The 56405-nt window shown below is 72.7% G+C and carries 52 protein-coding genes, 1 pseudogene and 1 riboswitch (2 of these 54 cut by a window edge); of the genes and pseudogenes, 21 read left to right on the forward strand and 32 right to left on the reverse strand.

Features of this window, described 5'->3' with window-relative positions; genetic code table 11:
• The 5 genes from ACIBFB_RS10805 to ACIBFB_RS10825 form a co-directional block, all read right to left on the reverse strand.
• A protein-coding gene (locus ACIBFB_RS10805; RefSeq protein WP_397228656.1) for an FKBP-type peptidyl-prolyl cis-trans isomerase crosses the window boundary here: on the reverse strand, positions 1 to 121 show its start. The gene continues 983 nt to the left of window position 1, outside the view; 121 of the gene's 1104 nt are visible here — the first part of the coding sequence; it begins with the start codon at positions 119 to 121; its stop codon lies beyond the left edge, outside the window.
• 112 nt (positions 122 to 233) lie between these two features.
• Positions 234 to 1592 (reverse strand): Pup--protein ligase, encoded by a 1359-nt coding sequence (gene pafA, locus ACIBFB_RS10810; protein WP_397228658.1) that lies wholly within the window; start codon positions 1590 to 1592, stop codon positions 234 to 236.
• Between the two features lie 111 nt (positions 1593 to 1703).
• On the reverse strand, positions 1704 to 2513 hold the full coding sequence (gene prcA, locus ACIBFB_RS10815; RefSeq protein WP_397228660.1) for a proteasome subunit alpha: 810 nt from the start codon (positions 2511 to 2513) through the stop codon (positions 1704 to 1706).
• A gap of 54 nt (positions 2514 to 2567) precedes the next feature.
• Positions 2568 to 3410, reverse strand: coding sequence for a proteasome subunit beta (gene prcB / locus ACIBFB_RS10820; protein ID WP_397228662.1), 843 nt, complete (start codon positions 3408 to 3410; stop codon positions 2568 to 2570).
• 168 nt (positions 3411 to 3578) lie between these two features.
• Positions 3579 to 3782, reverse strand: a complete 204-nt coding sequence (locus ACIBFB_RS10825; RefSeq protein WP_397228664.1) for a ubiquitin-like protein Pup — start codon at positions 3780 to 3782, stop codon at positions 3579 to 3581.
• Positions 3783 to 4466: 684 nt separating this feature from the next.
• On the opposite strand from ACIBFB_RS10825, the gene ACIBFB_RS10830 reads away from it, so the two are divergent.
• Positions 4467 to 5630 carry a S1 family peptidase gene (locus ACIBFB_RS10830; protein ID WP_397228666.1) on the forward strand — a complete coding sequence of 388 codons (1164 nt, stop codon included), beginning with the start codon at positions 4467 to 4469 and terminating at the stop codon, positions 5628 to 5630.
• Between the two features lie 154 nt (positions 5631 to 5784).
• Here the strand turns inward: ACIBFB_RS10830 and ACIBFB_RS10835 are convergent, their stop codons facing one another.
• A complete protein-coding gene (locus ACIBFB_RS10835; protein ID WP_397228668.1) occupies positions 5785 to 7413 on the reverse strand; it encodes an amidohydrolase in 1629 nt (542 codons plus the stop codon).
• A 71-nt stretch (positions 7414 to 7484) separates the two neighbouring features.
• A complete protein-coding gene (locus ACIBFB_RS10840) occupies positions 7485 to 8786 on the reverse strand; it encodes an MFS transporter (RefSeq protein ID WP_397228670.1) in 1302 nt (433 codons plus the stop codon).
• Between the two features lie 172 nt (positions 8787 to 8958).
• Here ACIBFB_RS10840 and ACIBFB_RS10845 point away from each other — a divergent pair, with 172 nt between their 5' ends.
• Entirely contained in the window at positions 8959 to 10473 is a 1515-nt protein-coding gene (locus ACIBFB_RS10845; RefSeq protein ID WP_397228672.1) for a PucR family transcriptional regulator, read from the forward strand.
• A 37-nt stretch (positions 10474 to 10510) separates the two neighbouring features.
• Positions 10511 to 10711 carry a hypothetical protein gene (locus tag ACIBFB_RS10850; RefSeq protein WP_397228674.1) on the forward strand — a complete coding sequence of 67 codons (201 nt, stop codon included), beginning with the start codon at positions 10511 to 10513 and terminating at the stop codon, positions 10709 to 10711.
• Here the strand turns inward: ACIBFB_RS10850 and ACIBFB_RS10855 are convergent.
• A complete protein-coding gene (locus ACIBFB_RS10855; protein WP_397228676.1) occupies positions 10642 to 11682 on the reverse strand; it encodes a helix-turn-helix domain-containing protein in 1041 nt (346 codons plus the stop codon). The two genes, ACIBFB_RS10850 and ACIBFB_RS10855, sit on opposite strands and share 70 nt — an antisense overlap.
• A 51-nt stretch (positions 11683 to 11733) precedes the next feature.
• Between ACIBFB_RS10855 and ACIBFB_RS10860 the strand changes: the two genes are divergently transcribed.
• Complete coding sequence (locus ACIBFB_RS10860; RefSeq protein WP_397228678.1) at positions 11734 to 12129, forward strand: cupin domain-containing protein; 396 nt, start codon at positions 11734 to 11736, stop codon at positions 12127 to 12129.
• 52 nt (positions 12130 to 12181) lie between these two features.
• Here the strand turns inward: ACIBFB_RS10860 and dop are convergent, their stop codons facing one another.
• The 3 genes from dop to ACIBFB_RS10875 form a co-directional block, all read right to left on the reverse strand.
• Positions 12182 to 13702, reverse strand: coding sequence for a depupylase/deamidase Dop (gene dop, locus ACIBFB_RS10865; RefSeq protein WP_397228680.1), 1521 nt, complete (start codon positions 13700 to 13702; stop codon positions 12182 to 12184).
• A gap of 251 nt (positions 13703 to 13953) precedes the next feature.
• Entirely contained in the window at positions 13954 to 15723 is a 1770-nt protein-coding gene (gene arc, locus ACIBFB_RS10870) for a proteasome ATPase (RefSeq protein WP_397228682.1), read from the reverse strand.
• Between the two features lie 332 nt (positions 15724 to 16055).
• Positions 16056 to 17000, reverse strand: a complete 945-nt coding sequence (locus ACIBFB_RS10875; RefSeq protein ID WP_397228684.1) for a tRNA (adenine-N1)-methyltransferase — start codon at positions 16998 to 17000, stop codon at positions 16056 to 16058.
• A gap of 196 nt (positions 17001 to 17196) precedes the next feature.
• On the opposite strand from ACIBFB_RS10875, the gene ppgK reads away from it, so the two are divergent.
• Positions 17197 to 17961, forward strand: coding sequence for a polyphosphate--glucose phosphotransferase (ppgK, locus tag ACIBFB_RS10880; RefSeq protein WP_397228686.1), 765 nt, complete (start codon positions 17197 to 17199; stop codon positions 17959 to 17961).
• 26 nt (positions 17962 to 17987) lie between these two features.
• On the opposite strand, the gene ACIBFB_RS10885 is transcribed toward ppgK, so the two are convergent.
• On the reverse strand, positions 17988 to 18398 hold the full coding sequence (locus tag ACIBFB_RS10885) for a DUF2000 family protein (protein WP_397228688.1): 411 nt from the start codon (positions 18396 to 18398) through the stop codon (positions 17988 to 17990).
• Positions 18399 to 18495: 97 nt separating this feature from the next.
• Between ACIBFB_RS10885 and ACIBFB_RS10890 the strand changes: the two genes are divergently transcribed.
• Positions 18496 to 19464, forward strand: coding sequence for an AraC family transcriptional regulator (locus ACIBFB_RS10890; protein ID WP_397228690.1), 969 nt, complete (start codon positions 18496 to 18498; stop codon positions 19462 to 19464).
• 132 nt (positions 19465 to 19596) lie between these two features.
• Here ACIBFB_RS10890 and ACIBFB_RS10895 read toward each other — a convergent pair whose 3' ends face one another.
• Positions 19597 to 20010: a hypothetical protein gene (locus ACIBFB_RS10895; protein ID WP_397228692.1), complete on the reverse strand. Its 414-nt coding sequence runs from the start codon at positions 20008 to 20010 to the stop codon at positions 19597 to 19599.
• A gap of 160 nt (positions 20011 to 20170) precedes the next feature.
• Between ACIBFB_RS10895 and ACIBFB_RS10900 the strand changes: the two genes are divergently transcribed.
• Both ACIBFB_RS10900 and ACIBFB_RS10905 read left to right on the forward strand, forming a co-directional pair.
• Complete coding sequence (locus tag ACIBFB_RS10900; RefSeq protein WP_397228694.1) at positions 20171 to 21484, forward strand: multiprotein-bridging factor 1 family protein; 1314 nt, start codon at positions 20171 to 20173, stop codon at positions 21482 to 21484.
• A 32-nt stretch (positions 21485 to 21516) separates the two neighbouring features.
• The gene (locus tag ACIBFB_RS10905) at positions 21517 to 21990 is read left to right on the forward strand and encodes a hypothetical protein (RefSeq protein ID WP_397228696.1); all 474 of its coding nucleotides are present in this window, start codon (positions 21517 to 21519) and stop codon (positions 21988 to 21990) included.
• Positions 21991 to 22081: 91 nt separating this feature from the next.
• Here ACIBFB_RS10905 and ACIBFB_RS10910 read toward each other — a convergent pair whose 3' ends face one another.
• A complete protein-coding gene (locus ACIBFB_RS10910; protein WP_397228698.1) occupies positions 22082 to 23230 on the reverse strand; it encodes a site-2 protease family protein in 1149 nt (382 codons plus the stop codon).
• 85 nt (positions 23231 to 23315) lie between these two features.
• On the opposite strand from ACIBFB_RS10910, the gene ACIBFB_RS10915 reads away from it, so the two are divergent.
• From ACIBFB_RS10915 to ACIBFB_RS10930, 4 genes are all read left to right on the forward strand, one after another.
• A complete protein-coding gene (locus ACIBFB_RS10915; protein WP_397228700.1) occupies positions 23316 to 24119 on the forward strand; it encodes a RecB family exonuclease in 804 nt (267 codons plus the stop codon).
• A gap of 44 nt (positions 24120 to 24163) precedes the next feature.
• Positions 24164 to 24847, forward strand: coding sequence for a response regulator (locus tag ACIBFB_RS10920; protein ID WP_397228702.1), 684 nt, complete (start codon positions 24164 to 24166; stop codon positions 24845 to 24847).
• Between the two features lie 188 nt (positions 24848 to 25035).
• On the forward strand, positions 25036 to 26460 hold the full coding sequence (locus ACIBFB_RS10925) for a threonine/serine exporter ThrE family protein (RefSeq protein ID WP_397228704.1): 1425 nt from the start codon (positions 25036 to 25038) through the stop codon (positions 26458 to 26460).
• A 171-nt stretch (positions 26461 to 26631) separates the two neighbouring features.
• On the forward strand, positions 26632 to 26832 hold the full coding sequence (locus tag ACIBFB_RS10930) for a DUF5999 family protein (protein ID WP_397228706.1): 201 nt from the start codon (positions 26632 to 26634) through the stop codon (positions 26830 to 26832).
• Positions 26833 to 26856: 24 nt separating this feature from the next.
• Here the strand turns inward: ACIBFB_RS10930 and ACIBFB_RS10935 are convergent, their stop codons facing one another.
• The 10 genes and pseudogenes from ACIBFB_RS10935 to ACIBFB_RS10980 all read right to left on the reverse strand — a co-directional run bounded on the left by ACIBFB_RS10935 (position 26857) and on the right by ACIBFB_RS10980 (position 41308).
• Positions 26857 to 28161: a tetratricopeptide repeat protein gene (locus ACIBFB_RS10935; protein WP_397228708.1), complete on the reverse strand. Its 1305-nt coding sequence runs from the start codon at positions 28159 to 28161 to the stop codon at positions 26857 to 26859.
• Between the two features lie 293 nt (positions 28162 to 28454).
• On the reverse strand, positions 28455 to 31259 hold the full coding sequence (gene gcvP, locus ACIBFB_RS10940; protein ID WP_397229249.1) for an aminomethyl-transferring glycine dehydrogenase: 2805 nt from the start codon (positions 31257 to 31259) through the stop codon (positions 28455 to 28457).
• Between the two features lie 201 nt (positions 31260 to 31460).
• Positions 31461 to 31549: riboswitch (glycine riboswitch) on the reverse strand.
• Between the two features lie 295 nt (positions 31550 to 31844).
• The gene (locus tag ACIBFB_RS10945) at positions 31845 to 32333 is read right to left on the reverse strand and encodes a MerR family transcriptional regulator (protein ID WP_397229251.1); all 489 of its coding nucleotides are present in this window, start codon (positions 32331 to 32333) and stop codon (positions 31845 to 31847) included.
• A gap of 476 nt (positions 32334 to 32809) precedes the next feature.
• On the reverse strand, positions 32810 to 33283 hold the full coding sequence (locus ACIBFB_RS10950) for a bifunctional nuclease family protein (RefSeq protein ID WP_075925525.1): 474 nt from the start codon (positions 33281 to 33283) through the stop codon (positions 32810 to 32812).
• 181 nt (positions 33284 to 33464) lie between these two features.
• Positions 33465 to 34010, reverse strand: coding sequence for an FHA domain-containing protein (locus ACIBFB_RS10955; RefSeq protein ID WP_397228711.1), 546 nt, complete (start codon positions 34008 to 34010; stop codon positions 33465 to 33467).
• A gap of 607 nt (positions 34011 to 34617) precedes the next feature.
• The gene (locus ACIBFB_RS10960; protein ID WP_397229253.1) at positions 34618 to 37122 is read right to left on the reverse strand and encodes a sugar phosphate nucleotidyltransferase; all 2505 of its coding nucleotides are present in this window, start codon (positions 37120 to 37122) and stop codon (positions 34618 to 34620) included.
• A gap of 216 nt (positions 37123 to 37338) precedes the next feature.
• Positions 37339 to 38093: pseudogene (locus tag ACIBFB_RS10965) on the reverse strand (CDP-alcohol phosphatidyltransferase family protein); the annotation flags it as partial.
• Between the two features lie 123 nt (positions 38094 to 38216).
• Positions 38217 to 39161 (reverse strand): ArsA family ATPase, encoded by a 945-nt coding sequence (locus ACIBFB_RS10970; protein ID WP_397228713.1) that lies wholly within the window; start codon positions 39159 to 39161, stop codon positions 38217 to 38219.
• Positions 39158 to 39472: a cory-CC-star protein gene (locus ACIBFB_RS10975; RefSeq protein WP_397228715.1), complete on the reverse strand. Its 315-nt coding sequence runs from the start codon at positions 39470 to 39472 to the stop codon at positions 39158 to 39160. Before ACIBFB_RS10975 ends, ACIBFB_RS10970 begins: the two co-directional genes overlap by 4 nt.
• A 21-nt stretch (positions 39473 to 39493) precedes the next feature.
• On the reverse strand, positions 39494 to 41308 hold the full coding sequence (locus ACIBFB_RS10980; RefSeq protein WP_397228717.1) for a carbon starvation protein A: 1815 nt from the start codon (positions 41306 to 41308) through the stop codon (positions 39494 to 39496).
• Positions 41309 to 41427: 119 nt separating this feature from the next.
• Here ACIBFB_RS10980 and ACIBFB_RS10985 point away from each other — a divergent pair, with 119 nt between their 5' ends.
• A complete protein-coding gene (locus ACIBFB_RS10985; RefSeq protein WP_397228719.1) occupies positions 41428 to 42219 on the forward strand; it encodes a hypothetical protein in 792 nt (263 codons plus the stop codon).
• 54 nt (positions 42220 to 42273) lie between these two features.
• On the opposite strand, the gene ACIBFB_RS10990 is transcribed toward ACIBFB_RS10985, so the two are convergent.
• Complete coding sequence (locus ACIBFB_RS10990) at positions 42274 to 43680, reverse strand: flavin monoamine oxidase family protein (RefSeq protein ID WP_397228721.1); 1407 nt, start codon at positions 43678 to 43680, stop codon at positions 42274 to 42276.
• Between the two features lie 183 nt (positions 43681 to 43863).
• On the opposite strand from ACIBFB_RS10990, the gene ACIBFB_RS10995 reads away from it, so the two are divergent.
• Positions 43864 to 44418: a chorismate mutase gene (locus ACIBFB_RS10995; RefSeq protein ID WP_397228723.1), complete on the forward strand. Its 555-nt coding sequence runs from the start codon at positions 43864 to 43866 to the stop codon at positions 44416 to 44418.
• Between the two features lie 168 nt (positions 44419 to 44586).
• Here ACIBFB_RS10995 and ACIBFB_RS11000 read toward each other — a convergent pair whose 3' ends face one another.
• Complete coding sequence (locus tag ACIBFB_RS11000) at positions 44587 to 45483, reverse strand: NAD-dependent epimerase/dehydratase family protein (protein WP_397228725.1); 897 nt, start codon at positions 45481 to 45483, stop codon at positions 44587 to 44589.
• Positions 45484 to 45609: 126 nt separating this feature from the next.
• Between ACIBFB_RS11000 and ACIBFB_RS11005 the strand changes: the two genes are divergently transcribed.
• Entirely contained in the window at positions 45610 to 46593 is a 984-nt protein-coding gene (locus ACIBFB_RS11005; RefSeq protein ID WP_397228727.1) for a GlxA family transcriptional regulator, read from the forward strand.
• Here the strand turns inward: ACIBFB_RS11005 and ACIBFB_RS11010 are convergent.
• Positions 46524 to 47615 carry a helix-turn-helix transcriptional regulator gene (locus tag ACIBFB_RS11010; RefSeq protein ID WP_397228729.1) on the reverse strand — a complete coding sequence of 364 codons (1092 nt, stop codon included), beginning with the start codon at positions 47613 to 47615 and terminating at the stop codon, positions 46524 to 46526. The genes ACIBFB_RS11005 and ACIBFB_RS11010 overlap by 70 nt on opposite strands.
• Before the next feature lie 136 nt (positions 47616 to 47751).
• Between ACIBFB_RS11010 and ACIBFB_RS11015 the strand changes: the two genes are divergently transcribed.
• Positions 47752 to 48147: a RidA family protein gene (locus ACIBFB_RS11015; RefSeq protein ID WP_397229255.1), complete on the forward strand. Its 396-nt coding sequence runs from the start codon at positions 47752 to 47754 to the stop codon at positions 48145 to 48147.
• A gap of 68 nt (positions 48148 to 48215) precedes the next feature.
• Here ACIBFB_RS11015 and ACIBFB_RS11020 read toward each other — a convergent pair whose 3' ends face one another.
• A complete protein-coding gene (locus tag ACIBFB_RS11020) occupies positions 48216 to 49205 on the reverse strand; it encodes a pirin family protein (RefSeq protein WP_397228731.1) in 990 nt (329 codons plus the stop codon).
• Positions 49202 to 49402 carry a hypothetical protein gene (locus ACIBFB_RS11025; protein WP_397228733.1) on the reverse strand — a complete coding sequence of 67 codons (201 nt, stop codon included), beginning with the start codon at positions 49400 to 49402 and terminating at the stop codon, positions 49202 to 49204. Before ACIBFB_RS11025 ends, ACIBFB_RS11020 begins: the two co-directional genes overlap by 4 nt.
• A gap of 130 nt (positions 49403 to 49532) precedes the next feature.
• On the opposite strand from ACIBFB_RS11025, the gene ACIBFB_RS11030 reads away from it, so the two are divergent.
• Entirely contained in the window at positions 49533 to 50000 is a 468-nt protein-coding gene (locus ACIBFB_RS11030; protein WP_397228735.1) for a MarR family winged helix-turn-helix transcriptional regulator, read from the forward strand.
• Positions 50001 to 50047: 47 nt separating this feature from the next.
• Here the strand turns inward: ACIBFB_RS11030 and ACIBFB_RS11035 are convergent, their stop codons facing one another.
• Positions 50048 to 50539 carry a MarR family winged helix-turn-helix transcriptional regulator gene (locus tag ACIBFB_RS11035; RefSeq protein WP_397228737.1) on the reverse strand — a complete coding sequence of 164 codons (492 nt, stop codon included), beginning with the start codon at positions 50537 to 50539 and terminating at the stop codon, positions 50048 to 50050.
• A 159-nt stretch (positions 50540 to 50698) separates the two neighbouring features.
• Here ACIBFB_RS11035 and ACIBFB_RS11040 point away from each other — a divergent pair, with 159 nt between their 5' ends.
• The 4 genes from ACIBFB_RS11040 (at position 50699) to ACIBFB_RS11055 (ending at position 55376) form a co-directional block, all read left to right on the forward strand.
• Positions 50699 to 51730 (forward strand): LLM class flavin-dependent oxidoreductase, encoded by a 1032-nt coding sequence (locus ACIBFB_RS11040; protein ID WP_397228739.1) that lies wholly within the window; start codon positions 50699 to 50701, stop codon positions 51728 to 51730.
• 38 nt (positions 51731 to 51768) lie between these two features.
• Positions 51769 to 52518: an NADPH-dependent F420 reductase gene (locus ACIBFB_RS11045; protein ID WP_397228741.1), complete on the forward strand. Its 750-nt coding sequence runs from the start codon at positions 51769 to 51771 to the stop codon at positions 52516 to 52518.
• A gap of 148 nt (positions 52519 to 52666) precedes the next feature.
• Complete coding sequence (locus ACIBFB_RS11050; RefSeq protein ID WP_397228743.1) at positions 52667 to 54109, forward strand: basic amino acid/polyamine antiporter; 1443 nt, start codon at positions 52667 to 52669, stop codon at positions 54107 to 54109.
• Positions 54110 to 54122: 13 nt separating this feature from the next.
• Positions 54123 to 55376, forward strand: coding sequence for an arginine deiminase (locus tag ACIBFB_RS11055; protein WP_397228745.1), 1254 nt, complete (start codon positions 54123 to 54125; stop codon positions 55374 to 55376).
• Between the two features lie 140 nt (positions 55377 to 55516).
• On the opposite strand, the gene ACIBFB_RS11060 is transcribed toward ACIBFB_RS11055, so the two are convergent.
• On the reverse strand, positions 55517 to 56017 hold the full coding sequence (locus tag ACIBFB_RS11060) for a transmembrane transport protein (protein WP_397228747.1): 501 nt from the start codon (positions 56015 to 56017) through the stop codon (positions 55517 to 55519).
• Positions 56014 to 56405, reverse strand: the 3' portion of a protein-coding gene (locus ACIBFB_RS11065) for an RNA polymerase sigma factor (RefSeq protein ID WP_397228749.1). 154 nt of this gene lie beyond the right edge of the window; only the last 392 of its 546 coding nucleotides appear in the window; its start codon lies off the right edge, out of view; its stop codon occupies positions 56014 to 56016. Before ACIBFB_RS11065 ends, ACIBFB_RS11060 begins: the two co-directional genes overlap by 4 nt.

The following is a 56405-nucleotide window of genomic DNA, read 5'->3' on the forward strand; positions in this document are numbered from 1 at the left end:
GCTCGTCGTCCATCCTGAGGAAGGCGGGCGTGCGCCACTCCTCGGGGATGGATCCGCAGCTCGAGACCGCCAGGGTGAGGGCGGTCAGTGGCACCGCGAGGGCGGCAGCACGTCGGTGCATCAGTCACAACCTCTGGTATCGGGCTCAGGACAGGGTCACACTACCGAATGGTCGGCACGTGGCCATCCCCGAGAACCGGTCCAGACACCGCGGTCCCCCGACCGCCCCGACCTCACATCCCGGCGATGAGCTTCTCCACCCGCTCGTCGACCGACTTGAACGGGTCCTTGCACAGCACGGTGCGCTGTGCCTGGTCGTTGAGCTTCAGGTGCACCCAGTCGACGGTGAAGTCGCGCCGCTGCTCCTGGGCCCTCCTGATGAACTCTCCGCGCAGCCGGGCGCGCGTGGTCTGCGGCGGCACCGACTTGGCCTCGAAGATCTTCAGGTCGCCCACCACGCGCTCCATCTGACCGCGGTTCTGCATCAGGTAGAACAGCCCCCGGTCGCGGTGGATGTCGTGGTAGGTCAGGTCCAGCTGCGCCACGCGCGGCGAGGACAGCGACAGGTCGTGCTTGTCGCGGTAGCGCTCCAGCAGCAGGTACTTGGCGACCCAGTCGATCTCCCGGGACACCAGCCGCAGGTTCTGCGTCTCGACCGCCTCCAGGGTGCGCTGCCACAGCTCCAGCACGCGCTTGCCGACCGCGTCGGTGCCGTGCCGGTCGACGTACCCCTGCACCTTCTCCAGGTACTCGCGCTGGATCTCCAGCGCGCTGGCCTCGCGCCCGTTGGCCAGCCGCACCTTGCGCCGGCCGGTCATGTCGTGGCTGACCTCGCGGATCGCCCGGATCGGGTTCTCCAGGGTGTAGTCGCGCATGACCACACCGGCCTCGATCATCCGCAGCACCAGGTCGGTCGAGCCCAGCTTGAGCAGTGTCGTGGTCTCGCTCATGTTGGAGTCGCCGACGATGACGTGCAGCCTGCGGAACCGCTCGGCGTCGGCGTGCGGCTCGTCGCGGGTGTTGATGATGGGACGCGAGCGCGTGGTCGCGGAGGAGACGCCCTCCCAGATGTGTTCGGCGCGCTGGCTGACGCAGAACAGCGCGCCCCGCGGGGTCTGGAGCACCTTGCCCGCTCCGCAGATGATCTGGCGGGTGACCAGGAAGGGGATCAGCACGTCGGCCAGGCGGCCGAACTCGCCGTGCCTGCCGACCAGGTAGTTCTCGTGGCAGCCGTAGGAGTTGCCTGCCGAGTCGGTGTTGTTCTTGAACAGGTAGATGTCCCCGGCGATGCCCTCCTCGTGCAGGCGCTGTTCGGCGTCCACCTGGAGCCCCTCCAGGATGCGCTCACCCGCCTTGTCGTGGGCCACCAGGTCGGCGAGGCTGTCGCACTCGGGCGTCGCGTACTCGGGGTGGCTGCCCACGTCCAGGTACAGTCGGGCGCCGTTGCGCAGGAAGACGTTGCTGCTGCGTCCCCAGGAGACCACTCTCCGGAAGAGGTAGCGGGCGACCTCGTCGGGCGACAGGCGGCGCTGCCCCCGGAAGGTGCACGTGACTCCGTACTCGTTCTCCAGACCGAAGATCCGTCGTTCCACGCGGCCTCACCAACTTCCCGTCACCGGGGTGCGGGCGACGGGGCCTCGCCGTCCGCACCCGCCCGGCCGGTGCGGCGCGTCGGGCGCGCCGCACCGAGTTCGTCCATCAGGTCATTCGTCGGTCTGGTCCTCGTCGGTGCCGTCCCTGCCGGTGGAGGCGTCGTCGGAGGAGCCCTTGGCGGCGGTTCCGCCGCCCTTGGCCCCGCCGGACCCGCCGCGGCCGCCCGCCCGGCCCTCCTCCAGGAGGGCGGTCAGGCGCCGGCCGTGGATCCGGCGGAACTTGCGGTGCTCACGGGCCCGTTCCAGGACCGCGACCTCCAGGTTGCCCGCCTCCAGTTCCCGCTCGGAGCCGTTCTCGCGGGCCAGGGCGTGGGTGGCCGTGTTCAGCGCGGCGCTGAGCGGGGCGTCGGCGACGAACCGCTCCTTGAGCGCCGCGGCGACGCTCTCGGAGGAGCCGCCGACCGCGACGAAACCGCGCTCGTCGACGATCGAGCCGTCGAAGGTGATGCGGTAGATCTCGTCGTCGGCCGCGGCGTCGCCCACCTCGGCCACGACGATCTCCACCTCCCACGGCTTGAGGCTCTCGCTGAAGACCGTACCCAGGGTCTGGGCGTAGATGTTGGCGAGCTGGCGGCCGCTGACGTCGCGGCGGTCGTACTGGTACCCGCGCACGTCCGCGAACCGCACGCCCATCAGGCGCAGGTTCTCGAACTCGGGGTAGCGTCCGACGGCCGCGAAGCCGATGCGGTCGTAGAGTTCGCTGATCTTGTGCAGTGTGCGGGACATGTTGTCCGCGACCATGAGGATCCCGCCCTCGTACTGCAGGACGACGGCGCTGCGGCCGCGCGCGATGCCCTTGCGCGCGTAGTCCGCCTTGTCCTTCATCTGCTGTTCGGGGGCGACGTAGAACGGCATCGACACCGCGGATCGTTCCTTACCTAGTCAAGAGAAGTCTGCGTGGGGCCTCGGGCTGGATCAGCTCAACGTCGCGGTCGGGCCGTCGGGGTGCGCGGCCCGGCCCTCGACCACCTCCGTCGCCAGGCGGGCGACGTCGTCGGTCGGGACGCGGCGGTGTCCGGCCTCGGTGATGACGTCGACGAGGGGGAAGATCTTGCGGTGCAGGTCGGGGCCGCCGGTCGCGGAGTCGTCGTCGGCGGCGTCGTACAGGGACTCCAGAGCCACCCTGATGGCCCCGGTCTCGTCCATGTCGTCCCGGTAGAGCTTCTTGACGGAACCCCGGGCGTAGACCGAGCCCGAGCCGATGGAGTGGTAGCGGTGCTCCTCGTAGCGCCCGCCCACGGCGTCGTAGCTGAACACGCGGCCGGACTCGGTGGTCTCGTCGTACCCGACCAGCAGCGGGACGACGACGAAGCCCTGCATGGCCATGCCGAGGTTGCCCCGGACCATCTGGGCCAGCTTGTTCGCCTTACCCTCCAGGGAGAGCACGCGGCCCTCCATCTTCTCGTAGTGCTCCAGTTCCACCTGGTAGAGGCGGGCCAGTTCGATGCCGATCCCCGCGGAGCCGGCGATCGCGACCGCGGAGAACTCGTCCGTGCGGAACAGTTTCTCCATGTCCCGGTTGGCGATCACGTTGCCCTGGGTGGCCCGCCGGTCCCCGGCCATGACCACGCCCCCGGGGAAGGTCAGGGCGACGATGGTCGTCGCGTCGGGCGTGAGGTGCTCGGTCCCCCCACCTGAGGGCAGATGGTGGCCGGGCAACAGCTCGGGGCTGACCGATCGGACGAACTCGGTGAAGGACGAGGTTCCCGCACTCATGAACGCGGCGGGCAACCGTCCGCCCTCGAACCCTTCGAACACGCGACTCCCTCCACTCGCGTCCCACCCCGTCATGGGGGCGGATGGGACGCCTGTCATCTCGTTGTCGACGGCCGGACGCTGTTCCCGGCCGATGGAATCGACCCTAGTCGTGCGCGGGGCGGTGCCGGTGGCGCGGGAGTGCGCTGTCAGCGAACCACCGCCGGGCCGCTACTGGCCGCCCTTCTGCACGAACTGCCGGACGAAGTCCTCAGCGTTGCTCTCCAGCACGTCGTCGATCTCGTCGAGGATGTCGTCGACCTCCTCGTCCAACCGGTCCTTCGTCTCCTGGACGTCCGTCGTGGCCTCGGTCTCCTCGACCTCGGTCTCTCGGCGGGATGCGTGCTTCTGGCCGCCGGTGTCCTTCGTCGCCATGGCTGGCTACCTCCCGTTCGGGGCTCTCGCCCTTATCTTGGCCCAACGACGGGCGGCTCAACCCCCTTCCCGATGCCCGATACTCGCTAGTTACCTCGGATCGTCCCCTGTGCCCGGGCATGGCCCAGCGCGGAGGGGACTCCGGCCGGGCCCGCCCGGTCCGCCCCACGACGGCGGTGGGACGCGCCGTCCGGGGAACCCGGGGCCCCTTGACGCGCGCGTCAACCCCCATACCACAGGGCCCGTAAAGGCCCGAAGATCCCACTGAGGACACCCGTCCCAGGACACGTCCGTGACCTCGCGTGTTAAGAACATGTGACATCGAACTGACGGACGGAGCGGCGAGAGATTGGCCGGATCCGGCCACACACGCCCTCTTGCGACTTCCGAAGCGTCACCGCGAGTGATCGATCCGACGCGCAAAGCCAAGGTCACACGCGTGGCGACTACGCGTAGCCACGGCCGATCGAGCCGGTGATCGGGTGATCCTGCACGGCCCTGAATAGTTTCATGGGAAGAGGGTCTTTCCCTCTCCAAATTGCCCACTTATCGTGTGGAATCGTTTACCGGATGTCTCGGTGAGCACCGGTGGGCGAAGACTCCTTCCCTGCCGGACAGGGGCGGTTCTCCCCCAGGGAACCCGCCCCGTTCCCCCGTCAATCCCCCCCAGGAGAGTAGGGATCAATGCGACCCTCCCCCGTTATCTCCGCAATCGGCACCGGCGCGCTCGCCTTCGGCCTGGCCATCACCATGGCCCCGGGCGTGAACGCCGGAACCGCTCCCACCCTTCCGTCCCCCCGGACCCCCGTCGCCGATGACGAGGCGTCCACGATGCTCGAAGCACTCCAGAGGGATCTCGACCTCACCCCGTTCGAGGCCGAGGAACTCCTGGAGGCCCAGGAACAGGCCATCGACCTGGACGAGGAGGCCACCGAGGCCGCCGGCGCCGCCTACGCGGGCTCGCTGTTCGACACCGACACCCTCGAACTCACCGTCCTGGTGACCGACGCCGAGGCGGCCGAGGCGGTGGAGGCCGCCGGCGCCGACGCCGAGGTCGTCTCGTACGGCGTCGACGGCCTGTCCGACATCGTCGAGGACCTCAACGCCGCCGACGCCGACAGCGACGTCGTCGGCTGGTACCCCGACGTGGCCAGCGACAGCGTGGTCGTCGAGGTCGTCGAGGGCTCCGGCGTCGACGTCGACGCCCTCGTCGAGGCAGCGGGCGTCGACCCGTCGGCCATCGAGGTCCAGGAGGTCTCCGAACAGCCCGAGACCTACGCCGACATCATCGGCGGCCTGGCCTACTACATGAGCTCCGGCGGTCGCTGCTCGGTCGGCTTCCCCGCCACCAACAGCTCCGGCCAGCCGGGCTTCGTCACGGCGGGCCACTGCGGCACGGTCGGCACCGGCGTCACCATCGGCAACGGCCGGGGCACCTTCGAGCGCTCCGTCTTCCCCGGCAACGACGCCGCGTTCGTCCGCGGAACGTCCAACTTCACCCTGTACAACCTGGTGTACCGCTACAGCGGCTACCAGTCCGTGACGGGCAGCAACGCCGCCCCGATCGGCTCGTCCATCTGCCGTTCCGGATCCACCACCGGCTGGCACTGCGGCACCATCCAGGCCCGCAACCAGACCGTCCGGTACCCGCAGGGCACCGTCTACTACCTGACCCGCACCAACGTGTGCGCCGAGCCCGGCGACTCCGGCGGCTCCTTCATCTCCGGCACGCAGGCGCAGGGCGTCACCTCCGGTGGCTCCGGCAACTGCAGCAGCGGCGGCACCACCTTCTACCAGGAGGTCGACCCGATGGAGAGCTCCTGGGGAGTGCGCCTGCGCACCAGCTAGGCGAAACCAACCGACCCCACCCCCTCCCCCAGGTGTCCCCGTCCGCGCGTCGCGCGGGCGGGGACGCCCCCGTTCGGGAGAGGACCCGGGCGGACGCGCCCCGGAGGGGCCCTGCGGGAGGGACCGGGCACGGGGGAGTCCGGACCGAGGCCGCTCAGGCGGCCGCGCCCTCCTCCGCCCGGTGCGCGATCCGCCCGTCCAGGACGGTCAGCCAGGCGCCCACCTCGCGCAGGCGCTCCGGCGGCAGCGCCTCGACGTCCCGGTCGAGCACCACCAGGTCGGCCAGGTAGCCGGGGCGCAGCGCGCCCAGCCGGTCCTCCACACCCACCGCGTGCGCGGCGTCCAGGGTGTGCGCCCGCAGCGCCTCGTGCAGGGTCACCGCCTGTTCCACACCGATCGGGTCCCCCTCGCGGGTGGTCCGGCACACCGCGTTGGCCACGGTGTCCATCGGTCGCAGGCTGGAGACGAAGGAGTCGCTGGACAGCACCGGCCGCAGCCCCAGGTCGATCTCCTCGCGCATCGGCTGGAGGCGGTGCGCCCGCTCCCCCATGCGGCGGAGGAAGTCGCGTCCGCTGTCGTGCAGGAAGTTGGGCTGGTTGACCGGGATGACGCCGTAGTCGGTGAACCGCTTGACCTGTTCGGGCGTGGGGTACCCGCAGTGCTCCACGCGCGGACGCGGGTCGGGGCCCGACACCCGCGCGGCCGACGCGATGGCGGCGAGCGTGTGCTCCATGGCCGCGTCGCCCTGGGTGTGGACGGCGACCTGCCACCCCTCGCGCGCGGCGCGCGTCACCAGGTCCGCCAGCTGGTCGGGGTGGTGGTACAGGCTGCCCGCGAACTCGCCGCGCTCGCCGTAGGGCACGGTGAACCTGGCGGTGCCGCCCAGCAGGGTGCCGTCGGAGTAGAACTTCATACCGGTCAGCCGCAGCCAGTCGTCGCCGAAGGGACTGGCCAGCCCGGCCTGGGTGAGGGCGTCCAGCTGGTGGGAGAGCGGCATGCCGAACGTGCGCAGCGGCAGCGTCCCGGCCGCGCGCGCCGCGCGGTACACGCGCAGCTCGCGGGCGGAGACCTGCGGGTCGCACACGGTGGTCACCCCCGCCGAGAGGTAGGGCCCGGCCGCGTCGGCCAGCCAGCCCAGCAGGTGCTCGGAGGGCAGGTCGGTGTGGAAGTTGGGCCCGTGGCAGCCGATGTCGACCGCCAGCGGCAGCAGCAGCTCCATCGCCGAGTCCAGCACCATGCCGGTCAGACGGCCGCCCTCGTCGCGTACGAAGGAGCCGCCCTCGGGGTCCGGGACGTCCTCGCCGATCCCGCTCCACGCCAGCGCGGCCGAGTTGACCACGGCCTGGTGGCCGGAGACGTGGTAGACGATCACCGGGTGCTCGGTGGTGGCCTCGTCCAGGTGGCGGCGGGTGGGACGGCCCCCCGGGTACTTGGCGTCGTCCATGGAGAAGGCGCGGATCCACTGCCCGGCGGGGGTGCGCGCCGCCTCCTCGGCGATGACCGCGGCCAGGTCCGCGGCGCTGCCCACCCGCGGGTAGCGCGCGTCCACCGCGGCCAGCGACTCGGCCGTGGACAGCAGGTGGTTGTGCGGGTCGATGAACCCGGGGACGACGGTGCGACCGCCCGCGTCCACGGCCTCGGCGCCCGGACCGGCCGCCGCGCGGGCCCGCTCCTCGGTCCCCGCGAGCACGACACGGCCGTCGCGCACGGCCACCGCGCTCGCGCGGGGATGGGCGTCGTCCATGGTCAGGACGGAGGCGTTGTGGATGATCAGACCGGACACGGGTGCTGTTCTCCTCGTCGGGACGGGGCCGCCGGGCCGGGCGGCCCGGCGGGTTCGGGGAAGGACCGGAATCAGGCGGGCAGCGTCTCGGCGTCCCGCAGGCGGGGCGCCCGTGCCAGGCAGGCGATGCTCACCAGGGCCATGGCCACCAGCAGCGCGACGACGGACACGATGCTGCCGGTCAGGGCGTACAGCGCGGTGCAGGCCAGCGGGGACAGACCGCCGAACAGGGCTCCGGCGACCTGGTAGGAGACCGAGATGCCGGTGTAGCGCACATGCGGCGGGAACATCTGCGCGAGCACGCGGGCGATCGGGCCGTAGACCGCCGCCATCGCCACGCGCATCAGGCACAGCATCAGCAGGATCAACGCGGTGCTGCCGGTGTCCAGGACGAGGAACTGCGGCAGGGCCAGCACCGCCACGGCCGCCAGGCCGAACGTGACGATCCGCGCCGTGCCGAAGCGGTCGCCCAGCCACGCCATGCCCACGGTCGCGATGAGCTCGACGAACGCGGCCAGGGTCAGGCCGTTGAGGATGACCTGCTCGCTGATCCCGACCTCGGTGACGCCGTAGGCCTGGAGGAACGTGGTCACGACGTAGTAGCCGCCGACGGCGACCGGCAGGACGCCGATGCCCAGCACGATGGCGCGCCAGGAGGTGCGCACGGCCTCCCGCAGCGGCGGCCCCTCGGGCTCGGCGGGCCGGCTCTCCCGCACCGCCGTGAACACCGGCGACTCCTCGACCTTGAGGCGGACCACCAGGCCGACCAGGACCAGCAGGAAGGAGGCCAGGAACGGCAGGCGCCAGCCCCACGTGTAGAGCAGGTCGGGGTCCCAGGCGGTGATCAGGCCGAACGACCCGGTCGCCAGGAGCGCGCCCGCCGGGTTGCCGAGTTGGGCGAAGGAGCCGTAGAAGGTCTTGCGCTCCTCGGGGGCGGACTCGACCGCCATCAGGACCGCGCCGCCCCACTCGCCGCCGACCGCGATGCCCTGCACGAAGCGCAGCACCACCAGCAGGAGCGGGGCGAGCGGGCCCACCTGTTCGTAGGTCGGCAGCAGACCCACGCAGAAGGTGGCCACACCCATCATGAGCAGGGTGGTCACCAGGGCGGACTTGCGGCCGACCCGGTCGCCGAAGTGCCCGAAGACCACACCGCCGAGCGGGCGGGCGAAGAACCCCACGGCGAACGTCGCGAAGGACGCCATCAGGCCGACCACCGGGTCGATGCCGCTGGGGAAGAACAGGGAGCCGAAGACCAGGCCCGCCGCCGTCGCGTAGACGTAGAAGTCGAACCACTCGATCGTCGTCCCGACGAACGCGGCGACGGCCGCGCGCGCCGGGTGCGCGGCCGTGGGGGATGTCCGGTCGGTCATGGTTCCTCCGTTGTGCGGTCCAGGCGCCCGGACGGCCCCGAGAGGGTTCCGCCGCAGGCAGGGGCGAGTGCGTCAAGGAGACGGTAAACACTCCCCACCCCGGCCCGCCGGGTCGCAGCGCACATGGCACCCTGTGACAAATGTGCGCGACGCACACCCCAGGGAGGCACCGATGACGATCACCGTCCGCGACATCGCCGCGGACCCCGCTCTGGAGGTGCGCGCCGTGGCCGGCCACCGGGGGTTGGACCGGCCCGTCCGGTGGGCCCACGTCACCGAACTCCACGACCCCGTGCACTGGCTGCGCGGCGGCGAACTCGTGCTCACCGCGGGCATGGGCTTCGGCGACACCGCCGACGAACGCCGCGCCTACGTGCGCCGGCTCCACGACGCCGGATGCGTCGGCGTGGGCGTGGCCGTCGACGCGTGGACCGGCGGCGTCCCCGACCAGATCCTCGCCGAGGCCGAACGCCTGGGCCTGCCCGTGCTCCAGGTGGAGGGCGAGACCCCGTTCATCGCCGTCGTCGAGACCGTCGCCGAACACCACGCGGCCGAGCGCACCCGCGAGCAGTCCCGCGTCCTGGCCGCCCAGGACGCGATGGCGCGCGCCGCGCTGCGCACCGGACCCCCCGGGGTGATGGCCGAACTCGCCTCGGCCACCCACGGCCAGACCCTCCTGCTCGACCGCAACGGCACGACCACGGCGGCCGTGCCGGGCGCCGAACCGCCCTGGCACGCCCTGGTCCGCGCGTCCGTGCTCGACCGGGCACGCCGCCCCAGGGGCATGACCGTCCTGGAGGACGGGGAGGCGGCCGTCCTCCTCCAGACCCTGGGCTCCTCCGGCCGCGTCCTGGGCTGGCTCGCCCTGCGCAGCCCCTCCCCCGTGTCCCCGCACACCAGGATGCTCGCCAACGACGCGGCCTCCCTGCTGGCCGTGGACCTGCTGCACTCACGCCGCGCCCGCCGGACCCTGTACCGCGAGCGCGCGCCGCTGCTGCGCGCCGCCGTCCTGGGCACGTCCCTGCCGGCCTCGCTGCTCACCCTGCCCGAACCGCCGTGGGAGGTCGTGTGCCTGCCCTGCGCCGACCCCCGGGCCCTGCTGGACGAGGCGGCCGACACCCTCGTCGACGTGCTCGGCGACACCGACGCCGCCCGCCGGGCCGGGTTGTGCGGGATCGACGACGCGCTCGTCGCGGTGCTGCCCGACCACCGGCCCCGTCACGGAGAACGCCTCTGGACGGCGCTGTCCGGGCTCGTGCCCGGCGCGGGAGCCTGCGGGGCGCGCGGCCCCGCCGAACTGGCCTCGGCGGTCGACCGCGCCCGGCACGCGGCCGACGAGGGGTACCGGCACGTCGACGAGGCGGGGGCCTGGGAACTGCTGCGCTCGTCGGTCCCGCCGGAGGGGACGCGCGCGTTCGACCAGGCCGTCCTGGGGGCTCTGCGCGAACACGACGCGCGGCACGGCACGGATCTCGTCCACACGCTGCGCCACTACCTCGACCAGGGCGCCCAGGTGGAGGCGACCGCGCGGGAGCTGGGGGTGCACCGCAACACGCTGCGCGCCCGACTGCGCGTGGCCGAACGCGTCATGGGCCGCGACCTGCGGGACGCGCGGGCCCGGCTGGAGCTCTGGACGGCGCTGAACCTGGAGCCGATGCCCTGCCGCGACGGAACCTGGCACACGTGAGCTGGCCGACACCCCGCGCCTGGGCTACGGTTCCTGCATGGCCAAGCGCGAGGAGACGACGATCGGGCCGTCCGGCATCTGCCGACGCGGCCACCACGAGTGGCAGCACGTGCCGCCCGGCGGGAAGCGCCTGGTGTGCGCGCGGTGTCAGTCGATGTCGATGACCAACTACGGCGCCGCGTGCCGCGGCGACTGCACCGAGTGCCGCCCGCGCGAACTCGGCGCCGCCGACGCCTGACCGTCCCCCCGGCGCGGGCCGAAGCGCTCCCGGTACACCGCCGGGCTCACCCCCGTCTGTGCGCGCACGCCGCTGCGCAGGTTGCTCGCCGTGCCCAGACCGCTCGCCCGCGCGATCGCCTCGAAACCCATGCCGCCCAGTTCGATGAGGCGGCAGGCCAACAGGACGCGCTCGGACCGCAGCCACGCCAGCGGCGTGGTGCCGAGTTCGGCGCGGAACCTCCGGTGCAGGGTCGCCTGGCTCACCGCCGCGCGCGCCGCCAGGTCGGCGACGGACAGCGGTCGGTCCAGGCGTTCACGGGCCCAGTCCAGGACCGGGGCCAGCGACGTGTCCGCGACCGCGGGCACCGGATGGGGCACGAACTGGCGCTGGCCGCCCTCCCGGTGGCCCGTGAAGACCAGGCGCCTGCTCACGGTGTTCGCCGTCCGCGCCCCGTGGTCGCGTCGGATCACGTGCAGGCCCAGGTCCAGGGCCGAGGCGCTGCCCGCCGCCGTGAGCACGTCGCCGTCGTCCACGAACAGGACGTCCCGCTCCAGCCTGACGCGGGGGTGCAGACGCGCGAACAGCTCCTCGTGCCGCCAGTGCGTCGCCGCGCGGCGGCCGTCCAACAGACCCGTCGCGGCCAGCGTGAAGGAACCCGTGCAGAAGCTGACCAGGCGTGCGCCCCGGTCGCCCGCGTCGCGGACGGCGTCGACCACGTCCCCCCGCGGGGGCACCCACGGGTCGGGCCGGTTGGGCACGATCACGGTGTCGGCCTCGGCGAGCGCCTCCAGCCCGGCCATGTCCGACATGCTGAACATGCCCCGGTGGACGCCGACCCGACGCGCCGGTGAGCACACGGTGAGCCGGTACCAGGGGTGGTCGAGCTCGGGTCGGCGCAGTCCGAACAGCTCGGTGGCCACGCCCAGCTCGAACGGGTTGGAGCCGTCGTCGACGACGAGGACGACATGGTGCGAGGATCCTTGCGGCATATGCGATTCCTAGCACTTCCCCACCCCGCGAGCCGACGCCAGGATGCCGGTATGAAGCGAACCATCAGCCTGCACACCGCCCTGGCCTCGTTCGACCAGCTGTGGAGCCCGCGCGTCCTGGCCCGCGTCAACGGCCACGACGTGCGCGTGGCCAAGGTCCGGGGCGAGCACGTGTGGCACGCCCACGACGACACCGACGAGTTCTTCCTCGTCATCGACGGCCGGCTTCGGATCCGCCTGCGCGAGGGCGCCGACGAGCGCGTGGTCGACCTCGACCGGGGCGAGGTGTTCGTGGTGCCCCGCGGCACGGAGCACCGACCGGAGTCGGCCGGGGGCGCGTCGATCCTCATGTTCGAGCGCACCGGGACGCTCACGGTCGGCGACCGCCACGAGGACGTCCCCGACCGTGTCGACGCCACCACCGGCCACCCCCTGGACGGGGTCTGACGAGCGGCCGCATCCCCGCTGCGCGGGGCGCGCCTTCCCGAAGGTCGCCCCGTCAGGAGCGCTGTCCGGTGAGGATGGCCACCAGGTCGGCCGCCGTCGGCGAGTTGTCCAGCAGCTGACCCACGTGCTCCTTCGTCCCCCGGCGGGGCTCCAGGGTGGGCACGCGCTGGAGCGAGTCGTATCCCGGCAGGTCGAAGATCACCGAGTCCCACGACGCGGCCGCCACCTCGTCGGCGTACTTGGCCAGGCACCGGCCCCGGAAGTAGGCCCGGGTGTCGTCCGGCGGCTCCGTGATCGCCCGCGTCACCTCCGGCTCCTCCAGCAACCGCCGCATCCGCCCGCGCGCCGCGAGCCGGTTGTAGATCCCCTTGTCGGCGCGCACGTCCGAGTACTGCAGGTCCACCAGCTGGAGCCGCGGGTGCGACCAGTCCAGCCCGTCACGCGACCGGTACCCCTCCAGGACCTTGAGCTTGGCCACCCAGTCCAGCTCCGCGGCCAGGTCCATCGGGTCGTTGCCCAGCCGCGTCAGCACCGACTCCCAGCGGTCCAGGATGTCCGCCGTGTCCGGGTCGACGTCGGTGCCGAACCGGTCCTCGACGTACTTGCGTGCCTGGTCGAGGTACTCGCCCTGCAGCTCCAGCGCGGTCATCCGCCGCCCGTCGCGCAGCCGTACCCGGTGCGTCAGCCCCGGGTCGTGCGAGATCGCCCGCAGATCCGCGACCGGCGTCTCCAACGACAGGTCCACGCTGATGAACCCGTCCTCGATCATCGCCAGCACCAGCGCCGTCGTGCCCAGCTTGAGGTACGTGGAGACCTCGCTCATGTTGGCGTCGCCGATGATCACGTGCAGCCGACGGTAGCGGTCGGGGTCGGCGTGCGGCTCGTCCCGCGTGTTGATGATCGGACGCTTGAGCGTGGTCTCCAGACCCACCTCGACCTCGAAGAAGTCCGCGCGCTGGGAGAGCTGGAACCCGGTGCCCTGACCGTCGGCGCCGATGCCGACCTTCCCCGCGCCGCACACCACCTGCCGCGACACGAAGAACGGGATCAGGTGCCGCACGATGTCCCCGAACGGCGTCGACCGGTCCATCAGGTAGTTCTCGTGGCACCCGTACGAGGCGCCCTTGTTGTCGGTGTTGTTCTTGTACAGCTGGATCGGGTCGATCCCCGGCGTCGCCCCCGCCCGCGCGGCCGCGTCCGCCATCACCCGCTCCCCCGCCTTGTCCCACAGCACCGCGTCGCGCGGGTTGGTGACCTCGGGCGCCGAGTACTCGGGGTGGGCGTGGTCGACGTACAGCCGGGCGCCGTTGGTGAGGATGACGTTGGCCAGCCCCAGGTCCTCGTCGGTGAGCTGCGTCGGGTCGGCCACCTCCCGCGCCAGGTCGAATCCGCGCGCGTCGCGCAGCGGGTTCTCCTCCTCGAAGTCCCACCGGGCGCGCCGCGCCCGTGCCGCCGAGGCGGCCAGGTAGGCGTTGACCACCTGGGTGGAGGTCACCATCGCGTTGGCCCCGGGGTTGCCTGGCACGGAGATCCCGTACTCGGTCTCGATACCCATAATCCGCCGCACACTCATGATGAGAGGTTATCCGCCAGGGCCGGGTCTTGAACGCCTCCGCGCCAATCGTGGCCCAAGTGCCGTCTCCCCGGGCGTTTCACAACGGCGGGCGGCTCGGGCGTCCGCGCACGTCGACCGGGCTCTCGCGGCACGCGGGCAGACGGTCGGGCACGCCCGGGATCGCGCACGGCACAACGCGGGGGAGACGAGGACCGTCGGCACGGCAAGGGGCCGACCGGAATGCCCGGTCGGCCCCGAATGCCGTTTTTCTACAGGTACTGACCCGTGTTCGGCACCGTGTCGATGCTCCGTCCGGAGTCGGCGCCCTTCTTGCCGGTCACCAGGGTCCGGATGTAGACGATGCGCTCACCCTTCTTACCGGAGATCCGCGCCCAGTCGTCCGGGTTGGTGGTGTTCGGCAGGTCCTCGTTCTCACTGAACTCGTCGACGCAGGCCTGCATCAGGTGCGAGACCCGGATGCCCTTGGACTCGTTGTCGATGAAGTCCTTGATGGCCATCTTCTTCGCCCGCGAGACGATGTTCTCGATCATCGCGCCGGAGTTGAAGTCCTTGAAGTACAGGACCTCCTTGTCCCCGTTGGCGTAGGTGACCTCCAGGAACCGGTTCTCCTCGCCCTCGGTGTACATCCGCTCCACGACCCGCTGGATCATGGCCTCCACCGTGGCCTTGGCCGACCCGCCGTGCTCGGCCATGTCCTCGTCGTGCAACGGCAGGTTCGGGGTGATGTACTTGCCGAAGATGTCGCGGGCCGCCTCGGCGTCGGGCCGCTCGATCTTGATCTTGACGTCCAGCCGCCCCGGCCGCAGGATCGCCGGGTCGATCATGTCCTCCCGGTTGGAGGCGCCGATGACGATGACGTTCTCCAGGCCCTCCACACCGTCGATCTCGCTCAGCAGCTGCGGAACGATCGTGTTCTCCACGTCGGAGGACACACCCGAACCACGCGTGCGGAAGATCGAGTCCATCTCGTCGAAGAACACGATGACCGGCGTGCCCTCGGAGGCCTTCTCCCGGGCCCGCTGGAAGACCAGGCGGATGTGCCGCTCGGTCTCACCCACGTACTTGTTGAGCAGCTCCGGGCCCTTGATGTTGAGGAAGAAACTCTTGCCGACGTCGCGGCCGGTCCGCTCGGCCACCTGCTTGGCCAGCGAGTTGGCCACCGCCTTGGCGATGAGCGTCTTGCCGCACCCGGGCGGCCCGTACAGCAGCACGCCCTTGGGCGGCCGCAGCTGGTGCTCGTAGAACAGATCCTTGTGCAGGTAGGGCAACTCGACCGCGTCGCGGATCATCTCGATCTGGCCCGACAGACCGCCGATGTCGGAGTAGGCGATGTCCGGGACCTCCTCGAGGATGAGCTCCTCGACCTCGGACTTGGGGATCCGCTCGTACACGTACCCGGACCGCGGCTCCAGCAGCAGCGAGTCCCCGGGCCGCACCGGCTCGTCGCGCAACGGGTCGGCCAGCCGGACGATCCGCTCCTCGTCGTGGTGCGAGATCACCAGGGCCCGCTCGCCGTCCTCCAGCAGCTCCTTGAGCATGACGACCTCGCCGACGGTCTCGAAGGACTCGACCTCGACGACGTTGAACGCCTCGTTGAGCATGACCTCCTGGCCCGGGCGCAGCGCGTCCAGTTCCACCGAGGGGCTGACGTTGACCCTCATCTTGCGGCCGTTGGTGAAGATCTCGACCGTCTCGTCCTCACGTGACCCCAGATAGACGCCGAACCCGGACGGCGGCTGCGCCAACCGGTCGACCTCCTCCTTCAGGGCGACGATCTGCTCGCGGGCTTCCTTGAGCGTGGAGACGAGCCGTTCGTTCTGGCCGTTGGCCGCGGCGAGGTTGGCCTGGGCCTCCCTCAGCCGCTCCTCCAGCAGGCGTACATGTCGGGGCGAGTCAGCGAGCTTACGCCGAACCACGCTGAGTTCCTTTTCCATGTAGGAGACCTGAGCCGTGAGTTCAGCGACTTCACGGTCCCGGTCGCTCTGACGCTCGTCGTCGCGCTCGGCCACGTCCGCCACCTCCCTTTGAGAAGGACGACTACTCGGGAGCCTACCTACCCCTGCCCATTTCCTAACCTCCCACCTACGGCGAGTGTCGAAGGCCTCATTTATCGACCTTGCGTATGACCAGGTCACAGTGGTAGCGGATGGTCGGACGTAATGAGAAAGTAACCTCCGTGCCGGGCCCCGGCCAAGAACTCACCAGCTCCGGACGGCCCCGTCGCCGCACGTCGCGGGCGACGCGGCCGGAACCGTGACCGCCCCCCGCACACACGAACGGGCCCGCCCGCCCCCCGCTTCCGGTGGAGCGGACGGACCCGTGGCGCCGGATCGCGGCCGTGGACACGGCCTCAGTCCCGCGCCGTCTCCCCCTCGGCCCGCTCCCGGGCGCCGGCCCCGGGCCCGGCCGGACCCTTCTCCGCCGCCCGCGCGGCCTCGAAGTCCTTGCCGTAGGCGCCCTTGGCCGGACGGCGCCGCCGCTCGGGCGCCCGCGCGCCGTCCGCAAGCCGCCGCGCGGTCACCAGGAACCCGGTGTGCCCGATCATCCGGTGGTCCGGGCGCACCGCCAGCCCCTCCACGTGCCAGGTGCGCAGCATCGTCTCCCACGAACGCGGCTCGTAGAACCGGTCGTCCTCGCGCAACTCCTCGACCACCCGCGACAGCTGTGTCGTCGTGGCCACGTAGCAGCACACCAGCCCGCCCGGGATCAGGGCGCGCGCGACCGCCTCCAGGCACTCCCACGGCGCGAGCATGTCCAGGAACACCCGGTCCACGTCCGTCTCGTCCAGGCACTCGACCAGGTCCCCGACGGTCAGCCTCCACGCCGGGTGGGGCCCGCCGTGGAACCGCTCGACGTTCTTGCGCGCGATCTCGGCGAAGTCGGCGCGGCGCTCGTAGGAGTGCACCATCCCCCGCTCGCCGACCGCGCGCAGCAGCCAGTTGGACATGGCACCCGACCCGGCGCCGGCCTCCACGACCCGCGCGCCCGGGAAGATGTCCGCCTCCACCAGCACCTGGGCGGCGTCCTTGGGGTAGACGATCGTCGCGCCGCGCTTCATCGACAGCGTGTAGTCGATCAGCAGCGGACGCAGCGCCACGTACGAGGTCCCGGTGTTGGAGACCACCACACTGCCCTCGGGCCGCCCGATCAGGTCGTCGTGGTCGACCTTGCCCTTGTGCGAGTGGAAGGCGCCGCCCTCGCTCAGCGTGATGGTGTGCATCCGGCCCTTGGGGTCGGTCAGCTGCACGGTGTCGCCGTCGGTGAAGGGGCCGCGGCGGCCATGGATACCGGTCAACGTCGCTCTCGTCTTCCCACGTCGCGTTTGGTCGGGCAATCGCCCAGAGTATCGGCCCGCCGGTACCGCCCCGACCACGCCGGAGCCCGCGCCACGCCCGGTGACTTCCGGTCCGCCGACGCCACAGGGCAGTATCGGCGGGAGCGGCCCGCACGGGCCCCGCGCACGACCACGGCACCAGGGGAGACCACGACCCATGTCACAGCCGACCACCGGCCTGGGAATCGACATCGGCGGCAGCGGTATCAAGGGAGCGCCCGTCGACCTCACGAACGGCGAGTTCACCGCCGAGCGGCTGAAGATCCCCACCCCCGAACTCTCCGCGCCCGACGAGGTCGCCGACATCGTGGGCCGGATCGTCGCCCACTTCCCCGAGTCCGCGGACGGCCCCCTCGGCGTCACCTTCCCCGGCATCGTGCAGAACGGCGTCGTCCGCACGGCCGCCAACCTCGACAGCGCCTGGATCGGCACCGACGCCCGCGCCCTGTTCACCGAGGCCGCCGGACGCCCGGTCCGGGTCCTCAACGACGCCGACGCCGCCGCCGTCGCCGAGGTCCGCTTCGGCGCCGCCCAGGGCGTGTCCGGCGTGGTCCTGCTGACCACCCTGGGCACCGGGATCGGCTCCGCCCTGCTCGTCGACGGCCACCTGGTGCCCAACACCGAGTTCGGCCACCTGGAGATCCACGGCCACGACGCCGAGACCCGCGCCTCCTCGGCCGCGCGCAAGCGCGACGGGCTCACCTACGAGGAGTGGGCGCACCACCGGCTCCAGCGCTACTTCCGCGTGGTCGAGGACCTGCTGTGGCCGGACCTGATCGTCGTCGGGGGCGGAGTGAGCCGCAAGGCCGACCGCTTCCTCCCGCTGCTGGACATCCGCACCCCGGTCGTCCCGGCCGCGCTGCTCAACACGGCCGGGATCGTCGGCGCGGCCCTGGCCGCCGCCGACCACCCGCCGTCCTGACGACCCACCGCCCTGCCGAGCCCGGGTCACGGATGCAGCCCGAGCCCCCTCACCGTCTTGTCCACCTGGCCGCGCGGCCCGTACACGGCCACGCCCGCCAGCGACAGCCCCTCGGCGGGCACGGCACGCACGGCGGCCCGGTTGTCGTCGTCGTTGCCGGTCTTGAACAGCTCCTCGGTGTACACCGCCGCGGCCAGCCCCCGCGAGCGGGCCCGCTCCAGGGTCCGGGCCAGCGTCCGCGCGTCGGCGGCGAAGACGAGGACGGGTTCGCGGAACATCGGCAGGTAGGTGTTCCCGGACCCGTCCTCGTACGGCTCCCCCATCGATCCGGGGTTCCCGCCCGCGACGCCGCTGCTGAGGAAGGCGGTCACGTTCAGCTTCTGCCACACGGCCAGGTCCTCACGGACGGCCACGGCGATCTTGGTGTCGAAACGCATGCGCCGACGATCGCGTACACCGCCCCCGCGGTCTTGAACGCTCGTGCGCGCGCAGGCCACGGCGGCCGCACCGCGCCCGGCGCGCGACAATGGGACCATGACGCAGGACTGGGCCAGGTACTGGCGCTCCCCTGACCGGCCGCTGGAGGCGATGCACGCCCACTTCGAACGCCACGTCTACCACCGGCACAGCCACGACACCTACTCGTTCGGCGTGACGGAGTCGGGGCTCCAGGCCTTCCACTGCCGGGGCGGCGCGCACACGAGCACGCCCGGCACGGTCCTCGCCTTCAACCCCGACGACCCCCACGACGGCCACGCCGAAGCCGAACCCGGCTTCACCTACCGGATCGTGCACATCGGCCCCGACCTGGTACGCGAGGTGCTCGCCGACACCGCCGACGGCCGCGGCGCGCTCCCCCTCTTCCCCGACCCGCTGGTCCGCTCCCCCGCCCTGGCCGCCGACCTGCGCCGCCTGCACACCGCCCTCCTGAACGGATCCCCCCGCCTGGCCGCCGACGAGGTCCTGCACGGCGCGGTCCTGTCGGCGGTCCGGCACGGAGCCACCGCCCCGCCCCCGACCGCCGCGGTCTCCGACGCCGACGCCGCGCGGGTCGCGCGCAGCGTGCGCGAAGCCCTCCACGAGCACCTGGCCGAGGACCTCGGCGCGCAGGACCTCGCACGCGCCGCCGGGCGCAGCCGCTTCGCCGTCTACCGGGCCTTCCGCGCCGTGGAGGGCATGGCCCCCAGCGACTACCAGCGCCAGCTGCGGCTCCGACGGGCCCGCGCCCTCATCGCCACCGGTGTGCCCCTGGCCGAGGCCGCCGCCCTCGTGGGCTTCGCCGACCAGAGCCACCTCACCCGGTGGTTCACGCGCTACTACGGCGTCTCCCCCGGCGTCTACCGCGCGGCGGAGGGGCACGCCGTCCACATCGGCCCGCCGCCGACGGCCAGCCGGTGCCCGGTCGGCGACCGGGCACCGGAGCCGGGAGGCTCCACTCACCGCAAGGGACGGAGGGGCGGTGAGCAGGGGAGCGTCTCGGCCGTCTCGGGCCGTGCGGGGTGAGCGGGCGGGGCAGGGCAGGGCCCCGTGCAGAGGGAGACTGGGTTTCGGGGAAGCCCAGACCCCACCCGCTCACCGGGCGTGGACATGGCACACGCCCGCAGGTGCGCGAGGTTCAGGGGACCTCGCGCGTGTTCAGGGTTCGCCGAGCGACGCGGACAGGGCGCCCGCGATCCGCCGGGCCGCGTCCGAGGTCCGAGCGACCGGAGAGAGCGGAACCCCCGCCAGCGCCGAGGACACCCCCTCCTGGAGCGGCCACCGCATCCACCACCACAGGCCGCCCCGGTGCGGGCGCAGCAACGCCCGCTGCGGCCTCGACACGGGACCGGCGTCGACCGTGCCGGACACCCCGTCCTCGCGTACCTCCACCCCGTGCGACCTCAGCTCCACGGCCAACCCCCGCAGGGCACGGCCGACCGCGTCCGTCCGACCGCCCGCCTCGGCCGCCGGGACGGAGCCGTCCGCACCGACGTCCTCGGACCGACCCTCACCCCCACGCCCACACGCTGCCAGACTCGGACCACCCGCTGACGGGGTCTCAACGGTCACGGGGCCTCCCTCCCAGGTGCTCCAGATCCACCGGCGACCTACGACCTCTGCCACTCTGCCGTATCCGGAGAGTGATGAACCGCTCCTATGCGTATCGCGCATGCCTCCTTCTTTCTCGCACATAGCCCCCGAGCGCCACGGAAGTCCCTAACCTAGGCTCATGCCCCAACCCGACGGCGTACTCCCGCCCGATCTGTGGACCCGGCCGCGCATCGCGGCCGCGCTGGCCACCTGCGACATGGCGACGGTCATCGAGGGCGTCCGCGAGGCTCGCGGATGGTCCCAGGGCGACCTCGCCCGCGCGGTCGACTACTCCCAGAGCTGGGTCTCCCGCGTCGTCAACGGCCAGCAGTCGCTCACCGTCAGCCAGGTCCAGGACCTCGCCCGACGCCTGGCGATCCCGCTGCACCTGATCCGCTTCGCCGACGACCCGCACCGGGACGGCCGCGACCAGAAGGGAGTGGACGACACGCGACGACGCGACTTCGGACGAGTGGTCGCCGCCGGCGCCCTGGTCACCACCGTGTCCCACCCCCCGGGACGGGACGGCGCACCGCACCCGGTCAACGAGACGACCGCCCCGGCGCTGCGCTCGATCACCGGCGGACAACGGCGGATGGACGCCACGTCCTCCGCCCGCCACCTCCTGCCCAGCGCGGTGGCGCACGTGCATTTGGCCGAGCAGATGCTCACGCATTCGCGCGGGACACCGTTCTTCACGGAACTCAGCGCCGCCGCCAGCGAGGCCTCCGGGTTCGCCGCCTGGCTCCACGCCGACCAGGGCGACATGGGCTCGGCCCGCATGCACTACCGCACCGCCGTCGTGCGCGCCCGCCAGGCGGGGATGCGCCTCCTCGACGTGTACATGCTCGGCTCCCTGGCCGCCTTCGAGATCGACACCGCCGAGGACCCCGAACTCGGGCTCGGCCTGGTCCGCGAGGCCGAACACGTCCTCGGCCCCGCCGCCCACCCCACCGCCCGCGCCTGGCTCAACTGCGTGGCCGCGCTCGCGCACGCCGGGACCGGAGACCGCTCCGCCGCCGCCCGGGCGCTCGGCCGGGCCGACCGCGAAGTATCCCGCCCCGGCAACGCCGACCCGCCCTGGCCCTGGGTCTTCGCCTTCGACGAGGCCAAGGTCGCCGGATACCGGGCGCTCGTCGGGGTACGCCTGCGCCAGCCCCGCGACGCCCGCGCCGCCTTCGACGAGGCCTTCGGCGCCGCCTCGCCCAGCGTCAAGCAGTCCGCCGTCCTCCAGGTCGAGCTGGCCTGCGCCCACGCCGAGGCCGGAGACGTCGACGAGGCCTTCCGTCTGGCCCAGGAGGCCCTGACCACCGGCATCCGCTTCGGCTCCGAGCGCGTCATCGGACGCGTCCGCAGTTTCCGCCGCCGCTACCGGGGCCCGCGCGCCCGGTGCGTCGACGCCCTCGACGACCGGCTCACCTCGCTCATGACCGGTCTGCCCGCCGCTGGGTAGATAGGCGGCGAATCGACCAGTAGGGAGGTTTCGTGATCCGCATCGGCATCACTGGACACCGCGCACTGCCCCCCGACGTCAGCGCACGCGTCGCCGACCTGATCGCCACCCACCTGGAACCGTACGGATGCGAGATGGTCGGACTGTCCTGTCTGGCCGACGGCGCCGACACCGTCTTCGCCGAGGCGGTCGTCGCCGCGGGCGCGCCGCTGGAGGTGATCGTCCCGGCCCTCGGCTACCGCGACGCCCTGCCCACCGGACACCACCGCGTCTACGACCGCCTCCTGGGACAGGCCGTCCTCGTGCACACGCTCCAGAACACCGCGTCCACCCCCGGGGCCCACATGGCCGCCGGACGGACGCTCGTGGACCGCTGCGACCAGCTCGTCGCCGTCTGGGACGGCCTCCCCGCACGCGGCCCCGGAGGCACCGCCGACGTCGTCGCCTACGCGCGTGAGCGCTTCCGCCCGGTCACCGTGATCTGGCCCCGGGGCGCACGGCGGTAGCCGGCCCCCGGCCCACCCGTCACCGCCCGGGGGCGCTCCGCGGACGGGTGGGCCACCGCCCTCGAACGGCGCCTCCGGCCCAGCAGCGCCCCTATCCCCGACCCGTCATCGCCGCGTTGACGTCCACGGACCGCAGCACCCCGAACACCCGCCCGTCCCCGTCCACCACCAGATACTCCGGCAGCGGACGGCTCGTCAACTCCTCCACCAGCGCCTCACCCTCCAGATCCGCCGACACCACCGCGCCCCGGGTCACCGCCCGCGACACACTCGACACCGGGACCCACGCCCGACGCCCCTCGGTGATCGCCGCGGCCGCCGCCTCGTGCACGATCGACACCGCCGTCCCCGCCGCGTCCACCACCACGATCGCGGCGGCGCCGTGCTCCCCCGCCCGGCGCTCCGCCTCCGCCAGGGGGGTGTCGCCCGGCACCGTCACCGCGGGCCGCGCCAACGCCCGCGCCCGCAACCCCGGCACCCGGGCGCGCACCCGCGCGGTGGCCAGCGCCTCCGTCGAGCCCATCCACATGAACCCGCCCAGGACCAGCCCCCACACGATCGCCCACGGGCTCGGCCGACCGCCCGCCGACCACGCGAACACGAACGGCAGCGCGATCACCACCGCCGCCAGGAGCCGACCGCCCCAGGCCGCCACCACGCTGCCCACGAACGGCCGACCCGTCAGCTTCCACACCCCGGCGCGCAGCAGCCGCCCGCCGTCGAGCGGCAACCCCGGCAGCAGGTTGAACACACCCACCAGCAGGTTGGCCACCCACAACTGGAACAACAGCTCGCCCGTCACGCTGAACGGATCCGCCACCGACGCCAACACGTACGCCCCGGCCGCCAGCCCCAACGACAACAGCGGCCCGGCGAACGCGATCCAGAACTCCCGCCCGGGCGTGGGCGCCTCCTTCTCGATCTCCGAGACGCCGCCCAGCACGTACAGCACGATGCGACGCACGGGCAGCCCGAACCCGCGCGCCACCACCGAATGCGCCAACTCGTGCACCAGCACCGACGCGTACAGCAGGATCGCGAACACGAACGCCAACACGTACGCCGACGGCCCCAGCGCCAGCCGGTTCTGCACGATCCCGCCGTAGACCAGGGTGATCAGCACCGCCACGATCAACCACGAGGACGTCACGTACACCGGAATGCCGAAGGGGCGGCCGAGCAGGAGCCCCGGCTTCGAGGAGCGCTCACGGGACACGGGCCTGGAGTCGTCGTTGGTCACGCTCACAGACTAGGCCGTACCCCCAGGCACCGCCGCCCGGCCCGACCGGCCTCCGTCGGTCACGGCCCTCTCGTAGGCTCGTGGCATGACCACCGCTCCGCTCCCGTCCGCCCTCTCCCCCTCCCGCGCCTCCGACTTCCTGCAGTGCCCGCTGCTGTTCCGGTTCCGCGCCATCGACAAGATCCCCGAACCGCCCAGTTCCGCCGCCCTGCGCGGCACCCTCGTCCACGCCTGCCTGGAGCGGCTCTACGAACTCCCCGCCGAGACCCGCACCGCCCGCACCGCCGTCGGCCTGGTCGAGCCCCAGTGGGAGAGACTGCGCGCCGAGCGCCCCGAGGTCGACGGCCTGTTCGCCGACGACGCCGAACGCGACGCCTGGCTGGAGTCCGCCCGCGCCCTGGTCACGCGCTACTTCGATCTGGAGAACCCGGCCGCCCTGGAGCCCCGCGACCGGGAGATGCGCCTGGACGTGTCCCTGCCCTCCGGGCTGCGCCTGCGTGGCTACGTGGACCGCCTGGACGTCGCCCCCTCCGGCCAGATCCGCGTCGTCGACTACAAGACCGGCAAGTCCCCCCACCCCCGCTTCGAGGACAAGGCCAAGTTCCAGGTCTTCTTCTACGCCGTCATGATCTGGCGCGACCTCGGCGTCGTCCCCGCGCGCCTCCAACTCGTCTACCTCGGCGGCGACGGCGCCGTCCGCTGGTACGACCCCACCGAGGACGAACTGCGCGCCGCCGAGGCGGAGATCGGTCGCATCTGGGACCGCATCGAGGAGGCCGGCCGCACGGGCGTCTGGGAACCTCGACGCAGCAAGCTCTGCGGCTGGTGCGACCACCAGGCCCTCTGCCCCGAGTTCGGCGGCACCCCGCCCCCGCTGCCCACCCGCTGAGCCGCGCGTGCGGCCCCCTCCCGGAGTGCGGCAGAATCGACGCCGTGCCCGTCTCAGTTCTGCTCGTCGACGACCAACCGCTCGTCCGCGCGGGCTTCCGCATGATCCTGGAGGCCACCGACCACCTGTCCGTGGTGGGTGAGGCCTCCGACGGCCGCGAGGCCGTCGACGCCGCCCGCCGTCTCCTGCCCGACGTCGTCCTCATGGACGTGCGCATGCCCGGAATGGACGGCGTCGAGGCCACCGGACGGATCACCCGGTGGGCCGCGCGGCTCGGACACGACATCCGCGTCCTCGCGCTGACCACCTTCGACCTCGACGAGTACGTGACCGGCGTCCTGCGCGCGGGCGCGGCCGGCTTCCTGCTCAAGGACGCCCCGCCCGCCGAACTCGTCGCCTCCGTCGAGGTCGTCGCCGACGGCGGCGCGGTCGTCACCCCCGCCGTCCTCGAACGGCTCCTGCGCCGCTGGGCGCCCCGCCTGCCCGCCGACCCCGCCCGCGAGCCCGCACCCGACGACCCGCTCACCGCCCGCGAACACGAGGTGCTGCGCCTGGTCGCCCGCGGCTGGAGCAACGCCGAGATCGCCGAACACCTGGTCCTCGGCGAGACCACCGTCAAGTCCCACGTCGGCCGCGTCCTCACCAAGCTCGGCCTCCGCGACCGCGTCCAGGCCGTCGTGCACGCCTACGAGACCGGTCTGGTGCGCCCCAGCGACCCCGCCCCCTGACCCGACCCGGCGCCCGGCGCGTCGCCGTCAGCCTCCCGGCCGCCCTGGAAGGATGAACCGGTGACCGACCTCACCGGCGCCCGTCCCCCGACCAGGCCAACTCCACCCCACCCGGCGGCGTCTCCTGTGCGGTGGAAGGCGACGCGCCGGCCACGACGGAACCGGACGGGAAGGGAAGGGAGGACGGCATGCCCAGCAAGCGTGAGCGGCCCGTGGCACCCAGTGAGGACCGCCTGCTGAGCAGGATGCGCGACTGGCGGGCCGAGCACGAACGGGAACTGACCCCCGACGAGCTGGACGAGGAGGGACAGCTTCCCGACGCGCGCGCGATCGACACGGTGCTCCGCGTCGGCGAACTCCTGCTCGCCAGCGGCGAGGGCACCGAGGCGGTCAGCGAGGCCATGCTCAGCCTCTCGGTCGCCTTCGAACTGCCCCGCGCCGAGGTGTCGGTCACCTTCACCACCATCACGCTGTCCACCCACCCCGGCGGCGACCTGCCCCCGATCACCGGCGAGCGCGTGGTCCGCCGCCGCACCCTCGACTACTTCCGCGTCGGCGAGCTGCACACCCTCGTGCAGGAGTCCGCGCTGGGCCTGCTCGACCTGGAGGAGGCGGCCACCCGCCTCAACCGGATCCGACGCGCCCGCATGCCCTACCCCAACTGGATGATCGCGGTGGGCTTCGGGCTGATCGCCTCCAGCGCCAGTGTGATGATGGGCGGCGGCTTCATCGTGGCCGCCGTCGCCTTCCTCGCCACGGTCCTGGGCGACCGCACGGCCGTCTTCCTCGCCCGGCGCGGCGTCGCCGAGTTCTACCAGATGTCGGCCGCGGCGGTGGTCGCCGCCGCGATCGGCCTCGGCATGCTGTGGGTCAGCTCCGAGATGGAGCTGGGGCTCCAGGCCAGCGCGATCATCACCGGCAACATCATGGCCCTCCTGCCCGGACGCCCCCTGGTCTCCAGCCTCCAGGACGGCATCAGCGGCTACTACGTCTCCGCCGCCGCCCGCCTCCTGGAGACCTTCCTCATCCTGGGCGCGATCGTCTCCGGCGTGGCCGCGGTCGCCTACACCGCCCTCCGCCTCGGCGTGAGCATCAACCTCGACTCCCTGCCCTCGGCGGGCACGTCCCTGGAGATCCCCGTGCTGGTCGGCGCCGCGGGCATCGCGATGGCCTTCGCGATCTCGCTCGCCGTGCCCCTGCGGCTCCTGCCCGCCATCGGGGTGCTGGGAGTGATGATCTGGGTGATCTACGCGGGCCTGCGCGCCGCCCTGGAGGTCCCGCCGGTGGTGGGCACCGTGGCGGGCGCGGTCGCGGTCGGCGTCGTCGGCCACTGGCTCGCCCGGCGCACCCGCAGACCGGTCCTGACCTACCTCATCCCGGCCATCGCGCCCCTGCTCCCCGGAAGCATCCTCTACCGCGGCCTCATCCAGATCACCCAGGGAACCGTGGTCTCGGGCCTGCTCAGCCTGGTGGAGGCGGTCATGGTCGGGCTCGCCCTGGGCGCCGGGGTCAACCTCGGCGGCGAGCTCGTGCGCGCCTTCCAGCACGGGGGCCTGGCCGGGGCGGGCATGCGCGGCCGGCCGGCGGCGCGCAGGACCCGCGGAGGGTACTGAGCACCGGATCTGTCCACAGCTGGCCAGAACCAACACGCCGCCACGGGGTATCCCAGGGGCATAGATGAAGTCGGGGCGATGCGAACCGCCCCAAACCGCAACGACATGTGATGTCAGCCACTACGCTGGACCTCAGCTCAACGCCGAGCGTTCTGGACCGAAAGGCCTTCCATGTTCACGTGCAGCCACGAACCCGCCTGTCCGTCCTACGAGGACACCGACCGCGAGGCCGCGCGGGTGCTCGCCAGCCACCCCGAGCAGGGATGGAGCCTGCTCTGCAACGGTGTCGTCCTGTTCGAGGACACCGGTGAACTGCTCCCCGACGGCGCGGTCGTCGCCCCGCACCGACCCCACGTCCACGCGGCCGCCTGACCTCGCCGCTCCCCACCAGCCCGCTCAGCGACTCCCCGGTGGCCCGTGCTCCGGCCACCCCTCAGGCAGCGGGTCCTCCCCCATCGCCTCGTGCAGCCGGCGCCGGAAGTCGGCGTGCACGTCGACGCCCCACACCGTGTCGCTCGGGGTGCGCAGGGCCTGTTCCATGACGGCCCGCAGGGCGGAGGCGCGCGCCTCGCCCTCGACCACGGGGACCGCGAGCAGGGCGTGCATCCGGGTCACGACCGCGAACAGCTCCCCCGCGAGCACGGAGGTGCTGGAGGTGGCCGCGGCCTCCTCCAGGTAGGGCTCCCACCACGGCGTCGCCGCGTCCTCCTCGGGGGCGGACGCGAAACCGCGGCGCAGACGGCGGCGCACCTCCTCGGCGGTGTCCCGGTCGCCCAGACCGGCCCGCCAGACGTGTTCGGCCGCGTCCGGTTCCCCCCGCAGGGCGAGCAGCCCCGCCAGGAGCTCGACGGCCGCGCCCGAGGTCTCGGGGGCGGGCCGCTCCCCGTCCTCCGGCTCCCCGCGGGGTCCCGGGGTCCCGGCCGGGGCGGGCGACGGCCCCACGGCGGGGACGACCGCGCCCAGGTCGCCGATGGCGTGCTCCAGGTGGGCGGCGGCGCGCAGCAGGCGCAGTTCCGGGTCGTCGGCGATCGCGAGCCCGCGTTCGACGGCGGCCAGGGCTGCGTCGGGCCACCCCCGTTCCAGCAGGCGCCCGGCCAGGTCCCGGGCGGCCTCGACGACGGTGGCCGCGTGCAGGCGGCCGAGTTCCGCGTGGTCCGCCGGCACGGCCAGCGCGGCCTCCCAGTGCTCCTCGGCGGCCGCGCGGTCCCCGCGCGCCTCGGCGTCGCGGGCCAGACCGTAGTGGGCGACCGCCGCGTAGGCCGGACCGCCCAGGTCGAGCAGTCTCCGCCAGACACGGGCGGCCTCCTCCGCCACGCCCTCCTGTTCGAGGGAGAGGGCCAGGTGGTAGGCGGCTCGCGGTGCGTGGCGGGTGTCCCCGGTGGCCAGGGCCCGGCGCGCCGCCTCGCGCGCGGCGGCCAGGTCGCCGCGCCGGTCCTCGACCACGGCCAGGCCGAGCAGCGCGCGGGCCTGGACCGCGGGCGGCGGGTCGGCGGCCACGGCGCGCTGGTACAGGGCGGCCGCGCGCTTGAGGTGGCCGTTCCGGGCGAGGTCCTGGGCCTGGTCGCACAGGTCCGCGGCGTCGTGGGCGGGGGGAAGGTCCGTCTCCCCGGAGTCGGCGGGGTCGGTGGCCCGCGGCGGGTCGGTGGCCTGGTGCGGGTCGGCGGGACCGGAGCGTGCGGGCGGCCCGGACGTGGTGGTCATGCGCGGCGCTTTCCATGGGGGTGTGGGTGGTCGCTCGGTGAGGCGGGCATCGCCGCCACTGTAACCCGTGCACGAGGGGTCCATCCTCCGTCGGGGCCGCGCGCCGCGGTCCGTCTCAGCCCGGTGCGGCAGGGGTGACGGCGCCCGCCCGGCGGGCACGTCGCACGACGGTCGCGGGCACGCGTCCTGTCCTCCGACCGCACAGACCGAAGCGCCACCTTTACGTCATAGATTTCCGACATGTCCGAAAAGGGGCACCGGCCGCGCCGGTGCCCCGCGGGTCGGTCGGACCGTCAGAGCTCGAAGGCCTCCGGCGGCGGGCAGGAGCAGACCAGGTTGCGGTCGCCGTAGGCCTGGTCGATCCGGCCCACCGGCGGCCAGTACTTGTCCTGGCGCAGCGACGGCAGCGGGTAGGCCGCCTCCGCGCGACCGTACGCGTGCTCCCACACGTCGGCCGTGACCGCCTCGGCGGTGTGCGGCGCGTTGCGCAGCGGGTTGTCGTCGGCGTCCCACTCCCCCGAGGCGACCCGGTCGATCTCCGCGCGGATCGCGATCATCGCCTCGACGAACCGCTCCAGTTCGGCGAGGTTCTCGCTCTCCGTCGGCTCGACCATCAGCGTGCCCGCCACCGGGAACGACATCGTCGGCGCGTGGAAGCCGTAGTCCATGAGGCGCTTGGCGACGTCCTCGTTGCTGATCCCGCTCGCCTTCTGCAGCGGCCGGATGTCGATGACGCACTCGTGCGCCACCAGGCCGTTGGCACCGGTGTACAGGACCGGGAAGTACGGCTCCAGGCGCTTGGCGAGGTAGTTGGCGGACAGCACGGCCGTCTCGGTGGCGGCGCGCAGCCCGTCCTCGCCCATCATCCGGACGTAGGCCCAGGAGATCGGCAGGATGCCCGCCGAGCCGAACGGGGCCGCCGAGACCGGGCCGACCCCGGTGTGCGGGCCCGCCTCGGGCTGGCCTGGGTGGTTGGGCAGGAACCCGGCCAGGTGCGAGCGCACCGCCACGGGGCCGACGCCGGGACCGCCGCCCCCGTGCGGGATGCAGAAGGTCTTGTGCAGGTTCAGGTGGCTGACGTCGGCCCCGAACTCGCCGGGCTTGGCCCAGCCCAGCAGCGCGTTGAGGTTGGCGCCGTCCACGTACACCTGACCGCCCGCCTGGTGGACCAGACGGCACACCTCGGTGACGGTGTCCTCGTACACGCCGTGCGTGGAGGGGTAGGTGACCATGATGGCCGCCAGGTCCCCGGCGTGCTTCTCGGTCTTGGCGCGCAGGTCCGCCAGGTCGACGTTGCCGTGGTCGTCGCAGGCCACGACGGCCACGCGCATCCCGGCCATGACGGCGCTGGCGGCGTTGGTGCCGTGCGCGGAACTGGGGATGAGGCAGACGTCGCGGTGGGCCTCGCCGCGGGAGCGGTGGTAGCCGCGGATCGCCAGCAGACCGGCGAGCTCGCCCTGGGACCCGGCGTTGGGCTGGAGCGAGACGGCGTCGTAGCCGGTGACCTCGGCCAGCCACGCCTCCAGGTCGCGGATCAGGGCCACGCTCCCCGCCGCCTGGTCCAGCGGCGCGAGCGGGTGCAGTCCCGCGAACTCGGGCCAGGTGACGGCCTCCATCTCGGCGGTCGCGTTGAGCTTCATGGTGCACGAGCCCAGCGGGATCATCGTGCGGTCCAGGGCCAGGTCGCGGTCGGACAGGCGGCGCATGTAGCGCAGCAGCGACGTCTCGCTGCGGTGGGTGTTGAACACCTGGTGGGTGAGGTAGTCCACGCCCCGCCGCAGGTCGACGGGCACGCGGTCGGCGGACTCGTCGACGGTCAGCCCCGCGCGGGAGGAACCGCGCTCGAACTCTCCGAAGGCCCCCAGGACCGCCTCCAGGTCGGCCGGGGTGGTGGTCTCGTCGACGCTGACGCCCACCGTGGCCTGGTCGACGGCCAGCAGGTTGTACCCGGCCTCCAGCGCGCGCTCGACGACGGCGGCGGAGCTGGGCACGCGCACGCGCAGGGTGTCGAAGAAGGCGCCGTGCGCGACCTCGAAGCCGCGCCCGGCCAGGCCGTCGGCCAGCGCGGCGGCGCGGGTGTGCACCTGGCGGGCGATGGCGCGCAGGCCGTCGGGCCCGTGGTAGACGGCGTACATACCGGCCATGACGGCGAGCAGCACCTGGGCGGTGCAGATGTTGCTCGTCGCCTTCTCGCGCCGGATGTGCTGCTCGCGGGTCTGGAGGGCGAGGCGGTAGGCGGGACGGCCCGCCTGGTCGACCGACACGCCGACCAGGCGCCCGGGCAGCTGGCGGCGCAGCTTCTCGCCGACGGCCATGTACCCGGCGTGCGGGCCGCCGAAGCCCAGCGGGACGCCGAAGCGCTGGGTGGAGCCCACCGCGATGTCGGCGCCCAGGTCCCCGGGGCTGCGCAGCAGGGTCAGGGCGAGGATGTCGGCGGCCACGACGGCCAGCGCACCGCGCTCGTGGGCGGCGGCGACGACGTCGCTCGGGTCCCGCACGGCGCCGCTGGAGGCGGGGTACTGCACCAGGACGCCGAAGGCGTCTCCCTCCGGCAGGCCCCGGGTCAGGTCGACGACCACGATCTCGATGCCGAGCGGCTCGGCGCGGGTGCGCAGCACGTCCAGGGTCTGGGGGAAGACTTCGGCGTCGACGACGAAGACGTCCGCCTTGCTCCTGGACGCGCGGCGGGCCAGCGTCATGGCCTCGGCCGCGGCGGTGGCCTCGTCCAGCAGGGAGGCGCCGGAGACGGGCAGGCCGGTCAGGTCGCAGACCATCGTCTGGAAGTTGAGCAGGGCCTCCAGGCGGCCCTGGGAGATCTCGGGCTGGTAGGGCGTGTAGGCCGTGTACCAGGCCGGGTTCTCCATGATGTTGCGCAGGATGACGGGCGGGGTGACGGTGTCGTAGTACCCCAGGCCGATCATCGACGTGCGCGCCTGGTTGCGGTCGGCCAGGCGGCGCAGCTCGGCGAGGGCCTCGGCCTCCCCGAGCGCCTCGGGCAGATCGAGCGGGGCGCTGCGGCCGGGTCCGGTGAGGATGGACTCGGGGACGGCGGCGGTCATGAGCTCGGCGGTGGAGCCGTAGCCGACGGCCTTGAGCATCTCCGCGGTCTCGGCGGGGGTGGGCCCGATGTGGCGGTCGGCGAAGACCCGTGCGGGGGTGCCGGGCGTGTGCGGCGTCGGGTCTGGCGTGGACTGGTCAGGCACGGAGACCTCCTGGTGACAGGGCCGAGCGGGTCGGCGCTTTCCTCACGGTCTCCCCCTCTGTCACCGGGCACGGCGGTGCCCAGGCTTCAGAGCGGCCTCCTCCGCGCGGTCCGTGGTGCCTGAGAGGTTACTGGGGAGTATTGCCCCGTCGGCGCCCCTGCCGGGGTCTCTCCCGCGTGGTATTGACGGCCTGTTGACGCTGTGTATGGATGTACGAACAGGGTGAATGTCAGCATTCGTCCCTGTTGTGACCAAACGGTACTCGATCACCGCGCCGGGGGCCGAGCCCGGGTCTCGCGAGTTCCGCCGCACACCCGTCAGCGGTCGGCCGGGGCCCGCCGATCGCCCGCGGGATCCGCGCCACGGCGTCGTCGCGGGCGCGCGTCGGCCGGGTCCCACAGCGCGGGGAAGCGGGACGCGGCGACCGGGCATTCCCGGTGGCGCGCGGCGACCGGGCGCACGCGCGCCCGGTGACCGCGCTCAGCCCGTGCGGCGCTCCCGGCGGCGCCGCGCCAGCTCGTCCACCGGCTGCGGCGGAGCGGCGGGCAGATCGGCGCGGTCCTCGGCCGGGACGACGCCCAGGGCCTCCTCCAGCTCGCGCCACACGTTGCCCAGTGCCAGCCCGAACATGCCCTGGCCGCGCTGCATGAGGTCGACGACCTCGTCGGGGGACGTGCACTCGTAGACGCTGACGCCGTCGCTCATCAGTGTGATGCGGGCCAGCTCGGGGGCGGGCCTGCCGCGCAGATGATCGACGGCGTTGCGGATCTGCTGCAGCGAGATGCCGGTGTCCAGGAGGCGCTTGGCCACCTTCAGCAGCAGGATGTCGGGAAGGCTGTACAGCGGCGCGTCGTGGGCGCCGGCGCGCACACTCGGCTCGACCAGACCGGTCCTGGCCCAGTAGTCGAGCTGACGGTAGGTGATCCCCGCGGCGGTACACGCCGCTGGGCCCCTATACCCGACGTCCATAGGCAGCGCCACCACGTCCTCTTCGCACAGTAGGCCCTGCTGCCCCGCTAGCCGCAGCGCGGACCGCCTGTCATGGGTCTCCCGCTTGCCGCCCGCTACCGCCACGCCGACCTCCGGCTCCTCGTCCCGCGGCGGCGTCGACAGGGGATGTCCACTCAGGGATGGGGTGCGCCGCGGGTTCCACTGCACCGACCGTAGGACGACCGACCGGCAGCGTCAACGAAGGCGCGCGGCGCGTCGCCAAGTGTCCGCGCCGTCCGTCTCCCGACTCCGAGTCGGGCCCCGTCCACGGTCGTCCGGAGGTTCCGGCCGTGACCAACGCGTCCCCCTCCCCTGACCCGGTTACCCAATGTATCAGTGGCGATCACGAAGAACCCGCAGGTCACAGCCGTGTCGCCGCGTTCCTGTGCACCCCCGGCGCACACCGCGGGCGCGGCGGGACCGGCCCCCGGACCCGGGGGCGGTCCCGAGGGGCGCTACTCGGCGCGCCGGCCGAAGTCCTCGGGCGAGATGTTGTCCAGGAACTCCCGGAACGCCTCGACCTGGTCCTCCTGTTCGTCGGGGATCGGCATCCCGGCCTCGGCGATCACGTCCTCGTGGGCGTAGATCGGCGTGCCGGTGCGCAGCGCGAGCGCGATCGAGTCGGAGGGGCGCGCGCTGACCTCCACACCGTTGCTGAACACCAGCTCGGCGTAGAAGATCCCGTCGCTCAGACCGGTGATGTTCACCGTCTTCAGCCCGGTGTCGAGCGCCTCCAGCACGTCCCGGAACAGGTCGTGGGTCAGCGGCCGGGCGGGCGCCACCCCCTGCTGCGCGAGTGCGATCGCCGTCGCCTCCACCCCGCCGATCCAGATCGGGAGGTAGCGGTCACCGTCGGATTCCTTGAGCAGGACAATCGGCTGGTTCGAGGGCATCTCAACCCGGACGCCGACGACCTCCATGTGCTTCACAGCGGCTCCGTCCCACGAGTCGTCATGCCGGATGGGCGCTCGTCCCTGCTCCCACGTTGGATCAGGACCCGAGGGCGAAATCGGCACCCTTCGTTACAAAGCTGTCCGGAGGCGGGGGCCCGCAAACCTTGTCGGCCCGGCTCCCCCGCCCACCGTCTCCCCGGCGACCGCTCGTGCCCGGTCAGCGGCGCGGCTTGGTCAGCAGGACCATGCGGAACTTGCCGATCTGGATCTCGTCACCACCGCCGAGCGCGGCCTCGTCGACCGGCTCACGGTTCACATAGGTGCCGTTGAGGCTGCCCACGTCCCGGACACCGAAACCGTCGCCCCGGCGGAAGAACTCGACGTGCCTGCGCGAGACGGTCACGTCGTCGAGGAAGATGTCACTGTTGGGGTGGCGCCCCGCGGTCGTCACGTCGCTGTCCAGAAGGAACCGGCTCCCGGCGTTGGGACCGCGCCTCACCACGAGCAGCGCCGTGCCCGGAGGAAGGGCGTCGGCGTTGGCCGGGTCGTCGGCCGCCAGCTCGTCCCCGGTCGACTCCTCCTCCTCGAGGGCCTGGATCCCGGAGATCGAGATGGTGGACGTGACGTCGCCGGCGGAGTCCCCACCCGCACCAGGTCGTGGGGTCTGCTGCTGAGGCCTGCGGACGGGGGTCCCACAGTAGGAGCAGAAACGGGCATCATCCGCAACGGCGTGACCGCACTGCGTGCAGTAAACGCTCGACATAGGTCGGCTCGGCCTCCTACCGCACGGGGCGGTGCTTGATTCGGCTGGTCGGTGACACGTCCCGGGCACCGTGCGGGTTCCTCACCCGCACACCGCCCGAAGCGTGGCGAGACAGCCCGCTGTCCGGCAGCGGTACGCCTCACACGGTCGGTCGCTAGGTCTCATCCCCCATGTTGGACTCCTTGTCACCCCCGGCCCGGACTCCGCCGTCATCGGGGTGCCCGCCCGGTGGTGACGCGGTGCGTCAGGGAACACTCGACTTTAAACCATATCCCTGTCCAGGAAGGGTTTTGCTCCACCCCGGCCTGCCGTGGACGCCCGGACTCGCCCGCGGCTGAGGGGACGGCGGACCCGGCACCCGGGGCACCGTCTCCGCCGATGTCCGCCCCCGTCGAGATGGACACCTGCTCTGGTGCTGATGCCTCGTGGGGCGGATTGGTTCGCAGCTGTGCCGAAGGGATTCGCGCGATCTTTCCACCACCGCGATGACCTGCCGTAACACCCAGTTTAGCGGGCCGGTCCGCGGTGGTTTGGGGTGGGTTCCACCGTCCTGGACACGCCGCGCGGGTGCGGTCGGCGCTCCGCCCGCACCCGCGTGTCGCCGGGTCTATCCCTCGGCCCGTTCCACGACGGACGCCCACTCGTCCAGGAGGCGGTGCGCGGTGTCGGGGTCGGGACCTTCGGCCCAAAGATGGGTCACGGCCTCGGCGGTGTCGGGCAGGACCAGGGCCCAACTGCCGTCGTCCTCCAGGACCCGAACCCCGTCGGTGGTGTCCAGTTCCCGGTCCCCGGCGGCCTCGACGACGGCGCGCATGACGCTGCCCTTGACCGCCCAGGGCGTGGGCACCGAGCGGCGGAACAGGTGCGCCTGCGGGATGGCGCCGTCGATCTGGCCCACGGAGCGGCGGGTGCGCGCCACCAGCCCGAGCAGGCGGACGAAGGCGGCGATGCCGTCGCTGGTCGGGCTGAACTCGGGGATGACGAACCCGCCCCGGCCGTCCCCGGCGAAGACGATGTCCTCCTCCCCCGAGCGGACCGCCTTGGTCAGTTCGTCGGTGGCCGTGGCCGTCCACCGCACCGCGACCCCGTGCGCGCCGGCCACCCTGTCGGCCACCCGGGTGGTGGTGACCGGCAGCGCCACGGTGCCGCCGCCGCGCTCGGCGGCGACCAGGTCCAGCACCACCAGCAGCGCCCGGTCGCCGTCGACCAGCTCTCCGTTCTCGTCCACGATGGCCAACCGCTCGCCCACCGGGTCGAACCGGACGCCGAAGTCGGCCCCGGAGCTGGCGACGAGCTCGCCCAACCGCTCCAGGTCGCGCATCCGCTTGGCGGGGGTGTCGGTGGGCGAGGCCTCGTCCAGGCGGTTGTTCACCGTGAGCACGTCCACGCCGATCCGCCCCAGGAGCGACGGCAGGAGGAGCGATCCGGTACCGCCCGCGCAGTCGACCACGACCTTGAGCCCGGCCTCGGCCACCCCGGTGGTGTCCACCGCGCGCAGCAGGTCGTGCGAGTAGTTCTCCACCCCCCGCGACGGGAAGGTCAGCTCGCCGATCTCCCCGGGGAAGGCCCGGCGGTACTCGGCACGGGAGAAGACCCGGTCCAGCTTGCGCTGGGCCCCGGGCGACAGGTCGGCGCCCTCCCCGTCGAGGAAGAGGATGTCCACCGACTCCGGGTCGCCCGGACTCGTGCGCAGGTGGATGCCGCCGCTCACCCCGCTCTGCGAGGTGTGGAACCGCGCCACCGGCAGCGGCACGACCTCCAGGTCGCGCACGTCGATCGCGGCGGCGGTCAGCGCGCTGATCACCGCCCTCTTGAGGGTGCGCGCCGCCCGCGAGACGTCGCGGGAGGTGGTGACGATCGCGCCCTTCTTCAGCGTGGTGGCGTAGGCGTTGGCCAACCGCACCGCCAGTTCGGGGGTGATCTCGACGTTGATCAGCCCGGAGACGCCGCGCGGACCGAACAGCGAGCGCTGCCCGCGCGACTCCCACACCACGTTGGTGCTGACCACCGCGCCGGCCTCGATGGTCTTGAACGGGTAGACCTTGACGTCGTTGTGCACGTAGGCCTCGGACTCGATGACGCAGTCCTCGCCCACGACCGCGCCCTCCTCGATCCGGGCCGCGGCCATGACGTCGGTGTTCTTGCCGATCACGGCGCCGCGCAGGTTGGCGCCGCGCCCGATGAACACGTTGTCGTGAAGGACCGTGCGGTGGCAGAACGCGTCGGCGCGCACCACGGTGTTGCTGCCCAGCACGGTGTACTCGCGCAGTTCGGCCCCGGACTCCACCTTGGCGTAGTCGCCGATGTACAGCGGGCCCTTGAGCACGGCGCCGGGGTCGACCTGCGCGCCCTCGCCGACCCACACGCCAGGGGACACCTCGAAGCCGTCGATCTCCACGTCGACGCGGCCTGAGAGCACGTCGGCCTGGGCGCTGACGTAGCTCTCGTGCGTGCCGACGTCCTCCCAGTAGCCGTCGGCGACGTATCCGTAGAGGGGTTCGCCCTCCTTGAGCAGTTCGGGGAAGACGTCTCCGGACCAGTCGACGACCTCGCCCGAGGCGACGCGTTCGAGGACCTCCGGCTCCATGATGTAGATGCCGGTGTTGACGGTGTCGGAGAAGACCTGGCCCCACGTGGGCTTCTCCAGGAACCGCTGGATGCGGCCCTGCTCGTCGACGATGATGATGCCGAACTCCAGCGGGTTGGGGACCCGCTTGAGCGCGATGGTGACCTTGGCGCCGCGCTCCCTGTGGAACCGCACCATGTCGGTGAGGTCGATGTCGGTGAGCGCGTCGCCGGAGATGACGATGAACGGTTCGCCGCGCAGGTGCTCCTCGGCGTTCTTGACGCTGCCCGCGGTCCCGAGGGGAACCTCCTCGGCGACGTAGTGGAGCTTCATGCCCAGCTCCTCACCGTCCCCGAAGTGGTTGCGGATGAGAGTGGCCAGGAACTGGACGGTCACCACCGTCTCGGTGAAGCCGTGCCTGCGCAGCAGGCGCAGGACGTGCTCCATGATGGGCTTGTTGACCACCGGGAGCAGGGGTTTGGGCTGGTTGGCCGTCATGGGGCGCAGGCGGGTGCCCTCGCCGCCCGCCATCACGACGGCCTTCATCGGGGGCGCGGCCGGGGTGTCGGCGGCCGCGGGGGTCCGGGCGGTCGGGTCGCTCTGGGCGCCGGTGTCGGTCATCGGCGGGACCTCCGAACGGCGCTTCCGTCGGGGGTCGCTGTGCGGGGGTGGGAGCGCGCGGCGTCGCACGCGGTGGGACATGTTCTCATGGCGGAGATGACACTCCCTCTCGATCCGACAGGATTCGCGGTGAGCCGTTCCGCCGGTTCGTGTTCGGACCGGTTCCCGGGCCGGTCCCGTGGCGCGTCCGTCGCCTTCCGCTCCGGGTTCCTCCGTCAGCGGTCGTGTGGTCGGTCGGATCGGGTCGATCCGTGTCTCGGCCGCTCTGGGTCGCTGTCCTCGGCGTCCGTCCGTCCGCCGGTGTGATCAGCGCGTTCGTCGCGGCGGGTCTGGGCGATCAGGCGCAGCCCCTGTACGGCATAAAGCAGTCCGGCCCACCAATACAGAGCCGTTCCCCAGAGCGCGAACGCCCAACCTATAATCCGCGCCACATCTGAGACGATCGCCGTGTGCCCGGCGATGAACAGCAGGGGGAACGCGTACAGCAGGCACAGCGTGGCGGCCTTGCCCGCGAAGTTGACCGGCAGGGGCCCGTATCCGAAATGGCGCAGCAGCGGCAGCGCGCCGAGGATGAGGACGTCGCGCAGCACCAGGATCGCCATCAGCCACCACGGGATGATGCCGCGGACGACCAGGCCGAGCAGGGCGGCGAAGATGTAGAGCCGGTCGGCCAGCGGGTCGAGCACCGTGCCCAGGCGCGAGGTCTGGTTCCAGGCCCGGGCGATCTTGCCGTCGAGCCAGTCGCTGAGCCCGGCGAAGGCGAGCACCAGCAGGGCCCACCAGTCGGCCTGCGGCCCCAGGACCAGCCACAGGAAGACGGGGACGCCCAGCAGCCGGAGCAGGCTCAACAGGTTGGGGACCGTCCAGATCCGGTCACTGACCACCGGTCCGGCCACGTCGCCCCCCGCCTCGCGTCTGCCGTCGTCCCCGGATCGCCCCATAGCGCCAACGATAGCGGGCGGCGGTGCCGTTTCCCGCCACCACGGCCGCCACCTGGTGTGACGTGCCTTGCGGGCGGCTCACCGGCCCGGGACCGCGCCCAGGAACGGCACGAGTCGGCGCAGTCGGTCCGGTCCGGTGGGCTCGGCGTCCTGGAGGGGTACGCGCACGACGCCCAGGTGCGCGAACCGTTCCTCGGTGCGGGCGAGGGCGTCGGCGCCGTCGGGGCCCGCCGTGCCCTCGGGCGGGATCTGGTTGACGATGACGGGCGCGAGGCGGAACCCGGCCTCGGCGAGCCGGTCGACGGCGCGCCCGGTCTCGGCGAGCACCATGCGCCGGGGCAGGGTCACGAGCGTGACGACGGCGTCCTCCCGAAGGCGGGCGGCGGCGCGCTCCAGCCGGTGGCGGCGGGCGTGCAGCCGTTCCAGCAGGGGGTCGTCGGCCCCGTCCTCCGGGCCGCCCACGACGTCGGCCAGGGCCTCGGCCCTGCGGGCGCGTTCGCGCTGGCGGGTCAGGCCCACGACCCACGGGGTGAGCAGGGTGGGCAGGTGCAGCAGGCGCAGGAGGTGGCCGGTCGGGGCGCTGTCCACGACCAGGTGGTCCCACCGCCGGCCGACCTCCTCCATGCGGTCGACGAGCAGGTCGGCCAGCGCGGACTCGGCCATGCCGGGGCTGGAGCCCGCCTGGTCCAGGTGGCGGTGGACGGCGGGCATGACCTCGCGGGGGACGGCGCGGCGGGCGTCCTCGGCGACCTGGGCGATGCGGCGGCGCACGGCGGCGTCGGCGTCGGGTTCGGCCGCCCACAGACCCGGCGCGACCGGCGCCGGGTCGTCGGACAGGGGGGTCTCCAGGGCGTCGCCCAGGGAGTGGGCGGGGTCGGTGGAGAGCACCAGGACGCGGCGGCCCGCGTCGGCCAGCGCCAGGGCGTGCGCGGCGGCCAGGGTGGTCTTGCCGACGCCGCCCTTGCCGCCGACGAACACGATCGGCGCGGCGGGCGGCGGGGAGGACGGGGGCGGGGTGGTCAACAGCAGCCTCCGGGGGCGCCGAAGTCCTCGCGGCCCAGGCGCTGGTGCCACTCGTGCAGGTCGGCGACCATGTACGGGATCAGGTCGAGGGTCTCGTAGGCGACGGGGTTGTCGACGCCCAGGGTCTCCAGCATGAGCAGGGCCCGCAGGGTGTCCTGCTGGGTGCGGGCCTCGCGTTGGCGGGCGTGGCCCCACCGCGCCTCGAACACCGCCTGGTGGAACGCCTCGAAGCGGCGCCAGGAGGCGGCGGCGCGCCGCCAGGCCCGGCCCAGGGGGCCGGACCCGGCGGCGGTGGCGCGGTCGGTGCTCACGCCCGGGCACCCGTGCTCGGGTCAGGCACCGTCGTCGGCCCCCTCGGCGGCGGTCTCGACCGGCGCGTCCCCCTCCGTCTTCGGGGACTCCTCGACGGCCCCGGCGCGGCGGGCCAGGAAGGCCCGGCGCAGGGCGATCGCGGCCTCGACGGTCATCCACAGCGACAGGGCGAAGATGGCGGCGTCCAGCGGCGCGAGCACGAACCGCTGGAGCGGGTCCTCGGCGCCGACGAAGTTCACCAACTGGATGACCAGCGCCCAGGAGGTCATCGCGACGAGGAAGACCAGCGGCACGAGGATGACGATCGGGTTGCGGCCGCGCTTGGTCACCCAGACCGCGATGACCGACAGCGCCAGGCCCGCGGTCAGCTGGTTGGTGGTGCCGAACAGCTGCCACAGCGTGCCGAGGGCGAAGTCGCCGGGAACCAGCGCCAGGGCCAGGGGCAGGGCGACCGCGATCAGTGTGGCCACGGTGATGTTGCGGGCCAGGAAGGTGAACAGCCGGTGGACGCCCCCGCCCTCGCGCGCCCGGTCGGCCACGATGGTGCTGATCTCCTGGATGGTGTACCGCTGGAGGCGGACGGCGGTGTCCAGCGTGGTGGCGGCGAAGCTGACCACCACGACGCTGGCGAAGACCAGGCCGACGCTCTCGGGCACCCCGAGGTTTCCGGCGAACCCGGCCACGCCCTGCACGAACCGGCCGCCGGCGCCGCCGCTGGCGGTCTCCCAGTCGACGTACAGCTGGTTCCAGGTCAGGTCCTGGTTGGCGGAGAACACCATGATCCCGGCGGTGCAGGCGAGGATCGAGCAGACCGCGAGGGTGCCCTCGCCCAGGGAGCTGAGGTAGCCCACGTACCGGGCGTCGGTCTCCTTGTCGAGCTGCTTGGACGTGGTCCCGGAGGCGACCAGGCTGTGGAAGCCGGACACCGCGCCGCACGCGATGGTGATGAACAGGAGCGGGAAGATCGACGGCGAGTCCTCGGGCAGGCCGCCGCGGAAGGCGGGCGCCTCGATCGCGTCCATGCCGACGACCACACCGAGCATGATGACGACCAGCGCCATCAGCATCTGGTGCTGGTTGATGTAGTCGCGCGGCTGGAGCAGCATCCACACGGGCAGACGCGAGGCGAAGAAGGTGTAGGCGAACAGCAGCACCATCCACACCACGGAGGCGTCGACGCCGAAGGCGTTCGCGATCGGGTCGACGGTGATCGGCACCATCTGGCCGAGCGGGATGCAGGCGTAGACGACCACCAGCGCGATGACCGACGGGATGAGCGCGGCCGTGCGGCGGCGGTAGACCACCTGGCCGACCCCGATCGCCAGCGGGACGGTGACCAGGACGGGCAGGACCGACGCGGGGTTGGCGATGAACAGCCCGGCGATGACCACGGCGAACACGGCGTTGACCATGGTCACCAGGAAGAAGATGATCAGCAGGAACATCACGCGGGCACGGGCGCTGATCACGTCGCTGGCCAGCGTGCCGATGCTGCGGCCCTTGTGCCGCACCGACACCACGATCGATCCGAAGTCGTGCGCGCCGGAGGCGAAGATCGTGCCCAGCACGACCCACAGCAGGGCCGGCCCCCACCCCCAGAACACCGCGATGGCGGGGCCGACGATGGGTGCGGCGCCCGCCACCGAGATGAAGTGGTGCGCGAAGACGATGTGCTTGTTCGTGGGGAGGTAGTCCACCCCGTCCTGGTAGGCGTGGGCGGGGGTCACGAAGGCCGGGTCCAGCTGGTAGACCCGCTTGGCCAGGTAGACGGAGTAGTAGCGGTAGCCGAGCGCGAACAGCGCCAGGGCCCCGAGGAGGACGGCCACGGCAGGCATGGGAGTTCCTTGCGTGTCGGCACCCGTGTGGTGGCTGACCTGCGGGTGCTTTCGGCTGGAGGATGCGGGTACAGTCCCGAGAAATTAACATGAGACTCACGTCACGGAAAAGGTTGGATGTGAACGATTTGGACACGGCGTGGCGCCGCTCCCCGGCTGGTGAGATGTGCTGGCTGTCCGACGGCGGACCCGTCGGCGTGCCGGTCGTTCCGCTGCTGGCGGACCACCCCTGCGTCGCGCTCCCCCTGGCCTACCTGTCCGTCGTCGACTCCCTGCTCAACCGTGCCGCGTTCTGCCTGACGACGGCCGCCGGACCCGACGAACCGACCCTGGTCGCCGTGGGCCGCATCCAGGTCCGCCTCGACCTGGACGGGTCGGAGTTCGGCGGAGACCTGGTCGAACAGGAGGTGCGCAAACACCCGCCCACCCGGCTGCGCGCGGGCAGTCTCATGGCGCGCCGGGAGAACTGGTGGTGGATGTCGCGTGCCGTGGTGAGCCTGGTCGACGTCGACCGCGTCCACCACATCCCCGCGCGCACGCGCCCGAGCGACGCGCTGCTGGTGCGGGAGGTCGACGCGGACGTGAGCGTGGACGTGGTCACCGCCGCGGACTGGTCCTGCGAGGCGGGCGGCGAGGTGGAGCTGTGGCTGCGCGACGGACGCGACCCGGACGGTGTCGGCGAGGCGGCGTTCGTCTTCGGCCACCACGCCAGCCCGGACTACGAGCGCTGGGAGCGCTGGAGCCGGAGCGGGACGCTGGACGGACAGACGCTGAGCGTCACCGGGGCCGACGGCGGTCCCGACCCGGACCCGCGGCCGTTCGGCCTGTTCGAGCGGTTGCGCAACCACCGGCAGGTGGAGCGCGCGTGCCGCGCGGGGATCAGCGCCGCCGAGCGGCGGCTGGTCCGCTGACGGGCCGCGGCTGACGGGTGGGCCGGTTCCGGGACCGGCACGATGGCTCCCGTCCTACTCCTCCACGCCCAGGACGAGGTCGGCCGCGCGCAGGCCGGACAGCAGCGCGCCGTGCACGGTGGCGGTGTTCTCGATCTCGGTGGCCTCGCCCGCGAAGTACAGCCGGCCGGCCACCGGGGCGGCGAGCGCCTCGCGGTCGCGGTCCCCCGATCCGACGGCCGTGAAGGAGAAGGCGCCACGGGCGAACGGGTCGTCCGTCCAGTGCGTGAGGTAGTGGTCGACCGGGTCCGGCGCCCTGCGGAACATGGCGCGCAGCGAGGCCACCGCGTGCTCGACGACGTCCCCCTCCTCCATCTCCGCCAGGAATTTCGCCGCGTTGCCGCCGTTGCGGCAGACCAGGACGGGCACGCCCCGGATGCGCTGTCCCGCGAACCAGTGGAACCAGGTGCCCGCCTCGGTGCCCAGGTGCACGATGACCTCGGCGTCGCCCCAGAACACATCGTCGAACAGCAGGAACAGCTGCTCCAGGCGGCCGTTGCCCAGGCGTTCGATCGCGACGCGCTTGTCCTCGGGCAGCTCGGGCGCGAACCCGACCTGTCCGGTCTTGAGCACGCCCAGCGGGAGGGTCACCACGACGCGGTCGGCGGTCAGGGTCTCCTCCCCGTCGGGGGTCTGGACGCGGACCGCGGCGCCGTCGTCGTCGTGGGAGACCCCGAGCACGACGTGGTGCGGGCGCACGTCCAGCCCCTCGGCCAAGTGGTCGGTGAGCTCGCTCATCCCGTCGGGGAAGACGACGTCGTCGCCGCTGAACTCGTGCAGCGCGGCCACGGAGCTGAAGGCGACCTCCGAGGCGTCGGCCCCGTGGTCGGCCTCGATGATCCGGTGGACGATCTCGCTCGCGTCGCGGGCGCGGGCCCGGACCAGGTTGGCGTCGTAGAGGGCCTGTTGGATGCCCTCCTCCATGGACTCGCTGGGGTCGGCGCCGACGTTGGCCCAGTACATGTGCTCGTGGAGGAGGTTGACGTCCTCCATGTTGCGGCGGTGCCGGTCGAAGAGGAGTCTGCGGCCCTTGGGGTCGTAGGCGGTCTCGGTGGACCGGTTGAACACGGCCGTCCTGGCGCCGACCTCGCGGACGAGCACGGCGAGCGGGTTGTTCTCCTCGCCGCGCATCCAGGAGGCGCCCGCGTCGATGGTGAACCCCTCCCAGGTCCGGATCGAGTGGACGCGCCCGCCGATCCGGCCCCGGGCCTCGACCACGGTGACCCGCTCGCCCGCGTCCGCGAGCCGGGTCGCGGCGGCCAGGCCCGCCATCCCGGCGCCCACCACGATGGTGTGGCCCCGTCCGGGAGCGGCCTCGCGACCGCGCGGTGCGACCTCCCGCGCCCCCTGTTCCTCGGCGGCCGGATCCTCGGCGGCCGGTTCCCCAACGGTCTGCGCACTGACGTCTGACGGGTCAGCCATCACGTGTCCTCTCGTGTGCAACCAACGATCGTGACCCTATGTGCACAAATGAACACTCCCGCGGCCGACACCCCGGCGCGGCGCGGCGCGCACCCGAACCATGCCATGGTGACACACCGACATCGCATGGGTGCGTTCTGTTAGATTCATGTGTCCCTCGACCACCGATCCCAAGGAACGACCGTGCGTGCGCTCGTGCTCCCCGTGACCCTGGCCCTGTCCGCGACCCTCTTCGCCGCTCCCGCCGGAGCGAGGGAGCTGGGCGACCTCGGGGACCTGGTGGAACTGTCCGCCGAGCGGGTCACCGTCGCCGAGGCGATCGCGGCGGCCAAGTGGCACACGGACGCCGCGGTCGACGATCCGGTGCGCGAGGAGCAGATCCTGGCGGCCGTGGCCGACCAGGCCCGCCGCGCCAGGCTGGACCCGCGGGTGGCGACCGCGGTGACGCGGGACCAGATCGAGGCCAACAAGTTCGTGCAGCGCGGGCTGATCAACCAGTGGCGCCTCGACCCGGGCAGGGCTCCCCTGGAGGAACCCGACCTGTCCGAGCTGCGCCCGGTGCTGGACCGGATCACCGCCGAGCTCGTGGAGGAGCTCAAGGCCACCGAGGAGCTGCGGTCCCGGCCGGGCTGCTTCGAAACCCTGGCCCGGGACACCCACCGCGTCGCCGCCGGGTACGGGTTCGACCCGCTGTACACGACCGGGCTGGTGCGCGCGCTGCCCTCCGTCTGCGTCTGACCCGACGCGCGGAGGCGGGCGGCGGAAGCGGTCCCGCCGGCGTGGCGGACAGGGTCGGGGAGCGGATCGTCGACTCGGGCGGGTCCGCCAGGAGCGGGACCACCGGCCTGGCGCCCGGCGTCGGGGCCCCCGGACGCGCCGAGGGCCCCGACCGCCCCCGCCGAGGGCTCAGGCCGACAACGCCCGGTCGAGCGTCGAGGCCCCGATCCCGAAGACGTCCCGGAGATCGCCGTCGTCGACGGTGAAGGGACGGTCGGCCATGTAGTCCAGCTCGGCGAACTCCTGCCACACCGGGTCGGTGAGGGCCAGCAGCGCCAGGTCCCGTTCGGTCAGCCGCTCCAGGCGCGGAGCGGGCGCACCGCGCAGTTCGGCGAAGCGGGTCGCGGCCTCGCGCGGGGACACGGTGATGACCGGAGCGTGCCAGGCCCGGCCCCAGGCCCGTTCGTCGCTGCCGACTCCGACCAGGGCGGCCGCGACGTCCTCGGTGTAGGAGAAGGAGTGGGCCGCGTCGGGATCCCCGCAGACGAGCGCCAGTTCGCCGATGCGGACCCGCGGCTCCACCAGGAGCGTGAACTCCGAGACCGCCCCCGGGCCCAGGAACTGGCCGGCGCGCACTTCGGTGACGCGCAGTCGGCCCCCGTCGTGCGCGGCCTTGGCCTGGTGCCACAGCTCGGCCCGGACCCGGCCCTTGCGCGAGCTCGGTCGCATCGGAGTGGCCTCGGTGACGGGCCCGTCGGTCGGACCGTAGCCGTAGTGGTTGCCGAGCATGACGTAGTCGGCGCCGACCCGTTCGGTCGCCGCCAGCACGGAGGCGAACAGCGGCGGCAGCGTCTCCGGCCAGGTGTGGTAGGCGGTCATGGCGGCGTTGACGACGACGGCGGCTCCCGCGATCGCCTCCGACAGTTCCTCGGTACGGCCGGCGTCCAGGGGGATCGGCTCGATCCCGGGGTGGTCGGGACCTGATCCGCTCCGGGTGATGAGGCGGACGCGGTCGCCGCCGTCGGCCAGTCTCCTGGCGGTCGCGATCCCGACGGCGCCCGCCCCGATGACGGCGTGTTCGACCATGGTGTGGTCTCCGTTCTCCTTGCGGTGGAAGGTGGCGTGCGACGGGCCCGTTCGCGGTCCCCACTCTGTCCTGCGCGGGCCGCGTAGCCTAGTGGCCTGAATGCCACTCCACCCAAGGATCCAGCCATGCATCGCGTCGCAGTCCTGGCCGTGCCCCCCGTCAAGCCGTTCGACCTGGCCATGCCCTCGACCCTGCTCGGCGCCGCCGAGGCCGAGGGGAGGCCGGGTTACGAGGTGACCGTCTGCACGGCCTCGCCCGGCACGGTCGCCGCCTCCGGTGGCATCGACGTGGTGATCCGCACCGGCCTGGAGGCGGTCGCGGCCTCCGACACGGTGATCGTCCCCTCGACCGGGAGCCGCCACGACGCCGACCCGGCCGCGTTGGACGCCCTGCGGGAGGCGCACGCGGCGGGCAGGCGCATCGCCTCCATCTGCAGCGGCGCGTTCGTGCTCGCCCAGGCCGGGCTCCTCGACGACCGCCCCGCGACCACCCACTGGGCGCTGGCCGAGGAGCTGCGGGGGGCCTTTCCCGCGGTGCGGGTGGACGCCGACGTCCTGTTCACCGAGGACGACCGGATCCTCACCGGCGCGGGCTCGGCCGCCGGAATCGATCTGTGCCTCCACCTGATCCGCTCCGACCACGGCGCGGCCGTGGCCAACGCGGCGGCCCGCGCCGCCGTCGTGACTCCGGTGCGCCACGGCGGGCAGGCGCAGTTCGTGTCCACCCCGCTGCCGCCCGAGACCGGTGCGTCGCTGGCCGAAGCCCGCGCCTGGGCGCTGAGGCACCTCGACCGGCCGATCTCGCTGCACGACCTGGCCCTGCACGCCAAGGTCAGCGTGCGGACGCTGACCCGCCGCTTCACCGCCGAGACCGGCCTGACCCCGTTCCAGTGGGTGCTCGAACAGCGGCTGCTGCGCGCCCGCGAGCTGCTGGAGGCCACCGGACTCACGGTCGACCAGGTCGCCCACCGCAGCGGCCTCGGTTCCGCGGAGTCGCTCCGCCAGCACCTCCACCGCCGGCTCGGGATGACTCCCAGCGCCTACCGGGCCGCCTTCGCCCACCCGGCGCACGCGGGATCCGGACACTCGGCCGCTTCTCCGGCGTCCTGACCCGCGTCACGGACGCCGGGGGCTGTCGGTGGCTGGCCGTGCCCCGACGGGCGGGACGCGTCCGTGTGGCGGGCCGCGACCGCGGCGGCTCGGTCGCGCAGCGCGGCGCGCAGCGACGGCGGCGCGAGGGCTTCGGCGTCCGTGTCGAGCTGCCACAGCGCCCATTCGGCGTGCCGGGAGTCCTGGAAGGTCACCTCCAGGCGCAGCCGACCGTCCGCCTCGGGCTCCTCCGCCCGGACGGCCAGCGCGGTGCCCAACAGCTCCTCCCGCCGCGCCGGACTCACCCGTACCAGCACGGTGATGTGCCCCTCGGACAGGAACCGCGCGCAGCGTTCCCGCCAGATCCGGTCCAGGTCGACCCGGGGCGGTCGCCGCGCCGGTTCGGGGAGCTCCTCGGCGGCCAGGATCCGCGACAGCCGGTAGGTGCGGTCCGCCCCGGCCCTCGTGGCCAGCAGGTAGCCCCGGTCGCGGACGGTGACCAGGCCGATCGGGTCCACCGTGCGCCACCGCGGCGGCTGGTCCGCGGCCGCGTAGTGGACGCGCAGCCTGTGCCCGGCGAGCACCGCGCGCCGGACCCCGGCCATCGTGGCGTCGGGAACGGCCTCGGCGGCCGACCGCCGTGGGAGCAGGTCGGTCTCCGGCTCGACGAGCAGCCGTCGGGCGGCGTCGCTCGCGCTGGCCCGATGGCTCTCGGGCAGCGCGTCGACCACCTTGCGCATGGCCGAAGCGAGCGCCGAGCCGAGACCGAACACCCGCTCGCCGCGCCCCGACACGGCGGTCAGCAGGGCCAGGGCCTCGTCGTGGTTCAGCCCGGTCAGCTCGGTGCGGAAGCCGGGCAGCAGCGCGAACCCGCCGTGCCGACCGCGTTCGGCGTAGACCGGGACGCCGGCCGCGGACAGCGCCTCGATGTCGCGCAGCACGGTGCGGGTGGAGACCTCCAGCTCGCGGGCCAGCGTGTCCGCGGTCATCCGGCCGCGCTGACGCAGCAACAGCACCAAGGAGACCAACCTGTCGGCGCGCATGCGAGGACGTTATCGGAAAACATGACCGAGGATGTCGTGATTTGTCGGCAGGCTCCTCACCACGACGTCGACGACGGCCGCTGCCGGGTCGACGGACGCAGGTACTCCCGACGAAGCGTATGGAGCCGACATGGCGATGGAACGAACGGCGGTCAACCCGGTGACGTGGTCGCTGGAGATGGGATTCAACCAGGGCGAGCTCGTCTCCGGGCACACCCGCACCCTGTACTGCTCCGGCCAGACCGCGATGGACGCCGACGGCCAACCCCGGCACGACGGCGACATGGCGGCGCAGCTGGCGCTGAGCCTGGACAACCTGGAGGCCGTGCTCGGCGAGGCCGGCATGTCCCTCGCGAACCTCGTCCGGCTCAACGTCTACACCACCGACGTCGATCTGCTGTTCCCGCACTACGGCGTGCTGGCGGCGCGGTTGGGCGCGGCCGGGGTCGCGCCGGCCACCACGATGCTCGGGGTGGCCCGCCTGGCGGTCCCCGGCCAGATGGTCGAACTCGAGGGAACCGCCGTCGCCTGACGCCGCGCCTCCGCCGCCCCTGCCGGTCCCGCCGGCACGGGCGGCCCCGTCCTCCAGCGCGCCGGGGATCAGCGGCGCGGAGGATTCCGGCGCGGCATGAGGGTGGCGTTGGGCAGGGCGGGCGCGGGGAGGCGACCCCCCGGACAGCCCTCGACGACGCCGAAGCGGTCGGAGGCGGCCTCCCACTCCTGGCGGGCCCGGACGATGTCCTCGTGGGTGCGGCCCACGAAGTTCCACCACATGAGGATCTCCTCCTCGAACGGGGTGCCGCCGAGCAGGATCGCGCGTGCCGGGACGTCCGAGGCGTTCGCGAGCGTCAGGGCCTCCGCTCCGGGGTGGAGGTAGCCGAGTTCCGCCGGACCCAGCGGGGTGCCGGCCATGCGGATGTCCCCGCGGTCCACGAGAAGGCCGTGCTCGAAGGAGGCGTCCACGGCGAGGGTGACCGTCGCACGCGGTCGGAGGGTGATCTCGGCGCCGAGCAGCGGTGTGAACGTCCGCACGGGGGAGACGTCTCCGGCGAGCGAGCCCAGGAACACCCTGATCTCGGCCCCCTCGATCCGCACGGGCTCGGGTACGTGGTGCCGGAGGTCCCGCTCGGCGCCGCGGTGCTCGTCGGGCAGCGCCACCCACAACTGGACTCCGTGCAGGACGGTGGTGCGCGGTGTGGAGACCTCCGAGTGGCTGATGCCGTAGCCGCCCGTCATGAGGTTCAGCTCGCCGGGCCGGACGAGGGTGTGGCTGCCGAGGCTGTCGCGGTGTTCGACCTCCCCGCTGAACAGCCAGCTCACGGTCTGCAGGCCGGTGTGCGGATGCGGAGGGATCTCCATCCCGCCGGTCCGGTCGACCTCGTCCGGACCGTAGTGGTCGGCGAAGCACCAGGCCCCGATCAGCGTCCTGTCCCGCTGCGGCAGGGTCCGGCGCACGGACATCGCCCGGGGCCCGCCCAGGGGCACGTCCCGCGGGGTGAGTACGTCGACCCGCGGCGCCTCGTCCGTCCGCCGGTCGTCCACCGACTCCCCGCACCTGATCTCGACTGGCTCGGCTTCCACGTTGCTCACCGAGACCACCTCCTGTCTCCATCGGAAAGCTTGTCACGGCAGCCGCGTGCGGCTGCGCCGCGCCGACCGCGCCCGGTGGCGGCCAGCGCCGTCGTTCTCGCGGCCCAGGCGAAGGGGTAGGGGCCGAAGCGGCCCCAGGCGACCACGGCGGGCAGGACGAGCCCGACCGCGGCCAGGATCCACGGGACGATGTTCACGGGTGCTCCCGGGGTGGGATGGGCGGGACGTGGAGGCGGCCGGGCGCCGCGCCGCCGCAACAATTGACGCGTCAACCACTTTAGCCGGATCGGCACATGACATGTCAAGTGGCAGGTAGGCTCATCGCGCATGAACGACACACCGCCCTGGCTGACCCCCGCCCAGCAGCACGCCTGGCGCACCTTCGTCCGCCTCCACCAGGGGCTCGACGCCACGCTGGTCCGCGACCTGCAGGCGCACTCCACGCTGTCCGGCGCCGACTACGAGATCCTCGTCGCGTTGACCGATGTCCCGGCCGGCCGGCGGAGCTTCTCGGACCTGGCCGAGGCGGTGGAGTGGGAGCAGAGCCGCCTGTCGCACCAGATCACGAGAATGGCCAGGCGGGGACTGGTCGCCCGGGATTCGTCCGCCGAGGGCGGGCGCGGGCGCTCCGTCTCCCTCACGCCCGCCGGCCGCCGGGCCATCGAAGCCGCGGCGCCGCGGCACGCGGCGATGGTCCGGCGGCTGGTCGTCGACGCGCTCACCCCGGACGAGCTCGCCACGCTCGGACTGATCTGCGAGCGCATCCTCGACCACATGGACGACGTGTCACGATGACGCCCGGCGCCGTGCACGGGGGCGGTGTGCGACAGCGCCCCCGGCCGTCACCCGCCGCGCGGTGCGTCCAGACGCGCGCGGAGCGCCGCGGCGATCCCGCCCGCCGCGGCGAGCTGCTCGGGAGTGAGCGCGTCGACGAAGAGCTCGCGGATCGCGCGCAGGTGCGGAACGGTCGCCCCCCGGAACGCCGTGGCGCCGTCCGGGGTGAGCACGACCTCGGCGCCCCGGCTGTCGGTGGCGCACTCCTCACGGCGGATGAGTCCGCGCTGTTCCATCCGTCGCAGGTGATGGGACAGGCGACTGCGCTCCCACCCGATACCCGCCGCCAGGTCCGAGGAGCGCATCCGCCGCAGCGGCGCCTCGCTGAGGGCGAGCAGGACGGGGTAGTCGCTCGCCGACAGGGAGGCCTCCTTCTGCAGCCGGGCGGCGAGCTCGGAGCGCAGCGCCTCGGTCGTCTCGACGAAGCCCCTCCAGATCCGCAGCTCCTCGGCGGTCGGCAACTGGCGCCCGGCCCGCCGCCGGGGTGTGTCCTCCGTCATGGCATCTCCTTGTTGACGCGTCAACCGCATGCTATACGATTGACGCGTCAACTACTTGTGGATCCCTCGGGCGGCGCCGGACGCCGCCCGAGGCGGACGAACGGCTCGGCCGCGAGGTCGCCCCACGCGTCCGGGAACCGCTCGCGAAGGAGCCCTCCCATGTCCGATCTCGTGTTCGGCCTCGACACCTTCGGCGACGTGCCCGAGGACGATGCCGGCGCGCTGCTCTCCCACGCCGCCGCCATCCGCCAGGTCGTCGACGAGGCGGTGCTGGCGGACGGACTCGGCGTCGACGTCCTCGCCCTCGGCGAGCACCACCGACCGGAGTACTCGATCTCCACCCCGGAGACCGTTCTCGCCGGGATCGCCGCACGCACCTCGCGCATCCGGCTCTCCTCGGGCGTCACCGTGCTGAGCTCGGACGACCCGGTCCGCGTGTTCCAGCGCTTCGCCACGGTGGACGCGTTGTCGGGAGGCCGGGCCGAGGTCGTCCTCGGCCGCGGCTCGTTCACCGAGTCCTTCCCGCTGTTCGGCTACGACCTGCGCGACTACGACACGTTGTTCGAGGAGAAGCTCGACCTCTTCGTGAAGCTGCTCGACGAGGGACCGGTCACCTGGAGCGGCACCACGCGCGCCCCGATCGAGCACGCCGACGTCTTCCCGAAGACGGAGTCGGGACGCCTCACCGCCTGGGTGGGCGTCGGCGGTTCACCCCAGTCCGTCATCCGCACCGCACGCCACGGCCTGCCGCTCATGCTCGCCGTCATCGGCGGCCCGCCCCGGCGCTTCGCCTCCTACGTCGACCTGTACCGCCGCGCCTCCGAACAGTTCGGCACGACCGCGCATCCGGTCGGCATGCACTCCCCCGGTTTCGTCGCCGACACGGACGAGGAGGCGAGGGAGGTGTTCTGGCCGCGCTACCGGGTCATCCGCGACCGCATCGGCGCCCAGCGCGGCTGGCCGCCGGTCAGCCGCGAGGAGTTCGCCGCCGAGATCGAGCACGGGTCCCTCTACATCGGTGCGCCGGAGACCGTCGCGCGCAAGATCGCGGACACGGTCACGAGCCTGGACGTGGGCCGGTTCGACCTCGTCTACACCGGGGGATCGCAACCGGCCAGCGCCCGCCTGCGCGCCGTCGAGCTGTACGGCTCCACGGTGATCCCCATGGTCCGCGACATCCTCGCCGGCTGACGCCTCCTCGGACACGACAACGCGAACTGGAGCGGGACATGAACGACAGGGCCTCGAACGGAGCGCTGAGCGTCGGCATCCTCGGAGCCGGAAAACTGGGCACCGTGCTCGCCAGGCTCGCCCTGGCCGCCGGTCACCGGGTGCTCATCGCCGGCTCCGGCGCCCCCGAGGAGATCGCCCTCACCGTCGACGTGCTCACCCCGGGAGCGGTCGCCGCGACGGCCGCCGACGCCGCGGCCCGGGCCGACGTCGTCGTCCTCGCGCTGCCACTGGGCAAGTACCGCCGCGTGCCCGCCGAGGCGCTGCGCGGAAAGCTCGTCATCGACGCCATGAACTACTGGTGGGAGGTGGACGGCGTCCGCGACGACCTCACCGATCCACGCACCTCCACGAGCGAGATCGTCCAGGGGTTCCTCCCCGCCTCCCGGGTGGTCAAGGCGTTCAACCACGTCGGGTACCACGACCTGGAGGACACGGCCCGCCCCGCCGGGCACGACGGGCGCATCGCCGTCGCCGTCGCGGGAGACGGCCCCGACGACGTCGCCGCCGTGGCCGCCCTCGTCGACTCGCTCGGCTTCGAACCGGTCGTCGCGGGTCCCCTCGCCGACGGCATGCGCTTCGAACCGGGCACCGAGCTCTTCGGCGCTGACGTGGACGCCGACCGGGTCCGTGCCGCGCTCGACCGCTTCCCGGATTCCGAGCGGGGGCGGATCATCGCCGACGCCCGTGCCGCAGCCGCGGCGGAAACGGTCGGGGCGCACCGGACCGCCGACCGGTCCGAGCCGTGACCGGCCGCTGAGCGGCGGCCCAAGCCCACGCGCCGACGCCCAGCGTGTTGACGTGAACGCGGGGCATATCGCTGCGAGCATCGCCGAGCGGGCGTGAACAGTCCCACGGCACCCGCCGGACGGCGGCGCGGAGAAGGGCTCCGGTGAGTTGACAGAGCGGCGGAACTCCGCGAGGAGCACGGAGAAGGTCGGCCTCCTCAGCCTCATGGCCCTGGTCGTCGGGTCCATGGTCGGCGCCGGCGTGTTCTCCCTCCCCCAGCGCTTCGCCCAGGAGGCCGGGGTCCTCGGCGCGCTCGTCGCGTGGGCGGTCGCGGGGGCGGGCATGCTCACGCTCGCCCTGGTCTTCCAGAGCCTGGCGCTGCGCAGGCCCGACCTCGACGCCGGTGTGTACGCCTACGCCAGGGCCGGGTTCGGCGAGTTCGCGGGCTTCCTCTCCGCGGTCGGGTACTGGGCGGGCGCGTGTGTCGGCAACGTGACCTACTGGATCCTCATCACGTCGACGCTGGGCGCCGTCTTCCCCGGGCTCCTCGCGGGGGGCGGGTTCGTCGCCGCGCTGGTGTCGACGGTCGGCCTGTGGTGCTTCTACCACCTCGTCAAGCGGGGCGTCAGGGAGGCCAACGCGGTCAACCGGGTCGTGACGATCGCGAAGGTCGTCCCGATCCTCGTCTTCGTGCTGCTGGCGGCCTACCTGCTCGACCCTGAGGTGTTCGCCCAGAACCTCACCGGCGCCGACTACACCGGATCACTGTTCGAGCAGGTACGCGAGACCATGCTCATCACGGTGTTCGTCTTCCTCGGCGTCGAGGGCGCGAGCGTCTACTCGCGCCACGCCCGGCGCAGGAGTGACGTCGGTCGCGCCACGGTCCTGGGGTTCCTCAGCGTCTCCGCCGTCTTCGCCTCGGTGACGATCGTGTCCTACGGGATCCTGCCGATGAGCCAGATCGCCGAGCTGCCCCAGCCGTCGATGGCCGGGGTCCTGGCGTCCGCCGTGGGCCCGTGGGGCGGCGCGATGGTCGGGGTGGGGCTGCTGGTCTCGGTCCTGGGCGCCTACCTGGCGTGGACGCTCATGGCCGCGGAGGTGCTGTTCGTCGCGGCCGAGGACCGGGACATGCCGCGCTTCCTGGCGGTGACCGACGACAGGGACGTTCCGGTCAACGCACTGCTGCTCACCACGCTGCTCACCCAGGCCGTCCTGGTCGTCACCCTCTTCTCCGCGAACGCGTTCGACTTCGCGCTGAACCTGACCGCCGCGCTGTCGCTGTTCCCCTACCTCCTGACGGCCGCCTACGCCGTCAGGCTCGCGGCGACGCGGGAGACCTACGCCGACGACCTCCCCTCCACGCGGCGCCGCGAACTCGCGATCGCCCTGGCGGCCACGGTGTACACGGTCTTCCTGGTCTACGCGGCCGGGATCGGACTGGTGCTACTGGGCTGCGTCTTCTACGTCCCCGCGACGCTCCTGTTCGCGCGCACCCGGCGCGAACGGGGTGAACGGGTGTTCTCCGCCCGCGAGCTCGTCCTCTTCACCGCGGTGGTGATCGGGGCGGCGGTCGGCCTGGCCGGGCTCGGCGCCGGATGGATCACCCTCTGAGAAAGGCAGGCGCATGGCACTCGGCTCCACCGCACCCGCGCTCGGCGTCCACTCCGAGGTCGGACGGTTGCGCAAGGTCCTCGTGTGCTCCCCGGGGCTCGCCCACGAGCGCCTGACCCCCACCAACTCCGACGACCTGCTGTTCGACGACGTGATGTGGGTCGAGGCCGCGCAGCGCGACCACCTCGACTTCGTGGACAAGCTGACCGACCGGGGTGTGCAGGTCGTCGAGCTGCACGACCTACTGGCGCAGACCATGGCCGTCCCCGGCGCCCGGACCTGGCTCCTGGACCGCACGGTCGTCCCCGACCAGGTCGGACTCGGCCTGGTCGAGGGCACGCGCGCCTACCTCGACTCCCTCTCCGACCGCGAGCTGGCACGCCACCTCATCGGCGGCCTGACGGTCTCCGACGTCTCCCCCGACTTCCTGACGGACGACGCGTCGATCGCCCGGACGTGCCACGGCGACCGCGAGTTCCTGCTGCCGCCGCTGCCCAACACGCTCTACACCCGCGACACCACGTGCTGGATCTACGGCGGACTGACGCTCAACCCGCTGTACTGGCCCGCCCGGCGCGACGAGACCCTGCTCATGAAGGCGGTCTACCGCTTCCACCCGGAGCTGGCGGAGTCGACCGTGTGGTGGGGGGACCCCGAGCGTGACTGGGGGAGGGCCACCCTGGAGGGAGGCGACGTCATGCCCGTGGGCGAGGGCGCCCTGCTCGTCGGGATGGGCGAACGCACCTCCCGCCAGGCGATCACCCAGCTCGCCAAGGCCCTGTTCGACGCCCGGGCGGCCGAGCGCGTCGTCGTGGCCGCGATGCCCCGGCTGCGCGCGGCGATGCACCTCGACACCGTGTTCACCTTCGCCGACCGCGACCTGGTCACCGTGCACCCGGCGATCGTCGACGGGATCCACGCCTTCTCCCTCCGGCCGTCCGACCGGGCTCCGGGCGTGGAGGTCACCGACGAGGGGGACGCCCGCTTCGTCGACGTCGTCGCCGACGCCATGGGCCTGCCCCGTCTGCGCGTCGTGGAGACCGCCGGCGACGTCTACGCCTCCGAACGCCAGCAGTGGAACAGCGGCAACAACGCCGTCGCCGTCGAGCCGGGCGTGGTGTTCACCTACGACCGCAACACCCTGACCAACGCCGCGCTGCGCAGGGCCGGGGTGGAGGTCGTCACCATCGTCGGCGCCGAGCTCGGCCGCGGGCGCGGCGGCGGGCACTGCATGACCTGTCCGATCGCCCGCGACCCGCTCGACTGAGCCCGCACGGACACCGCGCTCCGACCGCGGCGCCGGGTCCGTGCGCCTCCCTGGCCGAACCGGCGGAGCGGGCCCGGCCCTCCGCCAGGGAGCGGAGGGGCGGGCCCGCGACCACGCGTCGGGAGGGGTGCCCCCAGGTGTCATGAGGCGGTGTCCCGTCGCAGGGCGTCGCGCAACCGCAGCAGCTCACGGCGGCGGTGCCGCGCCCGGAGCAGGACGGCTCCCGCCGCGACGGCGAGGGCGGCTCCGACCACGGCGACGGTCAGCGCCTCGGTCGGGGTGGCGCGTGCCGCGGCCAGCGCCGTCCCGGCCGCACCGGTCACCACGGTGACCGCGAGCGCGAGCCGGGCGCCCAGCACCCGGTCCCGCGCGAACAGCGGTCGGCGCCTGGTCAGCACCCATCCGGAGAAGACCGCCCAGGCGAGCCCGACGGCGACCAGTCCGGCGAAGGCGACCTGGGTGCGCACGGGGAGCGGGTGCGGTTCGGTGGCCCACAGCACCGCGACCAGCGCCGCCCCGCACGCCCCCGCCAGTCCCACGGCCAGGTGACGCATCCGCGATCCCAGTGAGACCTCCGCGGCCAGCACGCGGTCGAGTTCCCCGGGTACCCCCCGCTGAGCCTGGGGGTTCTGCTCGTTCATGCCTCGTATCCCTTCTCGGCGAGGACGCTTCGCAACATGCGCCGCGCGCGGTGCAGCCTGCTCTTGACCGTGCCGGGCGGCACGCCGAGCACCTCCGCGCAGGCGGCCAACGGCAGATCCTGCAGGTGGAACAGCACCAGCACCTCACGCTCCAGCGGCGGCAGCCCGTCGAGTCCGGCCTCCACCTGCATGGTGGTCAGCACACCGCTGAGGGAGTCGTCGTCGAGGGCGGCCTCCACCTCCTCCACGGAGGTCTCCGGCGCCTGGTACGCCTGGCGCAGGTGGTCGACCACCACGCGACGGGCGATGGTGAACAGCCACGGGGCGAACCGCTCCGGCTGCCGCAGCCGCGGCAGTCCGCGCAGCACCGCGACCCATGCCTCCTGAG

It is taken from the genome of Nocardiopsis sp. NPDC050513, assembly GCF_044457925.1.
GTDB lineage: Bacteria > Actinomycetota > Actinomycetes > Streptosporangiales > Streptosporangiaceae > Nocardiopsis.

What these genes read in the sequence shown, in the direction of transcription:
- ACIBFB_RS10825 (WP_397228664.1), bottom strand. Translation starts at nt 3,782, where the DNA reads ATGGCGACGAAGGACACCGGCGGCCAGAAGCACGCATCCCGCCGAGAG.
- ACIBFB_RS10830 (WP_397228666.1), top strand. Translation starts at nt 4,467, where the DNA reads ATGCGACCCTCCCCCGTTATCTCCGCAATCGGCACCGGCGCGCTCGCC.
- ACIBFB_RS10840 (WP_397228670.1), bottom strand. Translation starts at nt 8,786, where the DNA reads ATGACCGACCGGACATCCCCCACGGCCGCGCACCCGGCGCGCGCGGCC.
- ACIBFB_RS10845 (WP_397228672.1), top strand. Translation starts at nt 8,959, where the DNA reads ATGACGATCACCGTCCGCGACATCGCCGCGGACCCCGCTCTGGAGGTG.
- ACIBFB_RS10850 (WP_397228674.1), top strand. Translation starts at nt 10,511, where the DNA reads ATGGCCAAGCGCGAGGAGACGACGATCGGGCCGTCCGGCATCTGCCGA.
- ACIBFB_RS10855 (WP_397228676.1), bottom strand. Translation starts at nt 11,682, where the DNA reads ATGCCGCAAGGATCCTCGCACCATGTCGTCCTCGTCGTCGACGACGGC.
- ACIBFB_RS10860 (WP_397228678.1), top strand. Translation starts at nt 11,734, where the DNA reads ATGAAGCGAACCATCAGCCTGCACACCGCCCTGGCCTCGTTCGACCAG.
- dop (WP_397228680.1), bottom strand. Translation starts at nt 13,702, where the DNA reads ATGAGTGTGCGGCGGATTATGGGTATCGAGACCGAGTACGGGATCTCC.
- ppgK (WP_397228686.1), top strand. Translation starts at nt 17,197, where the DNA reads ATGTCACAGCCGACCACCGGCCTGGGAATCGACATCGGCGGCAGCGGT.
- ACIBFB_RS10885 (WP_397228688.1), bottom strand. Translation starts at nt 18,398, where the DNA reads ATGCGTTTCGACACCAAGATCGCCGTGGCCGTCCGTGAGGACCTGGCC.
- ACIBFB_RS10890 (WP_397228690.1), top strand. Translation starts at nt 18,496, where the DNA reads ATGACGCAGGACTGGGCCAGGTACTGGCGCTCCCCTGACCGGCCGCTG.
- ACIBFB_RS10900 (WP_397228694.1), top strand. Translation starts at nt 20,171, where the DNA reads ATGCCCCAACCCGACGGCGTACTCCCGCCCGATCTGTGGACCCGGCCG.
- ACIBFB_RS10915 (WP_397228700.1), top strand. Translation starts at nt 23,316, where the DNA reads ATGACCACCGCTCCGCTCCCGTCCGCCCTCTCCCCCTCCCGCGCCTCC.
- ACIBFB_RS10925 (WP_397228704.1), top strand. Translation starts at nt 25,036, where the DNA reads ATGCCCAGCAAGCGTGAGCGGCCCGTGGCACCCAGTGAGGACCGCCTG.
- ACIBFB_RS10930 (WP_397228706.1), top strand. Translation starts at nt 26,632, where the DNA reads ATGTTCACGTGCAGCCACGAACCCGCCTGTCCGTCCTACGAGGACACC.
- ACIBFB_RS10935 (WP_397228708.1), bottom strand. Translation starts at nt 28,161, where the DNA reads ATGACCACCACGTCCGGGCCGCCCGCACGCTCCGGTCCCGCCGACCCG.
- gcvP (WP_397229249.1), bottom strand. Translation starts at nt 31,259, where the DNA reads ATGCTCAAGGCCGTCGGCTACGGCTCCACCGCCGAGCTCATGACCGCC.
- ACIBFB_RS10945 (WP_397229251.1), bottom strand. Translation starts at nt 32,333, where the DNA reads ATGGACGTCGGGTATAGGGGCCCAGCGGCGTGTACCGCCGCGGGGATC.
- ACIBFB_RS10955 (WP_397228711.1), bottom strand. Translation starts at nt 34,010, where the DNA reads ATGTCGAGCGTTTACTGCACGCAGTGCGGTCACGCCGTTGCGGATGAT.
- ACIBFB_RS10960 (WP_397229253.1), bottom strand. Translation starts at nt 37,122, where the DNA reads ATGAAGGCCGTCGTGATGGCGGGCGGCGAGGGCACCCGCCTGCGCCCC.
- ACIBFB_RS10980 (WP_397228717.1), bottom strand. Translation starts at nt 41,308, where the DNA reads ATGCCTGCCGTGGCCGTCCTCCTCGGGGCCCTGGCGCTGTTCGCGCTC.
- ACIBFB_RS10990 (WP_397228721.1), bottom strand. Translation starts at nt 43,680, where the DNA reads ATGGCTGACCCGTCAGACGTCAGTGCGCAGACCGTTGGGGAACCGGCC.
- ACIBFB_RS11000 (WP_397228725.1), bottom strand. Translation starts at nt 45,483, where the DNA reads ATGGTCGAACACGCCGTCATCGGGGCGGGCGCCGTCGGGATCGCGACC.
- ACIBFB_RS11005 (WP_397228727.1), top strand. Translation starts at nt 45,610, where the DNA reads ATGCATCGCGTCGCAGTCCTGGCCGTGCCCCCCGTCAAGCCGTTCGAC.
- ACIBFB_RS11010 (WP_397228729.1), bottom strand. Translation starts at nt 47,615, where the DNA reads ATGCGCGCCGACAGGTTGGTCTCCTTGGTGCTGTTGCTGCGTCAGCGC.
- ACIBFB_RS11015 (WP_397229255.1), top strand. Translation starts at nt 47,752, where the DNA reads ATGGAACGAACGGCGGTCAACCCGGTGACGTGGTCGCTGGAGATGGGA.
- ACIBFB_RS11030 (WP_397228735.1), top strand. Translation starts at nt 49,533, where the DNA reads ATGAACGACACACCGCCCTGGCTGACCCCCGCCCAGCAGCACGCCTGG.
- ACIBFB_RS11035 (WP_397228737.1), bottom strand. Translation starts at nt 50,539, where the DNA reads ATGACGGAGGACACACCCCGGCGGCGGGCCGGGCGCCAGTTGCCGACC.
- ACIBFB_RS11040 (WP_397228739.1), top strand. Translation starts at nt 50,699, where the DNA reads ATGTCCGATCTCGTGTTCGGCCTCGACACCTTCGGCGACGTGCCCGAG.
- ACIBFB_RS11045 (WP_397228741.1), top strand. Translation starts at nt 51,769, where the DNA reads ATGAACGACAGGGCCTCGAACGGAGCGCTGAGCGTCGGCATCCTCGGA.
- ACIBFB_RS11055 (WP_397228745.1), top strand. Translation starts at nt 54,123, where the DNA reads ATGGCACTCGGCTCCACCGCACCCGCGCTCGGCGTCCACTCCGAGGTC.
- ACIBFB_RS11060 (WP_397228747.1), bottom strand. Translation starts at nt 56,017, where the DNA reads ATGAACGAGCAGAACCCCCAGGCTCAGCGGGGGGTACCCGGGGAACTC.